Source organism: Rheinheimera muenzenbergensis (genome assembly GCF_036984005.1).
GTDB lineage: Bacteria > Pseudomonadota > Gammaproteobacteria > Enterobacterales > Alteromonadaceae > Alishewanella > Alishewanella muenzenbergensis.
The window spans coordinates 140,773-198,443 of the sequence record NZ_JALAAR010000005.1 but is presented as its reverse complement, the minus strand read 5'-3'; the positions used below and the strand labels follow the sequence as shown (position 1 = coordinate 198,443).

50 protein-coding genes (2 of these 50 only partly in view) are annotated in these 57,671 nt (G+C 51.9%); 28 read left to right on the top strand and 22 right to left on the bottom strand.

Annotation, left to right across the window (positions count from 1 at the left end):
• Nucleotides 1-2,488: the 5' portion of an excinuclease ABC subunit UvrA gene (uvrA, locus tag MN202_RS08135; protein WP_335735601.1), read on the bottom strand. The gene continues 335 nt to the left of window position 1, outside the view; 2,488 of the gene's 2,823 nt are visible here — the first part of the coding sequence; it begins with the start codon at nucleotides 2,486-2,488; its stop codon lies beyond the left edge, outside the window.
• 160 nt (nucleotides 2,489-2,648) lie between these two features.
• Between uvrA and MN202_RS08130 the strand changes: the two genes are divergently transcribed.
• The 8 genes from MN202_RS08130 (at nucleotide 2,649) to MN202_RS08095 (ending at nucleotide 13,941) form a co-directional block, all read left to right on the top strand.
• Nucleotides 2,649-4,034 (top strand): sigma-54-dependent transcriptional regulator, encoded by a 1,386-nt coding sequence (locus MN202_RS08130; RefSeq protein ID WP_335735600.1) that lies wholly within the window; start codon nucleotides 2,649-2,651, stop codon nucleotides 4,032-4,034.
• Nucleotides 4,018-5,316, top strand: a complete 1,299-nt coding sequence (locus MN202_RS08125; protein ID WP_335735599.1) for a sensor histidine kinase — start codon at nucleotides 4,018-4,020, stop codon at nucleotides 5,314-5,316. Before MN202_RS08130 ends, MN202_RS08125 begins: the two co-directional genes overlap by 17 nt.
• A 184-nt stretch (nucleotides 5,317-5,500) precedes the next feature.
• The gene (locus MN202_RS08120) at nucleotides 5,501-6,745 is read left to right on the top strand and encodes an efflux RND transporter periplasmic adaptor subunit (RefSeq protein ID WP_335735598.1); all 1,245 of its coding nucleotides are present in this window, start codon (nucleotides 5,501-5,503) and stop codon (nucleotides 6,743-6,745) included.
• Nucleotides 6,746-6,771: 26 nt separating this feature from the next.
• Entirely contained in the window at nucleotides 6,772-7,515 is a 744-nt protein-coding gene (locus tag MN202_RS08115; protein WP_335735597.1) for an ABC transporter ATP-binding protein, read from the top strand.
• 127 nt (nucleotides 7,516-7,642) lie between these two features.
• Nucleotides 7,643-10,123 carry an ABC transporter permease gene (locus MN202_RS08110; protein WP_335735596.1) on the top strand — a complete coding sequence of 827 codons (2,481 nt, stop codon included), beginning with the start codon at nucleotides 7,643-7,645 and terminating at the stop codon, nucleotides 10,121-10,123.
• A 1-nt stretch (nucleotide 10,124) separates the two neighbouring features.
• Nucleotides 10,125-12,599 carry an ABC transporter permease gene (locus tag MN202_RS08105; RefSeq protein WP_335735595.1) on the top strand — a complete coding sequence of 825 codons (2,475 nt, stop codon included), beginning with the start codon at nucleotides 10,125-10,127 and terminating at the stop codon, nucleotides 12,597-12,599.
• A gap of 1 nt (nucleotide 12,600) precedes the next feature.
• A complete protein-coding gene (locus MN202_RS08100) occupies nucleotides 12,601-12,873 on the top strand; it encodes a hypothetical protein (RefSeq protein WP_335735594.1) in 273 nt (90 codons plus the stop codon).
• A 168-nt stretch (nucleotides 12,874-13,041) separates the two neighbouring features.
• Nucleotides 13,042-13,941: a polysaccharide deacetylase family protein gene (locus tag MN202_RS08095; protein ID WP_335735593.1), complete on the top strand. Its 900-nt coding sequence runs from the start codon at nucleotides 13,042-13,044 to the stop codon at nucleotides 13,939-13,941.
• Nucleotides 13,942-14,029: 88 nt separating this feature from the next.
• Here MN202_RS08095 and MN202_RS08090 read toward each other — a convergent pair whose 3' ends face one another.
• Nucleotides 14,030-16,297 carry a TonB-dependent receptor gene (locus MN202_RS08090; protein ID WP_335735592.1) on the bottom strand — a complete coding sequence of 756 codons (2,268 nt, stop codon included), beginning with the start codon at nucleotides 16,295-16,297 and terminating at the stop codon, nucleotides 14,030-14,032.
• 294 nt (nucleotides 16,298-16,591) lie between these two features.
• Between MN202_RS08090 and MN202_RS08085 the strand changes: the two genes are divergently transcribed.
• Together MN202_RS08085 and MN202_RS08080 are read left to right on the top strand one after the other, a co-directional pair.
• Nucleotides 16,592-17,611 (top strand): LacI family DNA-binding transcriptional regulator, encoded by a 1,020-nt coding sequence (locus MN202_RS08085; RefSeq protein ID WP_335735591.1) that lies wholly within the window; start codon nucleotides 16,592-16,594, stop codon nucleotides 17,609-17,611.
• Nucleotides 17,612-17,841: 230 nt separating this feature from the next.
• Complete coding sequence (locus MN202_RS08080; RefSeq protein ID WP_335735590.1) at nucleotides 17,842-18,297, top strand: hypothetical protein; 456 nt, start codon at nucleotides 17,842-17,844, stop codon at nucleotides 18,295-18,297.
• 147 nt (nucleotides 18,298-18,444) lie between these two features.
• Here the strand turns inward: MN202_RS08080 and pgmB are convergent, their stop codons facing one another.
• Nucleotides 18,445-19,101: a beta-phosphoglucomutase gene (gene pgmB / locus MN202_RS08075; RefSeq protein WP_335735589.1), complete on the bottom strand. Its 657-nt coding sequence runs from the start codon at nucleotides 19,099-19,101 to the stop codon at nucleotides 18,445-18,447.
• Nucleotides 19,098-21,434, bottom strand: a complete 2,337-nt coding sequence (locus tag MN202_RS08070) for a glycoside hydrolase family 65 protein (protein ID WP_335735588.1) — start codon at nucleotides 21,432-21,434, stop codon at nucleotides 19,098-19,100. Before MN202_RS08070 ends, pgmB begins: the two co-directional genes overlap by 4 nt.
• Nucleotides 21,435-21,600: 166 nt before the next feature.
• Here MN202_RS08070 and MN202_RS08065 point away from each other — a divergent pair, with 166 nt between their 5' ends.
• From MN202_RS08065 to MN202_RS08040, 6 genes are all read left to right on the top strand, one after another.
• Nucleotides 21,601-22,827: an MFS transporter gene (locus MN202_RS08065; protein WP_335735587.1), complete on the top strand. Its 1,227-nt coding sequence runs from the start codon at nucleotides 21,601-21,603 to the stop codon at nucleotides 22,825-22,827.
• A gap of 103 nt (nucleotides 22,828-22,930) precedes the next feature.
• Nucleotides 22,931-24,295 (top strand): MFS transporter, encoded by a 1,365-nt coding sequence (locus tag MN202_RS08060; RefSeq protein WP_335735586.1) that lies wholly within the window; start codon nucleotides 22,931-22,933, stop codon nucleotides 24,293-24,295.
• A gap of 20 nt (nucleotides 24,296-24,315) precedes the next feature.
• Nucleotides 24,316-24,930: a single-stranded DNA-binding protein gene (gene ssb / locus MN202_RS08055; RefSeq protein ID WP_335735585.1), complete on the top strand. Its 615-nt coding sequence runs from the start codon at nucleotides 24,316-24,318 to the stop codon at nucleotides 24,928-24,930.
• 211 nt (nucleotides 24,931-25,141) lie between these two features.
• A complete protein-coding gene (locus MN202_RS08050) occupies nucleotides 25,142-26,347 on the top strand; it encodes an efflux RND transporter periplasmic adaptor subunit (protein WP_335735584.1) in 1,206 nt (401 codons plus the stop codon).
• On the top strand, nucleotides 26,347-29,412 hold the full coding sequence (locus MN202_RS08045) for a multidrug efflux RND transporter permease subunit (protein ID WP_335735583.1): 3,066 nt from the start codon (nucleotides 26,347-26,349) through the stop codon (nucleotides 29,410-29,412). Before MN202_RS08050 ends, MN202_RS08045 begins: the two co-directional genes overlap by 1 nt.
• On the top strand, nucleotides 29,409-32,492 hold the full coding sequence (locus MN202_RS08040) for an efflux RND transporter permease subunit (RefSeq protein ID WP_335735582.1): 3,084 nt from the start codon (nucleotides 29,409-29,411) through the stop codon (nucleotides 32,490-32,492). The genes MN202_RS08045 and MN202_RS08040 overlap by 4 nt, the downstream gene beginning before the upstream one ends.
• Nucleotides 32,493-32,497: 5 nt before the next feature.
• Here the strand turns inward: MN202_RS08040 and MN202_RS08035 are convergent, their stop codons facing one another.
• Entirely contained in the window at nucleotides 32,498-32,962 is a 465-nt protein-coding gene (locus MN202_RS08035; protein ID WP_335735581.1) for a MarR family winged helix-turn-helix transcriptional regulator, read from the bottom strand.
• Between the two features lie 106 nt (nucleotides 32,963-33,068).
• Nucleotides 33,069-33,485 (bottom strand): organic hydroperoxide resistance protein, encoded by a 417-nt coding sequence (locus MN202_RS08030; RefSeq protein ID WP_335735580.1) that lies wholly within the window; start codon nucleotides 33,483-33,485, stop codon nucleotides 33,069-33,071.
• 247 nt (nucleotides 33,486-33,732) lie between these two features.
• Between MN202_RS08030 and MN202_RS08025 the strand changes: the two genes are divergently transcribed.
• The 4 genes from MN202_RS08025 to MN202_RS08010 all read left to right on the top strand — a co-directional run bounded on the left by MN202_RS08025 (nucleotide 33,733) and on the right by MN202_RS08010 (nucleotide 36,792).
• Complete coding sequence (locus tag MN202_RS08025; RefSeq protein ID WP_335735579.1) at nucleotides 33,733-35,028, top strand: Xaa-Pro dipeptidase; 1,296 nt, start codon at nucleotides 33,733-33,735, stop codon at nucleotides 35,026-35,028.
• A gap of 50 nt (nucleotides 35,029-35,078) precedes the next feature.
• Nucleotides 35,079-35,996 (top strand): matrixin family metalloprotease, encoded by a 918-nt coding sequence (locus MN202_RS08020; protein ID WP_335735578.1) that lies wholly within the window; start codon nucleotides 35,079-35,081, stop codon nucleotides 35,994-35,996.
• A 125-nt stretch (nucleotides 35,997-36,121) separates the two neighbouring features.
• Nucleotides 36,122-36,577, top strand: a complete 456-nt coding sequence (locus MN202_RS08015) for a Tse2 family ADP-ribosyltransferase toxin (protein ID WP_335735577.1) — start codon at nucleotides 36,122-36,124, stop codon at nucleotides 36,575-36,577.
• Complete coding sequence (locus MN202_RS08010) at nucleotides 36,574-36,792, top strand: hypothetical protein (protein ID WP_335735576.1); 219 nt, start codon at nucleotides 36,574-36,576, stop codon at nucleotides 36,790-36,792. Before MN202_RS08015 ends, MN202_RS08010 begins: the two co-directional genes overlap by 4 nt.
• 240 nt (nucleotides 36,793-37,032) lie before the next feature.
• Here the strand turns inward: MN202_RS08010 and MN202_RS08005 are convergent, their stop codons facing one another.
• From MN202_RS08005 to MN202_RS07995, 3 genes are read right to left on the bottom strand one after another with little or no spacing between them, the layout of a single operon-like run.
• Nucleotides 37,033-37,386: a hypothetical protein gene (locus tag MN202_RS08005; protein WP_335735575.1), complete on the bottom strand. Its 354-nt coding sequence runs from the start codon at nucleotides 37,384-37,386 to the stop codon at nucleotides 37,033-37,035.
• A gap of 19 nt (nucleotides 37,387-37,405) precedes the next feature.
• Entirely contained in the window at nucleotides 37,406-38,344 is a 939-nt protein-coding gene (locus MN202_RS08000) for an SPFH domain-containing protein (protein WP_335735574.1), read from the bottom strand.
• Between the two features lie 37 nt (nucleotides 38,345-38,381).
• On the bottom strand, nucleotides 38,382-38,828 hold the full coding sequence (locus MN202_RS07995) for an NfeD family protein (RefSeq protein WP_335735573.1): 447 nt from the start codon (nucleotides 38,826-38,828) through the stop codon (nucleotides 38,382-38,384).
• Between the two features lie 107 nt (nucleotides 38,829-38,935).
• Here MN202_RS07995 and MN202_RS07990 point away from each other — a divergent pair, with 107 nt between their 5' ends.
• Nucleotides 38,936-39,859: a matrixin family metalloprotease gene (locus MN202_RS07990; protein ID WP_335735572.1), complete on the top strand. Its 924-nt coding sequence runs from the start codon at nucleotides 38,936-38,938 to the stop codon at nucleotides 39,857-39,859.
• Here the strand turns inward: MN202_RS07990 and MN202_RS07985 are convergent.
• The 4 genes from MN202_RS07985 to MN202_RS07970 all read right to left on the bottom strand — a co-directional run bounded on the left by MN202_RS07985 (nucleotide 39,856) and on the right by MN202_RS07970 (nucleotide 42,944).
• The gene (locus tag MN202_RS07985) at nucleotides 39,856-40,767 is read right to left on the bottom strand and encodes an ABC transporter ATP-binding protein (protein ID WP_335735571.1); all 912 of its coding nucleotides are present in this window, start codon (nucleotides 40,765-40,767) and stop codon (nucleotides 39,856-39,858) included. The genes MN202_RS07990 and MN202_RS07985 overlap by 4 nt on opposite strands.
• Complete coding sequence (locus MN202_RS07980; RefSeq protein WP_335735570.1) at nucleotides 40,764-41,591, bottom strand: ABC transporter permease subunit; 828 nt, start codon at nucleotides 41,589-41,591, stop codon at nucleotides 40,764-40,766. Before MN202_RS07980 ends, MN202_RS07985 begins: the two co-directional genes overlap by 4 nt.
• A gap of 20 nt (nucleotides 41,592-41,611) precedes the next feature.
• Nucleotides 41,612-41,959: a RidA family protein gene (locus MN202_RS07975; RefSeq protein WP_335735569.1), complete on the bottom strand. Its 348-nt coding sequence runs from the start codon at nucleotides 41,957-41,959 to the stop codon at nucleotides 41,612-41,614.
• A 169-nt stretch (nucleotides 41,960-42,128) separates the two neighbouring features.
• Nucleotides 42,129-42,944 (bottom strand): YggN family protein, encoded by an 816-nt coding sequence (locus tag MN202_RS07970; protein ID WP_335735568.1) that lies wholly within the window; start codon nucleotides 42,942-42,944, stop codon nucleotides 42,129-42,131.
• A 288-nt stretch (nucleotides 42,945-43,232) separates the two neighbouring features.
• Between MN202_RS07970 and MN202_RS07965 the strand changes: the two genes are divergently transcribed.
• From MN202_RS07965 to MN202_RS07955, 3 genes are read left to right on the top strand one after another with little or no spacing between them, the layout of a single operon-like run.
• Nucleotides 43,233-45,062 (top strand): assimilatory sulfite reductase (NADPH) flavoprotein subunit, encoded by a 1,830-nt coding sequence (locus tag MN202_RS07965; RefSeq protein ID WP_335735567.1) that lies wholly within the window; start codon nucleotides 43,233-43,235, stop codon nucleotides 45,060-45,062.
• A complete protein-coding gene (gene cysI, locus MN202_RS07960) occupies nucleotides 45,062-46,783 on the top strand; it encodes an assimilatory sulfite reductase (NADPH) hemoprotein subunit (RefSeq protein WP_335735566.1) in 1,722 nt (573 codons plus the stop codon). Before MN202_RS07965 ends, cysI begins: the two co-directional genes overlap by 1 nt.
• Nucleotides 46,767-47,543, top strand: a complete 777-nt coding sequence (locus MN202_RS07955; protein WP_335735565.1) for a phosphoadenylyl-sulfate reductase — start codon at nucleotides 46,767-46,769, stop codon at nucleotides 47,541-47,543. Before cysI ends, MN202_RS07955 begins: the two co-directional genes overlap by 17 nt.
• A gap of 68 nt (nucleotides 47,544-47,611) precedes the next feature.
• Here the strand turns inward: MN202_RS07955 and MN202_RS07950 are convergent, their stop codons facing one another.
• The 3 genes from MN202_RS07950 to MN202_RS07940 are packed head-to-tail and all read right to left on the bottom strand — an operon-like array spanning nucleotide 47,612 to nucleotide 48,886.
• A complete protein-coding gene (locus MN202_RS07950; RefSeq protein ID WP_335735564.1) occupies nucleotides 47,612-47,956 on the bottom strand; it encodes a hypothetical protein in 345 nt (114 codons plus the stop codon).
• A gap of 7 nt (nucleotides 47,957-47,963) precedes the next feature.
• Nucleotides 47,964-48,239, bottom strand: coding sequence for a hypothetical protein (locus MN202_RS07945; RefSeq protein WP_335735563.1), 276 nt, complete (start codon nucleotides 48,237-48,239; stop codon nucleotides 47,964-47,966).
• Nucleotides 48,239-48,886, bottom strand: coding sequence for a hypothetical protein (locus MN202_RS07940; protein ID WP_335735562.1), 648 nt, complete (start codon nucleotides 48,884-48,886; stop codon nucleotides 48,239-48,241). Before MN202_RS07940 ends, MN202_RS07945 begins: the two co-directional genes overlap by 1 nt.
• A gap of 267 nt (nucleotides 48,887-49,153) precedes the next feature.
• Here MN202_RS07940 and MN202_RS07935 point away from each other — a divergent pair, with 267 nt between their 5' ends.
• Entirely contained in the window at nucleotides 49,154-49,909 is a 756-nt protein-coding gene (locus MN202_RS07935; protein WP_335735561.1) for a substrate-binding periplasmic protein, read from the top strand.
• Here MN202_RS07935 and MN202_RS07930 read toward each other — a convergent pair.
• A complete protein-coding gene (locus MN202_RS07930; protein WP_335735560.1) occupies nucleotides 49,906-50,292 on the bottom strand; it encodes an META domain-containing protein in 387 nt (128 codons plus the stop codon). The genes MN202_RS07935 and MN202_RS07930 overlap by 4 nt on opposite strands.
• A 200-nt stretch (nucleotides 50,293-50,492) precedes the next feature.
• Between MN202_RS07930 and ahpC the strand changes: the two genes are divergently transcribed.
• Nucleotides 50,493-51,059 carry an alkyl hydroperoxide reductase subunit C gene (ahpC, locus tag MN202_RS07925; protein ID WP_134053160.1) on the top strand — a complete coding sequence of 189 codons (567 nt, stop codon included), beginning with the start codon at nucleotides 50,493-50,495 and terminating at the stop codon, nucleotides 51,057-51,059.
• A 301-nt stretch (nucleotides 51,060-51,360) separates the two neighbouring features.
• On the top strand, nucleotides 51,361-52,905 hold the full coding sequence (gene ahpF / locus MN202_RS07920; protein WP_335735559.1) for an alkyl hydroperoxide reductase subunit F: 1,545 nt from the start codon (nucleotides 51,361-51,363) through the stop codon (nucleotides 52,903-52,905).
• An 86-nt stretch (nucleotides 52,906-52,991) separates the two neighbouring features.
• Here ahpF and MN202_RS07915 read toward each other — a convergent pair whose 3' ends face one another.
• The 5 genes from MN202_RS07915 to MN202_RS07895 all read right to left on the bottom strand — a co-directional run bounded on the left by MN202_RS07915 (nucleotide 52,992) and on the right by MN202_RS07895 (nucleotide 56,413).
• Nucleotides 52,992-53,318 carry a type II toxin-antitoxin system PemK/MazF family toxin gene (locus MN202_RS07915; protein WP_335735558.1) on the bottom strand — a complete coding sequence of 109 codons (327 nt, stop codon included), beginning with the start codon at nucleotides 53,316-53,318 and terminating at the stop codon, nucleotides 52,992-52,994.
• On the bottom strand, nucleotides 53,312-53,575 hold the full coding sequence (locus MN202_RS07910; protein ID WP_335735557.1) for an AbrB/MazE/SpoVT family DNA-binding domain-containing protein: 264 nt from the start codon (nucleotides 53,573-53,575) through the stop codon (nucleotides 53,312-53,314). The genes MN202_RS07915 and MN202_RS07910 overlap by 7 nt, the downstream gene beginning before the upstream one ends.
• A gap of 107 nt (nucleotides 53,576-53,682) precedes the next feature.
• Complete coding sequence (locus MN202_RS07905) at nucleotides 53,683-54,483, bottom strand: SAM-dependent methyltransferase (protein ID WP_335735556.1); 801 nt, start codon at nucleotides 54,481-54,483, stop codon at nucleotides 53,683-53,685.
• A complete protein-coding gene (locus MN202_RS07900) occupies nucleotides 54,476-55,558 on the bottom strand; it encodes a GGDEF domain-containing protein (protein ID WP_335735555.1) in 1,083 nt (360 codons plus the stop codon). The genes MN202_RS07905 and MN202_RS07900 overlap by 8 nt, the downstream gene beginning before the upstream one ends.
• 648 nt (nucleotides 55,559-56,206) lie before the next feature.
• Nucleotides 56,207-56,413 carry a hypothetical protein gene (locus MN202_RS07895; protein ID WP_335735554.1) on the bottom strand — a complete coding sequence of 69 codons (207 nt, stop codon included), beginning with the start codon at nucleotides 56,411-56,413 and terminating at the stop codon, nucleotides 56,207-56,209.
• Between the two features lie 263 nt (nucleotides 56,414-56,676).
• Here MN202_RS07895 and cysG point away from each other — a divergent pair, with 263 nt between their 5' ends.
• Nucleotides 56,677-57,671, top strand: partial view of a siroheme synthase CysG gene (gene cysG / locus MN202_RS07890; protein ID WP_335735553.1) — the 5' portion only. Its footprint extends 427 nt past the window's final position; only the first 995 of its 1,422 coding nucleotides appear in the window; the start codon lies at nucleotides 56,677-56,679; the stop codon falls past the right edge of the window.

Here is a 57,671-nt window from a genome sequence, read left to right as displayed (position 1 = left end):
ATAAGGTGGTGGCCGACTGCCCCAGTTTGATATAAGACAGGCCGACATCCAGCAGGGTTTGCAGCTTGCGGTTAATCGCCGGTATGGCTTCGAAGTATGCCAGTGCGTCTTCGACTGTCATATCCAGCACTTCGTGGATATTTTTGCCTTTGTATTTGATCTCCAGCGTTTCGCGGTTATAACGTTTGCCCTTACAGACATCGCACGGCACATAGACATCGGGTAAAAAGTGCATTTCTACTTTAATAACACCATCGCCCTGACAGGCTTCGCAGCGGCCGCCTTTAACGTTGAAACTAAAACGGCCAACCTGATAACCGCGTGAGCGCGCTTCCTGGGTACCGGCAAATAACTCGCGCACGGCGGTAAAAATGCCGGTGTAGGTGGCGGCGTTCGAGCGCGGCGTGCGGCCTATCGGACTTTGATCGATATCGATAACTTTATCAAAGTGATCCAGGCCTTTAATCTCGCGGTGTGGTGCCGGATCGTCGCCCTCGCCTTTGTTCAGCACCCGGTGCGCCACCCGGAACAGCGTATCGTTGATAAGCGTCGATTTGCCCGAGCCGGACACCCCGGTGATGCAGGTCATTAAGCCAAACGGAATGGCAATATCGACATCTTTTAAGTTATTGCCACTGGCGCCTAATACCTCCAGCCACTTTTTGCCCGGCTTATGCCGTTTTTGCGGTACCTCGATTTTACGCGTGCCGGCTAAATACTGGCCGGTTAACGAGTCCGGTGCCGCCATTACCTGCGCCAGCGTACCCTGGGCGACAATATTACCGCCATGTACGCCGGCACCGGGGCCGATATCGATAATATGATCGGCCATCCGTACCGCGTCTTCATCATGTTCTACCACGATCACGGTATTACCTAAATCACGCAGGTGGGTAAGGGTGCCCAGCAGGCGATCGTTATCGCGCTGGTGCAAGCCGATAGACGGCTCGTCCAGCACGTACATTACGCCGACTAAACCGGCACCAATCTGGCTGGCCAGTCGGATACGTTGTGCTTCGCCGCCGGAGAGGGTTTCGGCACTGCGCGATAAATTCAGGTAATTCAGGCCAACATTGACCAAAAAGCTTAAACGGTCCTGAATTTCTTTTAGTACTTTTTCCGCTATTTGCGCTTTCTGGCCGGTTAATGCCAACTGCTGGAAAAACGCCATACAGTCGCCAATCGATAACTCGACAATTTCTGGCAGGTTTACCTTACCGATAAACACATACCGCGCTTCTTCGCGCAAGCGGGTACCGTTACAACTGGGGCAGGATTGATGCGCCAGATATTTGCTTAACTCTTCGCGCACCGAATTTGACTCCGTTTCGCGATAGCGCCGCTCCATATTCGGCAAAATGCCTTCAAACGGGTGGCTGCGCTGCACGATATCGCCGCGATCGTTTAAGTATTTAAAATCAATTACCGTAGTGCCGCTGCCGCGTAAAATGGCGTCCTGCTGATTTTTTTTCAGGCTGTTAAAGGGCACATCCAGTGCAAAGCCGTAATGCTCGGCTAACGACTTTAACATCTGAAAATAATAGAAATTACGCTTATCCCAGCCGCGTATCGCGCCGCCGGCCAGGCTTAGCTCATCACTGACAATGACTTTATTCGGATCAAAATACTGCTTAACACCTAAACCATCACAGCTGGGGCAGGCACCGGCCGGGTTGTTAAACGAAAACAGCCGCGGCTCCAGCTCGACCATCGAATAACCACAGCTGGGGCAGGCAAAGTTAGCCGAAAACACCAGTTCGGCTGCATCGGGCTCGTCCATCAGTGCCACCTTGGCCACACCACCGGATAAACTGAGCGCGGTTTCAAACGATTCAGCCAGCCGGGTTTTAATATCATCGCGCACTTTAATGCGGTCGATCACCACTTCAATGGTGTGCTTTTTATGTAAGTCCAGCGTTGGCGGGTCGGATAAATCACAGACTTCGCCATCGATACGGGCGCGGATATAGCCCTGCGCGGCTAAGGTTTCCAGCGTTTTAACGTGTTCACCTTTGCGCTCCTGCACTACAGGCGCTAACACCATTAATTTGGTGCCTTCCGGGAAAGCCGTAACCTTGTCGACCATTTCGCTGATGGTTTGTGCCGCCAGCGGTAAATCATGCGTTGGGCAGCGCGGCTCGCCGACACGGGCAAACAACAAACGCAGGTAATCGTAAATTTCAGTAATGGTGCCGACCGTAGAGCGCGGGTTATGCGAGGTGGATTTTTGTTCGATTGAAATCGCCGGCGATAAGCCTTCAATATGGTCGACATCGGGCTTTTCCATCAAACTTAAAAACTGCCGCGCATAAGCCGATAACGACTCGACATAACGGCGCTGGCCTTCAGCGTACAGCGTATCAAACGCCAGCGACGATTTACCGGAGCCTGATAAGCCGGTGATCACGATCAGCTTATCGCGCGGTATGGTCAGCGAGATGTTTTTCAGGTTGTGGGTACGGGCGCCGCGAATATCGATTTTATCCATTTTGGTTTCCGGTTATCAGCTGTGAAGGCATGGAGGCTGTACAAATATACACTATGCAACAGCAAGAAAAAACCTGCTGCTAAATATTAACCGCTGCTGGCGGTAGCTAAGCTTTGCGTTTATTGTATGGCGGCGCGCGCTCTCAGATAAGGACATGCCAATGCAGGCCAGCATTTTAGTTATTGAAGATAATAAGGAAATCCGCTTTTCGGCGCGTTTTGTGCTGGAAGATGCCGGTTTTAACGTGGTGGAATTGGAAAACCCGACCCAGGCGATGGCGTATCTGAGCCAGAGCGATAGCAGAGAGACCAATGCTGATTTGATCCTGCTGGATATGAATTTCAGCCTCGATACTACCTCTGGGGAGGAAGGCCTGCAGTTTTTGCGCTGGCTGCAGCAGCAAGGCAGTAAAGTGCCGCTGGTGGCGATGACCGCCTGGTCGAATACCGCGCTGGTGGTGCAGGCGATGCAACTGGGCGCCGGCGATTTTATTGAAAAGCCCTGGCATAACCAGCGGCTGTTGCAGGTGATCCGCCAGCAACTAAAACTGGCGCAACTGCAGCAACATAACAAACAACTGTCGGCCGCCTTTGCCGATCCGGCCAGCCCGCTACTGGCACATAGCGAAGCAATGCAACGGCTACTGCAGCAACTGACAGAGGTGGCGCGCAGCGATGCCAACATTTTGCTCACCGGTGAAAACGGCAGCGGCAAAACCCAGCTGGCGCAGTTTATTCATAACAAATCACAGCGCGCCAGTGCCGCCTTTATCAGCGTCAATATGGGCGCCATTGTCGACAGCCTGTTTGAAAGCGAAATGTTTGGCCATAAAAAAGGCGCCTTTACCGATGCCAAAGAGGCAAGAGTCGGCCGCTTTGCGCTGGCACAGGGCGGCAGCCTGTTTCTGGATGAAATTGCCACGCTGCCATTAAACCAGCAGGCCAAGTTATTGCGCGTGCTGGAGTCCGGCCAGTATGAAGTGGTGGGCAGCAGCCTGACCGAGCAAGCCAATGTACGGCTAATCAGCGCCAGCAATGCCGATTTTGCTGCGCTGCTGGCCGCTGGTCAGTTTCGCCAGGATCTGTATTACCGGCTGAATACACTGCAATTTACTGTGCCCGCCTTGCGGCAACGGCCGGACGATATCATACCGCTGTGCCGCTATTTTTTGCAGCAACACGGCAGCCGTTATCAGAAGCACGGCTTACAGTTAACCGCGACGGCCGAAACAGCGCTGCGCCAGTATGCCTGGCCGGGTAATGTGCGCGAGCTGAGCCATGCCATCGAGCGCGCGGTGTTGCTGTGTCAAAGCGGGAAAATTGACAGCAGCGATTTGGCACTGGCGCTGCCGGCAGCAATCAATACTGCCAACGGCCAGCCAGCGCCAATAGCACTGGAGCAAATGACGCTGGAGCAAGCTGAATTACAGCTGATCCGCCAGGCACTGGCGCAGTTCCCGGCCAATAAGCAACGCGCGGCAGAGCAGCTGGGTATTACCAAATCGTCGTTATACCGCCGGCTGGAAAAGTATGGTCTGGATAAATAAACGCCCGGCTTCGCTGGAGCGCCACAGCTTAATCCTTAGCATTGGCTTGTTGCTATGCTCACTTGCCGCTGTTGTGCTGGCCGGGTTATGGTTTGGCCAATGGTGGCTATGGCTGCTGTTAGTCCCGGCCTGGTTGCTGTTGAATAAATGGCAGTTTGCCCGGCGCAGGCAAATGCTTGCAGCCTTTAACCGCGCCAGCGTACAACTGGAAGCGATGCATAACCAGGATTACAGCCTGCAGGCGAAAGCGGCTTATCAAACCGGTATTGCCGCCAGCTTTCAGCAGCAGTTACAGCAACTCAGCAGCCAGTTGCAACAACGCAAAAGCTTTTTTGATGAACAGCAGTTTTTACTGTACCGGCTGATTGACCAACTCAATACCCCCATTCTGGTATTCGATCACAAGCAGCAACTGAGTTACGCCAACGCTGAATTTGACAGCTTATTTGGCCAGCCCTGGCAAAGTTTGCGTAAGGCGTCGGCGCAGCGTTTAGGCTTACACAGCGAGCCGCACTGGCATTTTGCCGACAGCGAGCGCCAGCGACAGTGGCAAATTCGCCATAGCCGCTTTATGGATCAGGGCCAGCGCCATCAGTTGCTGGTGTTTATTAATATTCAGGCAGCGTTGCGTGATACCGAGTTAGAGGCCTGGCAGCAACTGATCCGTGTGCTTAGCCATGAGATCCGCAATTCGCTCACGCCGGTGCTGGCATTGTCCGAGCAATTACGACCTAAACTGACGGCAGAGCGTGATCAGCAGGCGCTGCAGGTGATCCACCAACGCAGCCAGCATTTGCAGGACTTTGTCAGCCGCTACAGCGAGCTGAATAAACCGCTGAGTATTAACCTGCAACCACTGTGCGCTGGCGATTTATTTGCCGCGCTGCAACCACTGTTCAGCGATGCCAACTTACAAGGCAGCGGGCTGAGTTTGCGGTTTTACTCAGACGCCACCTTATTGCAACAGGTGCTGATTAACCTGATTAAAAACGCCATTGAAGCCGGCAGCCCGCCGGGTACAGTACTGCTGCAGTTTGCCCGCCAGCATAACCAACTGCACATCAGCATTAACGACAGCGGCCAAGGCATCAGTAACAGCCGGGACCTGTTTGTGCCGTTTTACACCACCAAAGCCCAGGGCCAGGGCATCGGCTTGCAGCTGTGCCGCCATATAGTGCGCCAGCTAGCCGGCGAGCTGACACTGCAAGCGCGCAGCGATGGCCAGCAGGGTTGCTGCGCCACCATCAGCTTACCCTGGCAAGCGGCTGATACTGGCAGCTGAGTACTCTGTAATAAGCGTCCGAAACCGGAATAGCGCGTCCGAAACCGGACGCCATAGCCATAAATCGCAACACTAAAACTAAATTAATTATTATATATCAACACTTTAAATTGTTGGCACAAGCATTGCTCTGCCATGGCAGGCCGTTACCGTACACTGCCACTTGTTACTACAGAGAAATGCAATGGACGTAAAAAAAGTAAATACCAAACCGCGCTGGAAAAAACCGCTGCTGGTGCTTAGCGCGCTGGCCAGCCTGACGCTGCTGGGCAGCCTGTGGGCCTCGCCCGGCTATCAGCATAAAGCCGACCGGTCTGCGTTACTGCTGGCACAGGTGCAGCGTGGCGACTTGCAAGTCAGTGTCGATGCTTATGGCGTACTGCGCTCCGACAAACAAACCCTGCTGACCGCGCTAACCAGCGCCACCGTGCAGCAGGTGTTGCTGCGGCCAGGCGCTCAGGTCAGTGCCGACAGCATTATTTTGCAGCTGAGCAACCCCGAGTTACTGCAGGAAGTCGAAGCGGCGGCCATGGCGCTGGCACAGGAAGAAGCCAATCTGAAACGGCTGAAACTGGCTAATCAGCGCGAGCGGTTAGCCGAGCAAGCCGTAATGGCTGAGCTGGATGCCAATTTACAAATGGTAACCTTAAGACGCAATGCCGAGCAGCAACTGGTCGCCGATGGTGTGGTGTCGTCACTGAGTTACCAAACCACAGTGCTGCAACAACAGCAAATGCAACAACGGCTGGACTTGCAACAGCAACGACTGGCACAGTTGGATGATGTTATTGCTCAGGCAGAGATTATTCAGCAGGAGCAAATTAACCAGGCGCGAACCCGTTACCTTACTATGCAGCAACGGGCGGAACGCTTAACAGTGCGCGCCGGTATGGAAGGCGTGCTGCAACGGCTACCGGTAGAGCTGGGCCAAAGTGTTGTGGCTGGCCAGGAGTTGGCATTAGTCGGCAGCGACAAAGACTTACTGGCGCTGGTGCGGGTATCGCAATCACGTGCCGAGCAGCTGCAAATTGGCCAGACCGCACAAATTAACACCCGGCGTGAACGGGTGGCCGCTGTGGTGACCCGCATTACGCCGGAAGTGCGCGAAGGCACTATCGAAGTCGAGCTGGCCTTTACCGAAGGCGTACCGGCCTCAGCGCGGCCGGAGCTGAATATCGACGCGCAAATTTTTACCGCCCAGCTAACCGACACCCTGTATCTGGAACGGCCGGTGAATGTGCAAAGCCATAGCAGCAGCCGGTTATTTAAAGTTACCGCTGAGGGCCGCGCTTTGTCTGCCACTGAGCTGCAGTTTGGCGACGATGCCGGCCGTTATTTACAAATTACCAGCGGCGCGCAGCAAGGCGACACCTTTGTGCTGTCTGATATGGCCACCTTTCGCGATGCAGAGCTGATTCAACTGCAGTAAGCACGGAACAATATTAAGGAAATAACATGCAACAACAAAAAATCAGTATGCGCGGCATTACCAAGGTATTTGCCACCGATGAAATGGAAACCCACGCCTTACGCGGCATTGATTTGCAGATCTTTGCCGGTGATTTCGTCTCTATTTGCGGCCCGTCTGGCTGCGGTAAGTCTACCTTGTTGTCCCTGCTGGGCTTGTTGGATATGCCAACCGAAGGCAGTTACCAGATTGAAGGCCAGGAAGTCAGCGGTTTAAGCCTCAGTGAAGCGGCTTTTATCCGCAATGAAAAAATTGGCTTTATCTTTCAATCATTTAACCTGATAGACGAGCTGACCGTATTTGACAATATCGCCCTGCCGCTGCGTTACCGGCGTAATGCAGTGCCCAAAGCCGAGCTGCAGGAGCGGGTAATGGCGTGTTTAAAAACCGTCGATATGAGCCACCGCGCCGGCCACCGGCCAAATCAGTTATCCGGTGGTCAGCAGCAGCGTATTGCCATCGCCCGTGCCTTAGTCGGCAGCCCGGCACTGCTGCTGGTAGATGAGCCAACCGGTAACCTGGATTCGAAAAACGGTGATGCGGTAATGGATATGCTAAGCGAGCTAAACAGTAACGGCACCACGCTGTGTATGGTAACGCACGACCCGCGCTACGCCGATATGGCCAGCCGCAAACTGCATTTGCTGGATGGTCGCATTCTGGATGCCGATGGCACGCCGTTATCACAACAGGCGCAACAGGCCCCATTACGTCAGGTGGCAGGCCACTAAATGCTGGCGTTTAGTGGCTGGTTTTGGCTCGGCGTTATAGCGTTACAACCGCTGTGTTTGCTGCTGCTGACGTTACTGGTGGCGCTGTGGGATAACAGCAGCGCAGGCTCCGCATAAGGATAGTTTAATGTTTACCATGAAAGATTTATCTACCGCGCTGTATGCACTGAGTAAAGCCAAAGGCTATACGCTAACAGTGATCCTAACGCTGGGCCTGACGCTTGGTAGCCTGGTGGCGATGTTTAATCTGAACTACCAGATTTTAGCCGCGCCGCTGCCTTATGCCGATGAAGAGCAGTTGGTGGTAGGCAGTACCGCCTGGCTGGATAAAGACGGTGTAGTGATGTATCAGCGTTTGTTGCCGGTGAGTATTTTCCGCCAGTATTACCAAAAACCTTCAGAGCAGCTCAGCGACCAGGCGTTGTTTAGCTTTTCTTATATCGGTATGACGTTGCGCGATTTGCCGCACAGCCCACAGGTGCAAATTGCCTACACCACGCCAGGTTATATGCGCATGTACCAGATGCCGATACTGCATGGCCGCGCTTTTAGTGCTGAAGAAGATGTCGGCAGCCAGCAACCGGTGGCGGTGCTGAGTGAAAAACTCTGGCGCGAGCACTATAACGCTGACCCATTACTGGTAGGCCGTAGTGTGCATATCGGCAGCCAGCAGTTTAAAGTGGTGGGTATCGCCGCTGCCGACTTTATCGAACCGCGTTTGACCGGACCAGGGCGCAGCAATGATCTCTGGCTACCCTGGGACTTTAGCGTTGGCAGTAGCTTTGGTGCCGGCGATGTCAGTGGTGCCCACCTATACCTGGCCAAACTGAAAGACGCCAGCCAACGCCAGGCCTTTGAGCAGCAGCTAGGGCCGCAAGTTGCCAGCCAGTATCAGGACGATATCACGGCCTTACCCAGCCAGGCCGGCCGCAGCCTGGTATTTAATGCCGAGCCGCTGCGATTAGTATTAGAGGGTGACAGCCGTAGCCGCACTTTGTGGATGCTGGCCGGTAGCCTGTTGTTATTGCTGATTGCCGCGGCCAATATCACCAACTTATTATTGTCCCGCGCTGCCCGCCAGCAACGCAACATGAGTATTCAGGCCGCGCTGGGGGCGCAGCGCCATCATTTACTCGGGCAAGTGCTGGCTGAGCTGAGCTGGTTAATGAGCAGCGCTTTGCTGCTGGCGTTTATCGTCGCCGAGGGCGCTTACCATTTACTGCAACTGTACGCCGGTGCCATGCTGCCCAGACTGGCCGAGCTGGGTTTTGACTGGCCGGCACTAGCTTTTGCTGCAATTGTCAGCCTGTTGCTGGCGCTGGGTTTTGCTGCGCTTATCAGCCGGCAAATTAACTACCGCGCGCTGCAGCAAAACCTGCAAAGCAGCGGCAAAGGCAGTGGCGTGCAAATTAGCAGCCGCACCCGGCAGGTATTAATTGCCGCTCAGGTGATGTTAGCTGCCATGCTGCTGATCTGCAGCGCCCAGGTGTTGTTGCAGTCGTTGCAACAGCTGCGCCAGCAGGTGGGTTTTGCCAGCGCAGATCGCTATCAAATTCCGATTGATAATATTACCGCCACACCAGATGACAGCTTACCGTCGGAGCAACGCCGTGCGCTATACCGCCAGCAAAAGGACGAGTTGATGCAGGTGCGGGATATACTGCAGCAACACCCGGCAGTACAGGCGGTGTCGGTCAGCAACTACCCGCCGGTGTCTTTTGATGGTTACTATGGCTCAGCCAGCTTTATCGCATCACCGGACAGCCCGAACCAGCAACTGTTCAGCCGTGCCGTGTTCACCGACCAGTTTTATCTGCCGCTGTTCGACATCAAACTAGTACAGGGCCGTAACTTCACTGCGCAGGAAGTGTCGTCACAAGCCCCGGTAGTGATTATTAATCAGGTACTGGCGCAGCAACTTAAGCCAGATGGCAATGCGCTTGGCGAAAGGCTGTATTCAACCAACGGTAGCTTGGCTTTTGAGATTATCGGCGTCAGCGCTAACCATCATTTGCCGGATGCCTGGTCAGCAGAAGAAACCGGCCGCAGTTATTTAACCCGCAACCTAGGCACAACCGCCAGCCTGCAGTTGCAGCTAAAACCCGGTATGCAGCTGGACAAAACCGCCATTAACCAGGCGATGGCGCAGGTGTCACCGCATTATCGCGCCGCCAATATGCATAGCATTGCAGACAATGTCACCAGGGTGTTACTGAGCAACTATCTGGCTGCGGCTGTAACCACATCATTAGTAGTACTGAGTTTTTTGCTGGCCGCCATCGGTATCTACGGTGTGCTGAGCTACAGCGTGCAGCTGCGCCGCTTTGAACTGGGAGTGCGAATGGCGATTGGCGCCCGGCCAGTGACAATTTTAAGCCAGTTACTCGGCGAAAACCTGAAGCCGGTTGCTGCGGGTTTAGCGCTGGCGGCCTTGTTGCTGGTGGCACTGTGGTTGGGCCTGCAACACAGCAGCTTTGTGGTCGAGCTTTCCGCCGGTGGTTTTGCCCTGCCACTGGCGCTGATAGTGCTGCTCACCGTGCTGACATCGCTGTTGTCAGTCTGGGGCATTATCCGTAAACCGGCTATTTATGCATTACAAGGTCAATAAGATGCTGACTATCAAAGATTTTTCTACTGCGCTTTATGCGCTGAGCAAAGCCAGGGGTTATGCCGCCACTGTGGTGCTGACACTTGGGCTGACACTCGGCACACTGATTGCGATGTTTAACCTCAATTTCCAGATTCTATTGGCGCCTTTGCCTTATTCGGAAGAGGATCGCTTAATTGCCGCCACGGCGGCCTGGTTAAAACCGGATGGTTCCATCAATAGGCCGGTGGCGACCCCTAAAGTCATAGCGCAGATCTACCACAAGCCATCGGATAAACTCAGTGATCAGGCACTTTATGGCGGTTCAGGTTTTGCCACACTGCGCGACCTGCCGCATTCTCCCAGCATTCCACTGGTGTACACCACGCCAGGTTATATGCGGATGTATCAGATGCCACTGTTGCATGGTAGGGCTTTTAGTCGCGAGGAAGACGTTGGCAGTCAGCAGCCGGTCGCGGTGATCAGTGAACGGCTGTGGCGCAACCAATACAACGCCGATCCGGCGCTGCTTGGCCAAAAAATTCAAATCGGTCAGATTGGCTTTACCGTAGTGGGTATTGCCGCCGCCGATTTTGCCGAGCCAAAACTGTTTGGCCCGGACACTGTGCATGATGCCTGGCTTTCGTGGGATTTTAATGAAGGATTTCAACAGCTCAGTCCAGGCGGTTTGAGCCGCAATCTGTATTATCTGAGCCAGCTGAAAAACGCAAGCGAGCGGCCGGCCTTTGAGCAGGAAGTGCGGCTACAACTCGATGCCTTGTTTCAACAAGCCCGCAGTGCAGCAAACCAAGCCGGGGCAAAATTTAGCGTGCGTTTTAATGCCACGCCGCTGCGTCAGGTGCTGGAAGGTGATAGTCGTCAGGCCACGTTATGGATGCTGGCCGGCAGTCTGGTGTTATTACTGATCGCCAGTGCCAATATCACCAACCTGATTTTATCCCGTGCCGCCAGACAACAACGCACTATGACCATCCAAGCCGCGCTTGGGGCACAGCGCCACCATGTACTCGCGACGGTGTTCGCTGAGTTATGCGTTTTGATGAGCGCTGCACTACTGCTGGCTTTGGCAGTGGCCCAACTGGCGTATCGGCTGCTGGAATTATATGCCGCTACAACGCTACCCCGGCTGCAGGAACTGGGGCCGGATTTAGCCAGTTTGTTGTTTGCCTGCAGCGTCGGTTTAGTGCTGACGCTGGGTTTTGCGCAATTGATCAGCCGGCAACTGAATTACCGCGCCCTACAACAACAGCTGCAAAGCAGTGGCAAAGGTAGTGGTGTACAAATCAGCAGCCGCATCCGCCAGTTGCTGATTTCAGCTCAGGTGATGCTGGCTGCCGTATTACTGGTGTGTGCCTTTCAGGTATTAACCCATGCCTTGGCACAATTACGTCAGCAGATTGGCTTTGCCACTGCTGATCGCTATCAGGTTTTGCTGGAAGATATCGCTGCCAGCCCGGCCAATTTATCCAGCGAACAGCGCGCAGCACAGGAAAGGCAACGCAGTAGCGAACTGCTGCAAATTCGCGAACTATTGCTGCAACAACCGGACATTGCTGACGCCGCCCTCAGTACCAATGCACCTGTCGGTTATAACGGAGTGTCCGCTGGCTTTGCCGCCTATCTGCGTGATGCAAACCAGCAGCATAGCCGGTTGGAAAGCCGTGAAACCCGCACCGATCAGCATTATTTGCCGATGTTTGACATGCCACTGCTGCAAGGGCGCAATTTTACCGCGCAGGAAGTGGCCAGCCAGGCGCCGGTGCTGATTATTAACCAGGCGCTGGCAGAGCAGCTAAGCCCGGACGCTAAGGTGCTGGGACAACGGCTATACCGCAGTGGTAGCAACCAGGCAGTCGAAATTATCGGGGTAACCGCCAACCGGTATTTGCCAGCCGCCAGTGGTGTCGATGAACTGCCCTACCGCAGTTACAGCCCAAGAGCAGCTGACAATCTGCTGTTACACCTCAAACCCGGCCGGCAGATCGACAAAAAAACGCTGAACGCCTTGTTACAACAAGTATCGCCGCAGTTACGCACTCTGGATATCTATAGCATTGAACACAATGCCAATCAGGTATTGCTGCGCAGTTCGCTGACCGCTGCGGTGACGACTTCACTGGTGCTGCTGAGCTTTGTACTGGCTGCCATCGGTATTTACGGCGTACTGAGCTACAGCGTACAACTGCGTCGTTTTGAGCTGGGTGTGCGAATGGCGATAGGCGCCCGGCCCGGCACTATTTTACGCCAATTGCTGGGCGAGAACCTTAAACCCGTAGCGGCTGGTTTGATGCTGGCAGCCTTGCTGCTGGTGGCACTCTGGCTGGGCCTGCAACAGAGCTCTTTTGTGGTCGAACTGTCGGTCGGCGGCTTTGCCTTGCCACTGGCGTTGATAGTGCTGCTCACCACCCTGACCACGCTGCTGTCGGTGTGGGGCATTATCCGCAAACCGGCTATTTACGCATTACAAGGACAATAACATGCCGCGCCCTTCACTACACTCCTGGTTCCACACTGCGAAGTTACTGCTACTACGGCAGCAGCTGTATGCGCTGACCATTATCCTGACGCTCGGCCTGTTGCAACTAAGCGACCGGGTTGGCGTCAGCTTGCCTTTTGCCGCACAGCTGCAAATCGCGCCGCTGAATGCCACAGTGGCACTGCTGACGGTATTGCTACTCACCACACTGATAGTGCTGGCTTGTGTGCGGCCCTTGTTAAGCCGGCCGGTGGTACAGACGTTGCGGCAATAAAAATAGCTTATCGGGTTTGTGAGCCAATAGCGTTGTCTGCTTAAAAATGGATAACGCTTACGCTCATCTAAGTATTAAAAAGACCACAGAAAGTAGAAAATACTTATGTTTATTAAAAAGTTACTTAGTGTATCAATCGTCGTTTGTACGAGTTTTGCCAGTGCTGGCGTGAGCGCACAGCAGCCGCATCCTAAGCATATTTCAATTACCTTTGATGATGTCCCTATTCATGCTGAATTTGCTTTACCGGCGCAATCCGTCAAACAGATCAACCAACAACTACTGGATACCCTGAAAAAATATAATATCAAAGCCACAGGCTTTGTGAATGAAGGCCATGTTAAAAACGACCCCGAAGTATTGCAGTCTTTGTTAGCAGATTGGCACCAGCAGGGGCATAATCTTGGCAACCATACCTTTTCACATATTTCCTACCATAAAACCGATTTAGACAGCTATCTGGCGGACATTGAAAAGGGCGCGACCACAACACAAACTGTGTTGGGTAAGCAAAAGCAACAGTTTTTTCGCCCACCTTACCTGCATGCCGGCGACACCAATGCAGCGCAACAGCTGCTTGATAAGGGCCTGGAAAAGTTAGGCCTGACACTAGTGCCCGTAACGATGGAAAATGCCGATTACGTGTTTGATGCGCCCTATACCGCCAAGCTGCAAAATAAGCAGCTAGCAACGGCAAATAGTTACCAGCAGCAGTATCTGGCATTTACTGAGCAGCGATTAGATTTTTACCACAGCGCCAGTGCAAAAATGTTTGACCAGCCAGTGCCGCAGATATTGATGCTGCACGTTAATCAATTAAATGCCGATAGTTTGGACAACATTCTGCTGTCCTTGCAATCACGCGGTTATCAGTTTCAAAGCTTAGAGCAAACGCTACAACACCCGATATATTCTCAGCCAACTCCAGCATTTAAATTCGGCATTCACTGGCTATTTCGCTGGGATAAAGCGATGGGAAATAAAGTGAACTGGGCAACCGAGCCTGAGCCTTCTGCTGAGGCATTTGCCGAACAGCGACAAGCGATTGCAACCCTAAAAAATAGGTAGGGGGCGAATAAGGCGCTAGCCCGTGAAATGCAGATAAAAAAGCCCCCGCACCAGGCGGGGGCAATACGTGGTGGAACAGGGGGGGAAATCAGAACGTATAGCTGATACTAAAATCGATACTGCGCGGCATAATATAGCGGCCGTTCGGGCTGCCGGCGCTGCGTGGATCACCTTCAGTAATGCCGTCTTTATCGGTCAGGTTGGCTACCGATAACTGGGCTTTTAACTGCTGGGTAATATCCAGTTGCAGACCTAAATCGATTTTGCTGTAACCATCCAGATTCACGCTATTGGCATTGTCGCCAAAGCGATCGCTTACCGACGCCAGGGTGCCGTACACCGTAGCGTACATATCCGCGACATCAAAGCCGTAACTCGGCGTTACCCGCAGCATCCAGTCCGGTTGGCGAATCGCCTGATTCCCCACTACCAGCGGATCCGGGTGATTAGTAATTTCGGTGTCCTGCACGGTGGCGTTCAGATTTACCGCAAAGCCGTTGTCGGCGCGGTAGTTGGCATCAAACTCGATACCCATGGCTTCGGTGGTCAGTACTTCAGCCGGTGCACCGGGGCGGGAGACAAACAGCTCACCGTCAACTTCGTTGTAGAATGAGGTTAAATAAATACTGTGGTTTTGCTCTGCCCATTTGTAGCCGAACTCATATTGGGTCACTTCTTTAATCAGCTTATCGCCGCTTTCAAAGGCGCCGTAGTTGTCACGGAAGTCATCAAAGAATGGCATCTTGTTGCCTTTATTGACGCGGGCGAATACCCCCATATTACGCTGCCACATCCAGTTTACGCCGGCGGTCCAGGCAGTTTTACTTTCATCGTAATCTACCGCTTTGCTGATATCGCCGGTTAAGCCTTCATCTACTACGTAGGTGATTTTGTGGTTCTCGCGGCGCAGGCCTGCATCGACCCGCCATTGTTCGTTTAACTGATATTCCACCGCGCCGTAAAAAGCACTGGTATCGCCATCGCCGGTGGCGTCTATATCGTAGTCCCAACCGCAAGTGGTCAGGCTGTCGTTACAGTCGATACCGCTTAGCGCTTCGCCGCCTTTCTCAACCACATGCCAGGATTGGTTGCCGATAGACCACCAGTCCTGCACTGAGAAGTTAGTGGCGTAATAGCCCAGCGTAAATACCGCATTGTCGGTGGTTTTACTCAGCGCAATATCATTGGTAAAGGCTTCGATATCCTTAAGTACCACCCAGCGACCAATTTGCTGCACCACGGTATCGTTATCATAACTGGCGCCTGTGGTAACACCGGTGACGGGGCCATTCACGCCCGCTACTTCGCCTAGCGTAGTGGCGCCGCCTTCCGGTACCAGACCAAAGGTATTGGCTTCGCCCTCAATATGGCTGAAGCGATACATTAAACGCCAGCTGTCGGTTAAGTCTAAATCGACGGTACCGCCGGTAATGCCGCCGTTCCAGCCGCGGCCATCGCCAAAGTCATAGCTTTGCTCTTCGCCATCCGGGCCATAGGCAATTTTACCGAGTCGGTTGTTCGGGCCAATTTGGCTGTAGTCGTTATCTACTCCGGCTACGTTCAGTGCAACCGGCAAATGCCAGACACCGTGATCATCAGTCTGGCGCGTGTAAACATTGATACTGCCGTTATCCAGCTCTTTGGTAACGTTAACGGTAAACTGATGGCCTTTTTCTGAGTTAAAGCCGGTTTCGCGCTGGCCTTCAGAACTGCTGATATAGCCGCCGGCCATCACGTAAAGCCGGTCGGCAATTTCACCGCTAACCACGCCGTCTACCCGGCGCAGGCCATAGCTGGACGTTGAAAACTTCACCAGGCCTTCGGTGACTTCACTGCCTTCTTTTAACAAAAAGTTGGTGGTTAAACCCGGCTGGCCGTTGGATAACACCGGCGTAGAGCCGCCACGCAGCGCTTCCATAAAGTGCACGGTTTCATCGAGGCGGAAAATAGATGAGTTTTCTAGAAAAGATAAGGTTGGCGGCGGAAAAATCGGCGCGCCATTCAGCTGGATAGTTAAGAACGGTGCATCACCAGTGCTTGGAAAACCGCGCACAAAGACGTTGGCACCAGCGATACCGCCAGAGCTTTCTGCCCACACACCCGGTACTACGGTAAATAATTCAGCGGTGCTTTTCGGTGCCAGCCGGCCGATATTTTCGGCCGACACATTGGTAATGGCGTAACTGCTGTCGACTTTAAAGCCCGACATACCACTGGCTTTACCGGTAACCACTATTTGTTCTATTTCACCCTGGCTCTCTGCTGCGGCGGGGGCGTCGGTATTGGTCTGTGCGATAAGGGGCATGCTGCAAACCAGCGCCAGAGCGGCGCTGATCTTATTAAGTTTGGCTACCATTTTTTGTTCTCCTGCTATCCTGTCGATGATTACAGCGGCTGTTGTTTTAATCACTTTTTGTTCGATCTTGTGCCGTGCGGATTTAACCATAGGTGAAATTGCAATCGATTGCAATAGTGTGGTTGATGTTTTTGCATACGATTGCAAAACTGTTTCAGGCCGAAAATGTTTCAGATCTGTACTCTGCCTGCCGGCGGCGTTGCGGGGCGCTGCCTGATAGGGCATTATTGCTTGCATAACGGTAAATTACGGCGAAACTAAGTAGGTACTGTGGCGATTAAACCGGCAAAAACTATGACCTTATCTGATATAGCCCGGCTGGCCGGGGTGTCGGAATCAACCGCATCACGCGCGCTGCGCGATAACCCGGTAATTAACGCGCAAACGCGGCAAAAAGTGCAGCAAATTGCCGCTGATCATCAGTTTAAGGTCAATGCCACTGCGCGCAGTTTGCGTACGCAAAAAAGCCACACTATCGCCGTGATAATTTTGTTTGATGCCAAAACCCAGCAGGCGATCACCGACCCCTTTCTGCTGGATATTCTTGGTGTAATAGCCGACGAGCTGACACACCAGGGCTACGATATGCTGCTAAGCAGCAGCAAAACCACCGACAAAGACTGGCGCAGTTACTACTTTGATTCCAAACGTGCCGACGGCCTGATCATTATTGGTCAGGGCGAGCACGACGAGCGGGTTGAGCAATTAAGTAATGCCGGCGTACCTTTTGTGGTGTGGGGCGCTGCCAGCGGCAATGAGAGCTTCCCGGTAATTGGCAGTGATAACCGTCAGGGCGCGCAGTTGGCCGTGTCGCATTTACTTAGCCGCGGCTGTAAGCGCATCGCCTTTTTAGGTGATATTCGTCATAGCGAAATTGAAATGCGCTACCTGGGTTACCAGGATGCCTTGCAAGCCGCCAGCATTAAAGCTGAGCCGGCATTGCAACTGAACACTGATTTTACTGCCCAGGCCGGTTATTTGCAGACACAACAGGTATTGTTTAATCAACTGGCGACGCTGGACGGTATATTCGCTGCCAGTGATGCCATTGCTATGGGCGCGATGAAAGCGTTGCTAGAGCACGGTATTAAGGTGCCGCAGCAGGTGGCGCTGGTAGGCTTTGATGATATTGCGATGTCAGCTTACTGCACGCCGTCACTGACCACAGTAAAACAGGACACCCATGCTGGCGGTAAATTGCTGGTAGTACAACTGCTAAGCCGGATTAATGGCGGCAAAGCTGCATCACAGCTGTTACCGGTAAAGCTAATTGAACGGCAATCGAGTTTGCGCTCTCACATTATCGCCACCTAAAACGGTATTTACGCGGTGATATATAATATTGCCCCCTTTACCTATGCTTTCTTAGACCGAGTAAAGACCAATTACAATTAAGCATGCTTTTGAGCAAGCTAATATGTCCCATATCATGAAGCAGCAAGACTAATAGAGCGCTCTATCAACACCTCATAAGTTAACAATAATTATATCTTGACTTATAAATATTAACGATCAATATTTGTTTATTACATATGGAGGTAATAATGAAACAAGTGACTTTGGTATTAGTGCTGGCTGCTTCGTTTAGTGTTGCAGCTGAAGATTTCAGCTTCGCTCCTAACGCAGCAAGCAACTTAGCTAAAAACTCGGCGATGACACAAATAGTGACCCCAGAATTTGAATATGAAGTACATGCAGACGGAACTACGTATGTACAAGATTCAAACTATGAGGAAATGAGTCAGTCAGGCCAATGTAACGAATGGAACTCATATATCCGATCAGCAGGAAATGGAAATTTCGTGAATGTAACGAATGAATGCCGATGGGCAGTTTTTTCTGTCACGTCAAGCAGGGGGTACAGTGGAATATGGCATCATAAAGCGGAGCCATTTCAACCTTTTGGTTGGCCACCCTATGATGACAGAAAAGCAACAGTCACTAAAAGTACTCTAACAACACTGGCATGTAATACAACGCCGCCAGGTACCGGTTATTGACGGGTAGGAGCTTAAGTAATTTCTGTCAGAAATTTATCCGAATATACTACAGTTCTCATTGAGTGGCGGATACAGTTTCTGGCAGATTTTGCCAGAGCAACTTCATATCAGCACATCCTGTGCACATTCAGTATTTCATTTAACCAGCTACCCAAGACAATGACGCTGTATGTTGACAAGAGTTATCGCCTGTACTGTCGGATACACCTTTAACGCTCCACTTAGCACCTTTGCATCACCAATGCCGATGGCTTTCATACCGGCGCGGTTAATCGCTTCTATACCGGCCAGTGCATCTTCGACACCAATACAATGTTCAGGCGGCACACCCAGCCCTTTGGCGGCGAGTAAAAACACTTCCGGGTCGGGCTTGCTGTTTACGACGTTGTTGGCATCGGCAATATAGTCAAACTGTGCCGCGATGCCTAAGCGCTCAACGACAAAGGCGGCGTTTTTACTGGCTGACGCCAGGCCAATTTTTATACCGTGCTGCTTTAAATCTGCAAATAACGCTGCCACACCGGGGTAGAGGTTATCCGGTGTAATATGGTCGATAAGCTCAAGATAATGCGCGTTTTTCTGCTGCATCAGCCGCGCCTCTTCGGCCCCGCTCAGCGTTAAGCCGCCTTGTTGTAAAATCCAGCGCAGCGAGCCCAGGCGATCAACACCTTTAAGCTGCTCATTGTCGTGCTCGGTAAAAGCAATGCCCAGCGCATCGGCTAAGGCTTTCCAGGCATAAAAATGGTAGATGGCGGTGTCAGTTAACACACCATCCAAATCAAAAATCACTGCGCGACAGCTCATAGCGTTGCTCCAATGGTTTTGTTAACCGCAGCGGCAGGAGTAAGCTGAACAGGCTGGTTGCCATGAAATACTGTTAACGGCTCGCCGCTAAGCAACTGGTAACTGGCGTGTTGCCGGTCGGCACTAAATTGCAGTACCCGGCCGCGGTAATTTAAGCGAAAGCTTAAGCCAGGTAATTGCGCCGGCAACTGCGGGTTAAAATACAAACCATCGCGGCGTGAGCGCACACCGGCAAAACCCATGATCAGCGACATCCAGCTGCCGGCCATGCAGGCGATATGTACGCCAAATTCGGTATTGGCATGGTGGTTATCTAAGTCCATCCGCGCACTGTCGCCAAAAAATTCATGTGCCCTGGCGGTGTCGCCGGTTTCAGCAAATAAAATGCTGTGAATGCAGCTGGATAAGCTGGAATCATGGGTGGTTAATGGCTCGTAGTAGGCCAGATCACGCTGTTTTTGCGCCTGCGGTATCGCATCGTCCAGCAGCAATAGCGCCAGCACTACGTCGGCCTGCTTTAACACCTGGTGACGGTAAATAACCAGCGGATGATAGTGCAGCAATAACGGATATTTGTCGGCCGGGGTATTGGCAAAATCCCACGGCTGGCGTTGCAAAAAGCTGTCATCCTGCGGGTGAACCTGTAGTTGCTCGTCAAACGCCAGATACATAGTGTCGGCGGCCTGCTGCCATCGCTGTATTTCTGTTGCGGTTACGCCCAGCTGCTGTAACAGCGGGCTTTGTTCTGCCTGCAGCCTGCTGACGACCTCAAGCGTAAAACGCAGCTGTAATTGCACCATAGCATTGGTATAAAAATTATTATTTACCAGCGCCGAGTATTCGTCCGGCCCCGTTACCATATGTATTTCAAACTTACCGCTGCGCGATGAGAAAAAGCCCAGTTGCAGCCATAGCCGGCTGGTTTCTACCAGCATTTCGCCGCCCATCTGCTGCAGAAAGCTCCAGTCGTCGGTGGCAAGGTAATAGCTGCGAATGGCATAGGCAATAGCGGCATTAATATGGTATTGCGCGGTGCCGGCCGGAAAATACGCCGAGCACTCTTCACCACCAATGGTGCGCCACGGGTACAGGGCACCATGACTATGCGACATCTGCCTGGCGCGCTGACGTGCCGCATCCAGTTGGCTGTAGCGCTGGCTAAGTAACTGGCGGGCAATCTCCGGCTGGGTCAGGCTCATTACCGGCACCACGTAAATTTCAGTATCCCAAAAATAATGGCCATCATAGCCAGGCCCGGTTAAACCTTTAGCGCCGATATTGCTCTGGCCATTGCGGCCGGCCGACTGTGTCAGGCTAAACAAGTTAAAGCGCATCGCTTGCTGCAGTGCGACATCACCGTCTATCGATACGTCTGCCTGCTGCCAGTATTGCTGCCACCACTGTTGATGTTCGCTGAGTAAGGCGGCAAAGCCCTGCTGGCGGGCATTGTGCAGTAACTGCAGCGCTTGTTGGCCCAGGCTGTCGCTTTCGTCAACATTGGCGCTATGGCAGTAAATAACCAGCTTATGCAGTGTCTGGGTTTCGCCTTGCGTTAACCGCAGGGCAAATTGTTGCGTCAGTTTATTGCTCTGGCTGTCGTCTTGCATCAGCAAGGTGGCACCGGCTGGCAGCTGATGGCTTGTTGCCGCCGCGACTATAAACTCAGCACCTTTGGCACGATGTAACATCAGGCCGTTGTCGTCACTAAATTGCTGGCCAAGCAAGGTTAAGCTGTCGGCGATCGACATTTCACCTACCCGCGGATCGTCCTTTTTACAGAAGCCGGGGTAAGCGGCATCCAATCCGCTATTCAGTTCAACCTGGCCGGAGAAGTTCAGTGCGGTAATACTCAGTTCTATTGCCAGTAAATGCGGGTTGGCTTGCGACACAAAACGCCGGCTGACAATACGCAGCTGTTTGCCACTGCTGCTGTGCCATTCGCTGTGGCGGCTGAGCACACCTTGCTGTAAATCCAGCACGCGGCTATGGCTGACGGCACTGGCGGCGCTGAAGGTGTCACCATCAACACTCAGCTGTAACAGTTTGCCATTGGCCACCTGCAGCATTTTGTGATTGTTTTTGGCAAAGCCGTAAGCGGATTCGCCGTAATGAATAGCTTCACTGCTGTAAACGCCGTTTAAATAGGTGCCTTCGCAGCTGGCAATACCGGCCGGTGCACCTTCTTCTAAGGTACCACGGCTGCCGATATAACCATTGGCCAGGCTGAGCAGGGTTTCCTGCAGCAATAAATGCTGCGGTTGATAGTGGTTGTCGGTTAAAGCCCAGGGCTCTGTGGTTAAAGGCCGCACGGCAGCATGGGGATGTAACGACATAAGGCGCACCTGACTCAATTGCAGTAAATAGCGTTAATATACAGCTTTTGCAATCGATTGCAATATGCAATAAAACCGTTGTATAGTGCAAAAAGTCAGCAAGCTGACTAACAACAGGGTAAAACAACTATAGCTGTGACACACAGCACAAAATGAGAACCGGATTATGGCCACCTTGCGTATACGCTTGTCGCTGCTACTCACCTATTTTGTCTTCGCCATTTTGTTAAACAGTGTCGGCACTGTGATTTTGCAGGTGATCCACACTTATCAAATCAGTAAAGAAGCCGCCAGCGTGCTGGAAGGCTTTAAAGATATTCCTATCGCTGTGGTGTCTTTTATTATTGCCTCTTATCTGCCGCGGCTGGGTTATAAAACCGCGCTGCAAATTGCGCTGGGGCTGGTTACACTGGCCTGCATTGCCATGCCGCTGCTACCGGCGTTCTGGACCACTAAATTGCTGTTTCTTAGCGTTGGTGCCAGCTTTGCACTGGTTAAGGTGTCGGTGTATGCCAGTATTGGCGTGGTGACCGAAACCAAGACCGAGCATGCCTCCTTGCTGAATTTTATCGAAGGCGGCTTTATGCTCGGTGTATTGTCAGGCTATTGGCTGTTTTCGGCTTTTATGGACCCAGCCGCACCGCAGTCCAGCGGCTGGTTGCAGGTGTACTGGCTACTGGCGCTGCTGTGTGCGGCGAATCTGGCGTTACTGAGCAGCACGCCGTTTCCTAAATTGGTGTTGCCGCCAACCCAGCCGCTGCGGCAGGATTTTATCGCCATGCTGCAACTGGTATATAAACCGCTGGTGTTTGTGTTTGTCTTGTCGGCGTTTTTATACGTGCTGATTGAGCAAGGCATAGGCAGCTGGCTGCCGACCTTTAACAACGAAGTGCTGCGGTTACCCAACCAACTAAGCGTGCAGCTAACCAGTATTTTTGCTGCCAGTTTAGCGCTGGGACGTATTTTAGCCGGTGTGGTATTAAAAAAGTTGTCCTGGTATCTGCTGCTGAACGGCTGTCTTATCGCTATGGCGCTGCTGATCCTGCTAACGCTACCGTTAACGCGTAACATAGCGCTGAATGCGGATGTCAGCTTATTCAGCGCACCGCTAGCGGCTTACCTGTTCCCGCTGATTGGCCTGTTTATGGCACCGATTTATCCGGTGATTAACTCGGTCATGTTAAGCGCCCTACCCAAAGTACAACATGCGCCGATGACCGGCTTAATAGTGGTGTTCTCGGCGCTGGGCGGCACTACCGGCTCTATGGTTACCGGCTATACCTTTGCTAATTTTAACGGCCAGACCGCATTTTATCTGTGCTTATTGCCACTGAGTTTGCTGTTACTGTCGATTGGCTTATTTCACCGCCAGAGTAAACAAGCGCCAGTGTGATTTGTCAGCGGCTACGGCGCAGCAAGTTGAGGTTAAATCCGCTTAAAGCGTGCCGGTTCTGTGCTACACTGGCGCGCTTATTTCGGTGGTAAATTCTTATTTAATGCATCAACTGAATTCTTTAGAAAAACGCGCTGCGTTGGTTCTGGCTCTGGTGTTTTCCAGCCGGATGTTAGGCTTGTTTATGCTGCTGCCGGTGTTTGCCCTGTATGGCACTGAGCTTAATGGCTTTTCACCGCTGTGGATTGGTCTGGCCATTGGCGCCTATGGCCTGACCCAGGCTATTTTACAAATTCCGCTGGGCTGGTTATCCGACCGTATTGGCCGCCGCCCGGTGATGTTGGCAGGCCTGGCCTTGTTTGCGCTGGGTTCAGTGGTGGCCGCGCTGGCCGACTCGGTTTATCTGGTTACCCTGGGCCGGGTTTTGCAGGGTGCCGGCGCCATTGCCGGGGCTATTCTGGCGTTTGCCGCTGACGTAACCCGCGAAGAGCAGCGGCCAAAAGTCATGGCCATTATTGGCGCCAGTATCGGTTTAAGTTTTGCCGCCGCTATGGTGCTGGGGCCTTTACTGGCGAAGTGGGCCGGCTTAAGCGGGGTGTTTTGGTTTACCGCCGTACTGGCCTGTTGTGCCATGTTAGTGGTGGCATTTTTGCTGCCACAAAGCGTACATAAGGCGCCGATGGCTGAAACCCTGGCACTGCCGCAAAGCCTGGGCGCTATGCTAAAACACCGCCAACTGCTGCAGTTAGATGCAGGCGTGTTGCTGCTGCATTTAATGCTGACGGCGATCTTTGTGGTGTTACCGTCGCTGCTGCAACAGTACGCTTTAGCGTCAACTCAGCACTGGCAGTTTTACCTGCCGTTGTTATTGGGCTCTTTTGTGCTGATGATCCCAATGATGATTATCGCTATGCGTAAAGCGCAGGAGAAAGGCTTTTTTCTGCTGGCCATAGCGCTGTTAGTCAGCGCTATGCTGGTTATCTGTGTCGTGCCGGGTTTTTGGCCGCTGACGGTTGCTTTACTGCTGTTTTTTACCGGTTTTAATTTTCTGGAAGCCAGCCTGCCGGCATTGGTGTCGCGCATCGCGCCGGCAGGTCAGCGTGGCAGTGCTATGGGTATCTATTCCAGTAGCCAGTTTTTTGGTGCCTTTTTAGGCGGGGTGCTGGGCGGCGCTGTGCTGCAACAATTTGGCTACCAAGCTTTGTTTGCTGTGCTGGCGGTTATTGGTTTAATATGGCTGGCAGTTGCCAGCACCCTTATTATTCCTCTGCGTGTGCAGCGCTTATCACTGGCAGTGTCGCTGCAAAGCACGCAGCAGGCAGAGCAATTAGCCGCAGATCTTACGGTATTAGCCGGGGTGCAGGAAGTTACACTGGTTTTGGCAGAGCAGCGCTGTTATCTGAAAGTCAGTTCAGCACAATTTGATACAGCGCAGGCGCAAGCGGTTATTGCCGCAGCCGGGGCTTAACATTTTTTAGGAGAACTCGCATGGCGCGTGGCATTAATAAAGTCATCTTAATTGGTAACCTGGGCACCGACCCGGAAGTGCGCTATATGCCGCAAGGCGGCGCAGTGGCAAATTTAACGGTAGCTACCTCTGAAAGCTGGACCGATAAAGCCACTAACGAGAAAAAAGAACAAACCGAATGGCACCGCGTGGTGATTTACCAGCGTTTAGCCGAAATTGCCGGTGAATACCTGCGTAAAGGCAGCAAGGTGTATATCGAAGGTAAGCTGAAAACCCGCAAATGGCAGGATAAAGACGGTGTAGAGCGTTACACCACCGAAATTATCGCCAACGAACTGCAAATGTTAGATGGCCGCGGTGACGGTCAGCAACAAGGCGGTGGCATGGGTGGCGGCCAGCAAGGCGGCTATCAGAAACCAGCCCAGCAACAGGGCGGTTATCAGCAAGCGGCACCACAGCAGGCTTATCAGGCGCCGGCACAGGGTGGCTATCAGCAGGCTGCACCACAACAGCAAGCTGGTGGCTATCAACAACGTCCGGCCCAGCCACAAGGCGGCTATCAGCAGCCAGCCCAGCCGCAACAGCGCGCACCAATGGAACCGCCAATCGACTTTGATGACGATATTCCGTTCTAATCTGACTGCAGATTATAAAAGCCTCCTGTCGGAGGCTTTTTACTTTGTCTGCCAGCCTGTTGCTTACCCTATAAACTAACGCCACTTAACGCTATCAATACGCCATTGGCCGAAAGCCGCCTAATCTTTACCTAATCTTGACGTTTGCTGTGTTGAGCCGATACAGACACGCCACTATAGTGAGCGCAATCTGATAAAACTGGATTTTCGCATGACACGGCAACATCTTTACTGGCTGGGCGCAGCTGTTATCGCCGCTGCAACCGCAGCTTACTGGTTTTGGCCATCAGAACAACCGGCACAGGCAACTGCCGGCCAGCGACCGATGAGCCCCTGGGCTATGCCGGTGCCGGTACGGGTAATCAGCGCTGAGCCGGGCGATTTGCGCGCCCAGATAAAAACCATCGGCACCGTTACCCCGCTAAATACCGTGCTGGTGCAAAGCCGGGTGTCGGGTACGCTGCAACAGTTATTATTTAAGGAAGGCGATAAAGTAGAAGCCGGCCAGCTGTTGGCGCAGATAGACCCGGCCGATTACCAAATTCAGCTGGCGCAGGCAGAAGGCCAGCTGGAGCAAAACCTGGCACAGCTGAAAAATGCCGAATCGGATCTGGCGCTGTACGCCAAACTGCGTGAGCAAAGCTCTATTTCTGCGCAGCAATACAATGCGCAACAAGCGTTGGTTGGCCAGCTAAAAGGCACCATTAAAAGCAATCAGGCTCAAATTGATGCCGCTAAGCTGCAGTTATCCTACACCCGTATCACGGCGCCAATCAGTGGCCGTTTAGGTTTGCGTAATGTCGACAGCGGCAATTTAATTCAGGCCAACGGCGCCGAAGGCATAGTGACTATTACCCAGAGCTCGCCAATCAATGTGCTGTTTTCGGTACCTGAGAGCCAGCTGCAACCGGTGTTGGACGCGGTGCGCCGCGGCGACAGCTTAAGTGTCGAAGCCTGGGATCGTAGCGATCAGCAGCTGTTAGCGACCGGCCGCCTGACCACGCTGGATAACCAGATTGATACCGCCACCGGCACATTGCGGTTAAAAGCCGAATTTGCCAATGAGCAGGAGCAGTTGTTTCCCAACCAGTTTGTTAACGTGCGGCTAAATGTGGCGGTTTACCAGAATATGATTACCATAGCACAGGATGCGGTGCAGTATGGCTCGGCCGGCAGCTATGTGTATCTGATAGAAAACAACAAGGCGCAGATCCGTCAGCTGACACTGGGTGCCTCTGATAATGGCCGCATTGCGGTGCTGTCCGGCCTCAGTGGCGGCGAGCAGGTGGTGCTGGAAGGCTTAGACAGATTACGCCCCGGCCGTGCAGTTGAAGTAATTGGCGAACAGGCAGCACAGCCTGCAGCCGCACAGCCTGGGCAGGACAAACCAAGACGCCGTCCAAAGAGGCCTGAATAATGAGCTTGTCGCGCCCGTTTATCCTGCGACCGGTTGCTACCTCGCTGCTGATGCTGGCGATTCTGATCGCCGGCGTGCTGAGCTGGCGGCAATTACCGGTAGCCGCCCTGCCACAGGTAGACTACCCGATAATTCAGGTATTCAGCTTTAACCCCGGCGCCAGCCCGGACATTATGACCCGTACCATTACCGCGCCGCTGGAGCGCAGGTTGGGGCAAATTCCCGGCTTAAAGCAGATGTCGTCTGCCAGCTCAGCCGGTGCCTCGGTGATCACGCTGCAGTTTGCGCTGGAAGTGGATATGGGCGTGGCCGAGCAGGAAGTGCAGGCCGCTATTAATACCGCCTCATCCTTGTTACCGAACGATTTGCCGACACCGCCGGTGTACCGCAAAGTTAACCCGGCCGATGCCCCTATACTAACGCTGGCTGTCACCTCGGCTACCTTACCACTGCCGAAAGTTTATGATCTGGTCGATACCCGCATGGCGCAGAAGCTAGCGCAGCTGCCCGGTGTCGGCATGGTCAGCATTGCCGGCGGCCAGCGCCCGGCGATACGGGTAAAAGCCAATCCGGCTGCCCTGGCCGGCCTTAACCTGAGCCTGGAAAACCTGCGCAGCGCTATCGCCGCTGCCAATACTAACCAGCCAAAAGGCAGCTTTGATGGCCCGTTTCGCTCAACCATGCTTGATGCCAATGATCAGATCCGCAATGTCAGTGAATACCAGCAGTTAATTATTGCCTGGCGCGACAATGCACCGGTGCGGCTACGCGACGTTGCCAGCGTGGAACAGGGCGCGGAAGACCGTTTTCTGGCGGCCTGGGCGAACGAGCAGCCGGCTATTTTGCTGAATATTCAGCGCCAGCCCGGCGCTAACGTCATTGAAGTGGCTGATCAGGTGCAGGCCTTGTTGCCACAGCTTACGGCTACTCTGCCGGCCGCGGTCGATGTCGCAGTGCTGACCGATCGTACCCACAGTATCCGCGCTTCGGTGCGCGACGTGCAAAAAGAACTGGTGTTCGCCATTGTTCTGGTGATCCTGGTGACCTTTGTATTTTTACGCACTATACCGGCCACCATTATCCCGAGTTTAGCGGTGCCGTTGTCGCTGGTAGGGGCCTTTGCTGCCATGCTGTGGCTGGGCTTTTCTGTAAATAACCTGACGCTGATGGCGCTGACCATTGCCACCGGCTTTGTTGTTGATGATGCCATCGTAATGCTGGAAAACATTGCCCGCCATCGCGAACAGGGCGCATCACCGCTTGAGGCGGCACTTAAGGGCGCGCAGGAAATTGGTTTTACGCTGATCTCGCTAACCTTTTCGCTGATCGCCGTGTTAATTCCACTGCTGTTTATGGCCGATGTCGTCGGCCGCCTGTTCTATGAGTTCGCCGTCACGCTGGCAGTGGCGATACTGATCTCATTGATAGTGTCACTGACGTTAACACCTATGCTATGCGCACGCTTACTGACGGCGATGCCGTCACATGAACAGCAGCAGGGAGTGATGGCGCGCATTGTCGCCCGCTATGGTGAAATGCTGCAGTGGGTGCTGTGCCATCAGCGCCTGGCAATGGCGGCAATGCTGGGCACGGTTGCTCTGACGGCCGGGCTTTATCTGGCGGTGCCAAAAGGCTTTTTCCCAGTGCAGGACAGCGGTGTTATTCAGGTAATTACCGAAGCGCCGCAGGACATTTCATTTAGCGCTATGGCGCAGCGGCAGCAGGCGCTGGCCGACGTACTGGCGCAGCATCCGCAGGTACAGAGCCTTTCGTCCTTTATTGGCGTCGATGGCAGCAATAGCAGCATTAACAGTGGCCGTATATTGCTGAACCTGAAAGCTCACAGCGAAAGATCACAAACGGCTACCGAAGTGATTTACCAGCTGGAGCAACAGGCGCAGCAGGTGGTGGGCATTAAGGGCTGGTTCCAGAGCGTGCAGGAGCTGAGCATAGAAGACAGAATCAGCCGTACCCAGTACCAGTTTACGCTGAGCACACCCGATCAGGAGGTGCTTAGCCAGTGGTTGCCAGAGCTGGTAGACGCGCTGCAACAACGGCCAGAATTATCGGAAGTGGCGCATGATCTGCAATGGCAGGGCCTACAGGCCTATATTGATATCGACCGCAATGCCGCTGCCCGGCTTGGCCTGTCGGTATCGCAAATCAGCTCGGTACTGCAAAGCGCTTACAGCCAGCGCCAGGTGTCGACCTTATTTACTCAGGCCAACCAGTACCGGGTGGTACTGGAAGCCGATCCGGCGCAAATTGACTGCCTGGACGCGCTGCAAAACCTGTATCTGACCAGCAGCAGCGGCGCCAGTGTGCCGCTGGCCAGCGTGGCGACCGTATCGCAGCGCCCGGCGCGGCTGTTGATTAACCAGCAGGGACAATTTCCGGCTGTGACCTTATCCTTTAACCTGTCGCCCGGTTATTCGCTGGGTGAGGCGGTCGCGGCGATTGAACAGGTGCAGCAACAACTGCAGTTGCCACCTGAGCTGGAGCTGAGTTTTCAGGGCGCTGCCGAGGCGTTTCGCTCCTCGCTTAGCAACACGCTGTGGCTGGTGCTGGCAGCGGTCGTCACCATGTACATCGTGCTGGGCGTGCTGTACGAAAGCCTGATCCACCCTATCACCATTTTGTCTACGCTGCCTTCAGCCACAGTCGGCGCTTTGGCCGCGTTGCTGCTGACCGGCCAGCCGCTGGATCTGATTGCCGTGATCGGCATAGTGCTGCTGATTGGTCTGGTAAAGAAGAACGGCATTATGATGGTCGACTTTGCGTTGGATGCGCAGCGTAATCAGGGCTTAAGTCCGCGCGATGCCATTTATCAGGCGGCGCTGATGCGCTTTCGGCCAATACTAATGACCACCCTGGCTGCGCTGTTTGGTGCTATTCCGCTGATGCTGGCCAGTGGCTCCGGTGCCGAGCTGCGCCAGCCACTGGGGCTGGTAATGGTAGGTGGTTTGCTGGTCAGCCAGGTGCTGACGCTGTTTACCACACCTGTGGTGTATTTATGGTTTGATGCTCTGGTGCGCCGGCCTGCGGCAGAGGCAGAACCGGCATGAACCTGGCGCAACCCTTTATTCAGCGCCCGGTAGCCAGTGGCCTGATAGCCACTGCCATTATGTTGCTGGGCTTACTCAGCTGGCGCTTATTGCCGGTGTCACCGCTGCCGGCTATCGACTTTCCGATGATTGTGGTTAGCGCCAGCCTGCCCGGCGCCAGCCCGGAGAGCATGGCGGCTACCGTTGCTACGCCGCTGGAGCGGGCACTGGGCAGTATTTCCGGCATCCGTCGTATCAGCTCGTCCAGCAATCAGGGTTCAACCCAGGTGCGGCTGGAATTTGAGCTGGAACGCAATGTCGATGACGCCGCGCGCGAAGTGCAGGCCGCGATAAACGCCGCCCGCGGTCAGCTACCTGCCGGTATGCCGGGCAACCCGGTGTACCGCAAGTTTAACCCGTCGCAGGCACCGATCATGGCGCTGGCGCTCAGTTCAGGCCATTTAGCCGGCAGCGTGTTATACGACAACGCCTCTACCGTACTGGCACAAAAACTGTCGCGTATTAACGGCGTGGGCGAAGTGGAAGTATCGGGCTCGTCTTTACCGGCAGTGCGGGTGCAGCTGAACCCCGGCATGCTGGCGCAGTATGGCGTGGCGCTGGATGAAGTGCGCAGCGCTATCAGCAGTATTAATGCTTCCGTTGCGCTGGGTGTGCTGGAAACCGGACAGTACCGCTGGCAGCTGGCCACCAGTGAAACGCTGCGCCAGGCCAGTGATTATCAGGATTTAATTATTAAATATGTCGATGGCGCCGCGATCAGGCTGTCAGACATAGCGCTGGTTACCGATTCAACCGAAAACCGCTACAGCGCTGGTTTTCATAACGATAAAGAGGCGGTAATTCTGCTGGTTAGCCGGCGCAGCGGGGCCAATATCGTCGCCACTATCGATGCCATCTACCAACAAATGCCGCTGCTGCAGGCGTTAGCACCGGCCGGGGCTGAGCTGGCGGTAGTGATGGACCGCAGCCCGGTAATTCGCGCCACCCTGCACGAAGCGCAAATCAGCCTCGCCATTGCAGTCGCTCTGGTGATCCTGGTGGTGTGGGCCTTTTTGGGTAACCTGAAAACGGCGCTTATTCCTACCGCTGCCATTCCGGTATCGCTGATTGGTGCCTTTACTGCCATGTATCTGTTTGGTTTTTCACTGAATAACCTGTCGGTGATGGCGCTGATTGTCGCCACCGGTCTGGTCGTCGATGACGCCATCGTCGTGGTGGAGAATATCCGCCGCCATATCGAACGCGGTTTAAGTCCGCTGCAGGCTGCAAAGCAGGGCGTGGCCGAAGTCGGCTTTACGCTGGTGGCAATGAACCTGGCGCTGATTGTGATTTTCCTGTCGATCCTGTTTATGGGCGGCATGGTAGAACGCTTGTTCCGCGAGTTCTCTGTCACACTGGTGGCGGCGATGGTGATTTCTCTGCTGGTGTCGCTAACGCTGACGCCCAGCCTGTCTGCACTGCTGCTGGGTAAAAACCAGGCCGCCACCGGCAGCAAAGCGAAATTTACCGCGGTACAACAGGCCTACCGGCGCAGTATTGCCTTTAGTCTGACGCATTACCGCTGGTTGTTGCTGCTGATGCTACTGCTGTTTGCCGCCAGCGCCTGGCTGTATCACAAAGTGCCGTCCGGTTTACTGCCCGAGCAGGATACCGGCCAGTTAAATGGCTTCGTCCGCGGCGATGACGGCGCCTCGTTTCAGATGATGCAGCCAAAGATAGAGGCGTTTCGCCAGTATGTGTTGCAAGATCCGGCAGTGGCCGACCTGACCGGCTCCGCCGGCGGCAATGGTGGTGTCAGTAACTCCTGGATGCGGGTGCGGTTAAAACCGCTGGCCGAGCGCCAGGTATCGGCCCGCACTGTGGTAGACCGGCTGCGCGCCAATGCGCCCAAAGTGCCGGGCGGCATACTGTTTATGAATGTCGATCAGGATATCCGCCTGTCATCGCCGTTTAGCCGCAGCGATTATGAAGTACAGCTGTTATCTGACGATTTAACCCTGCTGCGGCAGTGGGGTAAAAAAGTCGGTGAAAAGCTGCAGGAGCTGTCAGAGCTGGTGGATGTTAATACCCCCGGCGGTGAAGATGCGCAGCAGGTCGTGCTACAGATTGATCGCACCGCCGCTCAGCGCCTTGGCGTTGATATGCGCACTGTGGCGTCGATGCTGAATAATGCTTTTTCGCAGCGACAGGTGGCGACGCTGTACGATCAACAAAACCAGTACCGTATCGTAATGGAACTGCTGCCGGGCTACACCGCCCAGCCGGAAGTGCTGCAGCAGCTGCAAATTATTACCAGTGACGGCCGCCGGGTGCCACTATCCGCGATAGCGTCTTATCGCTATGGCCTGGTCAATGACAGGGTGCAGCACGACGGCCAGTTTGCTGCGGTAAATATTGGCTATGGCCTGGCCGAAAACGTTACCGTTGAGCAAGCCAGTGCGGCTATTGATCAGGCGCTGGCAGAATTAATGCTGCCGGGTGCTATTCATGCCATCAGCGGTGAAAACCAGCGCAACGCCATGTTTAGCAGCGCCGACCAGACCTGGTTGATTGTTGGTGTAATCATTGCCGTTTATCTGTTGCTGGGCGTACTGTATGAAAGCCTGCTGCAACCGCTAACGATAATGTCGGCGCTACCCTGCGCCGGTTTGGGCGCGCTGCTGGCGCTGCATGTAACCGGCGGCGAATTTAATTTAATTGCGCTGCTGGGGCTGTTTTTACTGCTGGGCATAGTAATGAAAAACGCCATCTTGCTGGTTGATTTTGCGCTGGCCGCAGAGCGCGAGCAGGGCTTATCGCCGGCACAGGCCGTGGCACTGGCCGCAGAGCAGCGCTTAAGACCAATTTTAATGACCAACTTTGCGGCTGTACTGGGTGCAGTTCCGTTATTGCTTGGTGTTGGTGAAGGTTCTGAGCTGCGCCAGCCGCTGGGGGTAACCATTGTTGGTGGTTTGCTGGTCAGCCAGTTGCTGACGTTATACACCACACCTGCGGTTTACTTACTGATCAGTAAATTAAAACCGGCAAAAAGCCGTTCAGCTGCTGTAACAGCGGTTGATCACAAGGTTCAGGGCCACTGAGCGTGTTACAACTGCATCAGCTGGGCACGCAGTTGCACCAGCTGATCGCGCAGTTGCTGCATTTGCTCTAACCCCATGCCGCAATTAAGCGCGACGGTTTCGTTAACCTTCAGCGCACGTTGTTTTAGCTCGCGGCCTTTGTCAGTTAAGCGGATTTCCAGCGTGCGCTCACTGTGTGCGCTGCGGGCGCGCAGTAACAAGCCCATTTCCTGCATACGTTTTAATACCGGTGTTAGCGCACCTGATTCGGTGAACAACTTTTGTGCGATGTCTTTTAGTGCGATGCCGTCTTTTTCCCACAAAATCAGCATCACCAGATATTGCGGGTAGGTCAGATCCAGCGCATCCAGCAATGGCTTGTACGATTTAGTCATAGCTAATGAGGCTGAATACAGCGCAAAGCACAGCTGATTATCCAGCTGCAGGCGCTGCTCGCCAGGGATGCAACTCAGTTCGGATGCAACAGTCATAACGACCTCAGAATAATGTGGTAACAGCATGACGCGGCATGCTTAACGATAGCTATGCCGATCATGCCATGTTCACTGCCACAGATCACGGACTAAAACGCCGCTGTTACACCAGTGTCAGCCGCACCTGTAAGCCATTACGGGTAGCGTTTGAATAAGGGCACACCTGATGCGCTTTATCTGCCAGTTGCTGCGCTACCGCTTTATCGGTACCCGGCAGGTTGATAAACAGCTCAACATCCAGCGCAAAGCCCCCTTCAATCTGACCAATACCTACTTCAGCCCGTACATTGGCATCAGCCGCTACGGCGACTTTGGCCTGGGCAGCAACAAATTTCAGTGCGCTTAAAAAACAGGCCGAATAACCGGCAGCAAATAACTGCTCAGGGTTGGTACCGGCAGCGCCATTGCCACCCAGCTCTTTTGGCATAGTCAGTTTCACATCCAGGTTATTGTCGCTGGATACAGCACGGCCATCACGGCCAGAAGTGCTGGTTACATTCGCGGTGTATAATATTTTCATGTTGTGTCTCCGTTATTTCAGTCAGTGTTGTTTAGTATCAGCCAACTTTACAATCGCAATATTAGTTATCGCGATAACATAATGCGGCAAAATAAACCCGGCAAACCGGGCGTTACGCCTGCTACAGCTATAGCTGGCAGGTGAGTGGCAATAATGTTATTGCAATAACTATTATCTCGCAAGTTTAGTTTGTTATAAGACTATAACCTTGTAGAATAACACCACTACTGCTACCGGGAATAACAAGATGAAATTCAAATGCCTGCTCAGCCTGAGCGCTTTGCTACTGTCAACTGCATTGCTGGCGCAGCCAGATAAGCTGATTATCACCAGCCAGCTTTTAGATGTGCGCAGCGGTAAACTGCTGGCCGATCAGGCTATCCTGCTGCAGCAAGACAGAGTGCACAGCATAGTACCGGTGGCAAAACTTAGCACTGCCGAGCAAACTTTGCCCCGCACTGATCTCAGCGGTTACACCGTTATGCCAGGCTTAATTGATATGCACGTGCATTTAACCAGTAATCCGGCCGAGCACGGCTATCGCCGGCTGCAACAAACTCCGGCTCGGCAGGCACTGTTTGGTGTAACCGCCGCTGCAGCAACACTGAATGCCGGTTTTACCACTGTACGCAACCTCGGCGCCGCTGGTTTTGCTGACGTTGACCTGCGCAATGCCATTAACGACGGCGACATTGCCGGCCCCAGAATGCGTGTATCAGGCCCCAGCTTGTGTATGACAGGCGGCCATTGCGACAACAATCTGTTACCGCACATTTACCAGGCCAGTGCCGCTGGGGTTGCCAATGGTGCCGATGCGATCCGCGCCAAAGTGCGCAGCAATATGAAATACGGCGCTGATGTGATTAAATTTACCGCTACCGGCGGCGTGTTATCGCGCAATACCGATGTGAATGCCAGCCAGTACAGCCTTGACGAAATGCAGGCCTTAGTTACCGAAGCGCATGATCGCGGCGCTATTGTTGCGGCCCATGCCCATGGCCTGCAAGGCATTAAACGTGCATTGCAAGCCGGGGTGGACTCAATAGAACATGCCAGCTTTATTGACGATGACGCCATCAAACTGGCCAAACGCCAGGGCACCTATCTGGTGATGGATGTGTATGTCAGCGACTATATTTTGCAACAAGGTGAGGCTGCCGGTATTTTACCGGAGTCACTGGCTAAAGAGCGCACTGTTGGCCAGCTACAGCGGCAAAACTTTAATAAAGCGGTGAAAGCCGGGGTAAAAATGGCCTATGGTACCGACGCCGGGGTTTATACCCATGGCCTGAATGCGCGTCAATTTAGCTATTTGGTGCAATGGGGCATGACACCGCTTCAGGCAATACAAAGCGCGACTGTTAATGCCGCCAGCTTACTAAACTGGCGCAATACTCAGGGCCAGCTTAATGTTGGTGTGCTGGAGGCCGGTGCCTACGCCGATATCATTGCGGTTACAGGTAACCCCTTGCAGCAAATCGAGCTACTGCAAAACATTGCCATTGTGATAAAAGGTGGCCACATGGTGAAAACACCTGACTAAAACTGACGTAATAGTGGCTTTGCCGCCAGCAGCATAATAGAGAGAACTTAATGATAGCCAGACTGGTATTTCTTGCACTGTTACTGTTGGGCAGCTATCTGCTGCTTTCGGCATGGTCCGGCGCCAAACGGCCGCTACCGCAAGTGCTGCAACAAACGGCCGACAAGGCACTACAGTTACAACTGTGTCAAACGCCGGTGCTGTGGCGCATTGGCCAGTTAGACCCGGCATTTGATTTAACCGCAGAGCAAGCCGAACAGGCAGCACACAATGCGGCAATGCAATGGAACAGGGCCTTTGCGCAAGAGCTGTTTCGTTACGATAGCCTGGACGGCTTCCCGATTAACTTTCGTTACGACCAGCGCCAGCAGCAGATGCTGCAACAGGCCCTGCTCGAACGCAATATCCAACGCTACGACAGCACCATAGACAGGCGCGCAGCAACATTGCAACAGCAAAGCCAGCAACTACAACAGCGCCAGCGTGAGTTTGAGCAACAAAACCAGCAATTTAGCGCCGACGTTGCCGCTTTTGAACAGCAAGCCGCTAACGTTGATCAGCGTAATGCCGCCGCTTTAAAGCAACAGCAACAAGAGCTGCAACAACGCCAACAGCAGTTGCAACAACAGGCGCAGCAATTAAACGAGCAGCAGGAACAATTACAGCGCGAGCAGCGCTACCTGAACGACACCGTGGCCGACCGCAATGCGCTGCTGCCAGCACAGCAACCGCTGGCCGCGGCAGAGGTAGGCTTAATGGAAATAAGCAACGGCGAACGCCGTATGACAATATTCGCTTACAGCAACCCCGCCTCGTTACAACTTACACTGGCACACGAATTTGGCCACGCCTTAGGCCTGGGCCACACCGATGGCAACAGCTCGGTAATGCATTACGCAATAAACCCACAACAAAAAGGCCTGACCGCAGAAGATATTGCCGCCCTGAAGCAACAGTGCGGGTTTTAATCTGGCAAAATTTAAGTAATTAAGCTGCGGGTGAGCTTATTAACATAGCACTCACAAATAAACAATTTGATAACATACTGTATTTATTTTACTATCTCTTTTTTGCAAAATGTGGAGATAGAACAATGGCTGGTATCGAATTACTTGAAGATGTGTTACTAGAAGCAGGCAGCATTGACAGCTTTTTTGGCCGACAAATTCCTGTAGATTTGTGGCGAGCCCGAAAAGTAAAAAGTGATGCTCCGCTGTTTGATTTGGTTGAAACCGAATCAGAGGGAAGACGTGGAGCGCCGCGCAAGCCAGATATTACTATTAAGAATGACTGGGTTTATGTTCGTAATCGCCCTAGAGGCATCAGCACCTTCGACAGGCCGAATATCTTTAAAGGGCAATGGGAGTATTATAAACTTCCTGCCGGGACAGTGTTACCAAAAGGGTTGGTGGTTGTACGTGACTCATATAACCCTTTGTTTGATGCAACCCATCACACCATAGCACCAGAGAGTGACATGCCGCTTTTTCGCTTCAAAATGTTGTTAAATCTGTTGGCACAGCAAATCGAACAAAGGAAAGCTATATGATTCAAATAGATGAAGATTGGATGGCGACCATTTTTTGCGCATTGGAAGATGCTATCAAGTATAACGATGGCTTAAGAAATAGTCAGACTGTGAAAGACATTGAGGATATCGAGGAATGGCTAATGCAGTTGTTCCATTGCAAAGAATACCTGAAAGACCAAATTGAACAGCAGCCAGATTTAAAACAAAAGTTGGCCAAATATTTACAACGGTGATTTTTCCCAAATGACGCCATAAGCCGTCAACGAATTGATATCAATATACCGCTTGCCATCCGGCACCTGCGGTGATTTGTAGTTGAATAAACTTAGTGCGGCATTAGAGCAGCTAAGTAGCGGTTATAAACTTGCCTTTATGGTAGCCAGCACAGATGTGTTAGCCTCCGACTATCCTTAATAAGTTTCAGACAACAAAGCCAGCATAACGCTGGCTTTGTTTATCGTAATGGCAACTCATTACACCAGCAATTGCTGGCGCAGGTAGTCGTACAGGCGGCGCTCTTTCTGTGCTTCCTCACCGTCGCTTTGCATAATCTGCCGGGCGGTATCCAGTGCTTTTTTCTTATCAAACATCAGGGCGTCTTTTAAGCCAGCCAGATAAGCCTCTACTTTGTCGGCACGAATGGCGTCACGTACTTCGGCGACGGCCTGGCTTTGCACTGCAGTAATGCTGTTTACGCCTTCCCAGGCCAGGTCATCAGCAATCAGATCGACCAGCTCTTGCTCGTTAAGCCGTATTTTGCCGTCAATGCGGTACATCATAATAGCCAGCTTTAGCAGTGCTTCATTAAATAGTTGTTGTGTTGCCATACCTTACTCCTTTACTGCCTTATTTGGCTTTGGGCTGTGCCACTTTTAATATTTCGGTTAAACCGGCTACAGCGCCACCGATATTGGCCAGTTCGGCTGGTACTATCATGGTGTTGTTGGCTTTGGCCAGATTGCCGAATTCTTTGACGTATTGCTCGGCTACGCGCAGGCTTACCGCTTCTGAGCCACCGGGCTGGTTAATCGCATCGGCAATTTGGCGGATACCTTCAGCGGTTGCGATGGCAATCAGCTCAATTTCACGGGCGCGGCCTTCGGCCTCGTTAATTTGCCGCATCTTATCACCTTCAGACAGGTTAATTACTTCCTGCTTCTGGCCTTCTGATACGTTAATCATCGCCTGACGCTCACCTTCCGATTTAGCAATAGCGGCACGGCGCTCGCGCTCAGCGCGCATTTGCTGCTCTAACGCATCTTTAATACTGATCGGCAGCTCTATATCGGCTATTTCATAGCGCAGTACTTTTACGCCCCAGGGCGCGGCGGCTTCGTCCAGTGCCTTGACCACCTCTTCGTTAATTTTGGCGCGCTCTTCAAAGGTTTTGTCTAAGTCGGTTTGGCCAATAACTGAACGCATGGTGGTTTGTGCCAGCTGGGCTGACGCATAACGATAATCATTAATACCGTAACTGGCTTTATGTGGGTCGATAACCTGCAGATATAAAATGCCATCAATACCAACTTGAATATTGTCGCGGGTAACGCAGGTTTGCCGCTGCACATCGATCACTTCTTCTTTTAAGCTGTGCACATAGGCCACTTTATCAATAAATGGGATCAGAATATGAAAGCCAGAGTCGAGCGTACGTGAATATTTACCTAAGCGTTCAATAACAAAGTTACTTTTTTGCGGCACGACCCGCGCCGTTTTAACAATGGTAATAACAACGGCCAGCGCAAAACCGGCCATTAAAATAGTGTTTATATCTAAAGTTGCCATCACTTTTACTCCTTAAAACAGATGGTTTATAAAAAAGTTATACTGGTTTATTGGCCGACACTGTCAGTTTAATACCCTGGTTTGCCACGACCCAGGCGACGTCACCAGCCTTTAACGCGTCGCTCGATTCGGCATCCCACTGTACGCCATTTAGTACCACCCGGCCGGCCCCATTAACGAAGTCACTGTGCACACTTACCCGGCTGCCCAGGTCCTGGCTAAACTGGCTGGGTTGCTCATTACTGTCGGCGGTATAACCGACAAACCAACGTTTAAAATGGCCGCGCACCCCCAGTAATAACGCCAGCGACAGCACGCCAAACAACAAAAATTGGTTACCATAGCTTTCAATCAGGCCAAAATGCAGTAACAAACCCACCACTATGGCGGCAATGCCAAAAAACACCGCCACTATACTGGTGGCTAATAGCTCAGTGAGTATTAATACAATACCAATAATGATCCATAAGGTTGCTATTTCCATTTACCTTACTCCTTAACACTTGATATGCTGCACATTAACGTAAGCCATACAAAGCGGTCAATCAGTTCTGGCGAAGTTGTAAAAACAGTTTTAAATCAGGAAATATAATGAAGTTAACAATACGGATTGTGTTTATTATTGCGCTGCTGTCGGCAGTTAATATGTTATTTCTTACTCCCGCCGGTATTAACCGGGCTATGCCAATGCTGCTGAATCAGACAGCAGATAGCAGAATGCAAAAAGAGTTGTGCCAGGCCCCGGTGTTATGGCGCCTTGGCGAGTTAGACCCCAACTTTGGTTTAACCGCAGAGCAAGCCGAGCAAGCGGCGCACGAAGCGGCACAATTATGGAATAAAGCTTTTAACACTGAGCTGTTTCGCTATGACAGCCTGGATGGTTTTCCGATACATTTTCGCTACGACAGTCAGCAACAGCAATTATTGCAGCTGGCATTACAAAAAAGCCGGCAGTATCAAACCAGTAACCGCAGTGATATACGTGATGAAACTCTGCAACAGCAGCAAAGCCGGCTAAACCAGCGCTCAACAGCTTACCGCAACGATAAAGCCCAGCTGGAGCGCGATATGGCAGTACTGGAAATGCAAAGCAGAGACTCCGGTACTTGGGGCAGCGCGACCTATCAGCAACAGCAGGCAAATTTGCAACAACGGCAACAACGCCTTGAATACGAAAACGAAGCGATAAGGCAGCAACGTGATCAACTGTCGCGGGAGCGGGATTACCGCAACAGCATCAGTCGCGACAATCACATCCGTCAGTCAAAGCCTGATAGCGCGCCAGCCATAGAATTTGGCGAAATGCAGATAGAAAATGGCCAGCGTACTATGACCATTTTTGCTTATAAAACTAATGCCAGCCTGATCCAGACCATTGCCCACCAGTTTGGCCACGCGCTGGGGCTTGGCCATAACAGCAATAATGCGTCTATCATGTCTGACATCTTTAATCCGGCCAATAGCGAACTTAGCCGCAGCGATATCAGCTCCCTAAACCAGCAGTGTAACTTTTAAGCAATATCAAACAGTTTTTGCTCCAGTGTCTGGCCCTGTGTCAGGCTGCGGTAACGCCAGCCGTTCGCCGCCAGACATTGCAGCAAACTGATATCAAAGCTGTCCGCCAGATCACGCTGCACCCGCAATACTAATTGTTTTTTCTGCGGTTGCTGTACGCTGATTAACCCAGGTAACAGCTTTAATGCCTGCAGTAAGCTGTCGCTGCTTTCCTGCTCCAGCTGTAAGGTCAGGTAGTGTGGCGCATCAGACTGCACGGCTGCAGTCTCACTGGCCTGCAACAGGCCTTTATCCAGATACAGCACCTTGTTACACAATTGCTCCAGCTCAAAAATATTGTGCGAGCTGATCAAAAAACTAACCTGACCGCTAAGCTGGCTAATTAACTGCCGGATAGCCAGGGCATTGGCCGGATCCAGCCCGGCAGTGGGTTCATCCAGCAACACCAGCTCTGGCTGGCCAATAAAAGCCTGTGCTATCGCAGCACGCTTGCGCATACCATGACTTAACGCAGCCGCTTTGTGCCCGGCCTCTGCAGCCAGCCCTACCAGCGTCAACACCCTTGAGGTTTCAGCCACTGCCGCCTTAGAACTTAACCCTTGCAACCGGCCATAAAACTGCAGCTGCTCGCCAATACTGAAACCCGGATCGAACTGTGCATCCTGCGGTAAGGCGCCAATGCGACCAAACAAAGCACTGCTGCCGGCCTGGTGGCCCAGCAGTTGTGCCTGGCCGCCAGTAGCAGGTAAATAGCCGCATAAAATACTAAATAAAGTGGTTTTACCGGCCCCGTTTGGGCCAATCAGTGCTGCGATATCACCTTGTTGTAGCTCAAAGCTAACCTGCTGCAATGCCGTTTTGCTGCCAAATTGTTTAGTCAGGCCGTCACAACGAATTAAACTACTCATAATGCTCTCCGCTTAACCGTTAAAGTGGCCAGGGTAAGTAACACCACACTTTGCCCCAGCGGCAGTGCGGCATGTTGCAGTGTTTGCCAGCCGTGCAGCGCTAACAGTCGCATCACCTGGGTGCCAGGCAGGTAGCCAAGTAAAAACAGGAAATCAGGAAAGTAAAAGATAAACCAGCTTAGCAGGCCAAAACACAGGCCAAGACTGACTATCGCCAGGCCAACAGCCAGTTTTGCCGTGCGTACCAGCGCTGAAAATACACTCATCAAGGCGGTAAACGGCAGTAACACCAGCAACAGATTAACAAAGATCACCGCCATGGCATTTAGCATATCTGCCGACAAACCACCGGCACGCCAGGCCGACAATACTAAAGTTGCCAACAATGTCAGTAGGATCAGGCTGGCTTGCACCAACATCTGGCCGGCAAAGCGACCCAACACTATGCTGCTGCGGCTGCTGCGCAAGCTGAGAAAACGCAAAGTGCCGCGCTCTAAATCACTGCATAATTGATTAGCAGTAAAAAACAGGCTGAACAACGGCAATAACAGCAGGCTGAAAAACCAATACACAGCCAGTTCCGGCGTGGGCCAACTGCTTAACTGTTGTAACCCGGCGTTACCAAACAGGCTGCTGATCAGATTTACAAAGCCACGTGAGGCAATTAAATCGGCGGCCGGCACTATGGCGTAGCGAAACAACAACGCCCAGATCACGGCAGTAGCCGCCAGCGTCATCAGGCCGGGACGGGTTTGCCATAACCGGCGTAATTCAAAACCGGCATACAACCAACAGTGTTGCAATAACATTAACGGGTTAGACATAACAGCTTCCTTAACAGGGCTTATTGAGCGGCGACGATTTTAATCTCCACTTTCCAGCTCGGATCAGCCAGTTTGGCTGCAACTGTGGCGCGGGCCGGAGCATTACCCGGTGCCACCCAGTTGTCCCAGGCCAGATTCATCGCGGCGTAGTCGGCCATGTCAGCTAAATAAATAGTGGCATCGACCAGTTTGCTTTTATCACTGCCACATTGGGCCAGCAAGCTATCAATTTGCGCCAGCACATCCTCGGTTTGCAAAGTCGCATCACTGCTGTGCGTATCCGGCACCATACCGGCACAAAAAATTAAACCATTTACTATCACTGCCTCTGAATAGCGGGCGGCAGGTAAAATACGTTGTATCGTCATTGCTTACTCCTTCTTTTGGTTGCGAACAGGCTAACCTGAAGCACAGCAGATAACCAGTCGGAGCAGTCAAAGCAGCTTGTTGTTAAAAAAGACGCGCTGTCAGGATGAGAGCAGCGCGCCAAAGTCGTGGTTGGGATAGAACACGAAACCTTGTTAACTCAAGCTATGGTTAGTTAAACAGATAAAAGGCAGTGGTTTTGCTGCTGCCCACCTCAATTAAGTCGTACTGCTGCATCTGTGGTAACAGTTGCTGAATTTGCGTTTCCAGTGCATCCAGCTGTTGCAGGTTGGCGCACATGGCATCGCCACGCTGTTCCAGCAACTGGCTTTTGCTTTGCATCCGTGTTTCTAAATCTTCACCAAAGCGCTCCATGCGCTCACCAAAAGCTTCCATCCGCTGCTCAAAGGTGCCTTCGCCACTGGCCATGGCCTTGCCGATAATCATAAAAATGCTGCCCATTGATTGCGTTACTGCCTGCTCTATTGCCTGCTCAAACTCTGGGCCAAAGGCCTCATCAATACTGTCAAAACGGCTACCATAAATAAAAATATCGTCGCCATCTCGTTTAACCACACCGGCAGCGGAAGCACGAATTTTATCCATGGCAGTTTGCAGTGCCGGGTGTTGCTCCAGCGTGTCGCCGGTTAATTCAGTCAGTACTGAGTTAACCGCATCTGCAGCCAGCACCAGCGCATCCTCTACCAGAGCTACTGTTTCCAATGTTTGGGTACGGATACCGGCTTGATAATCGCGCAACAACACACGGGTGCTGCTATCGGTTTTTACCGCTTTGCCCTGCAGCCACAATTCACCATTATCGTTAATGCGCCAAAGCTCTGTGCCGGCATCTTTCATGCTGACATGGGCACTGCTGATGGCTAAATCTTTATCAAAATTGACATTACAGCTGGTATTGTCATGCGCCATAACGGCGCCGCTTAAACTGGTTAACACAAAACCACTGGCGATAAGTAAGCTTTTCATTGCTGTTGTCCTTTAGGCTATTGGCCACTGTTGATTACGTTTAAGCTATTACAAAGATAATGCCAATTTTTAACTAACTGTTATTTAACGATATATTTTTAAAGCCACTTTAAGCTACCGGCTTAACTTAGTAATTTTCACTACTTTTTGGTCTGTTTATCAGTACGGTAGCGCTACAGCGTTACCAGTTTTTAATTACTTATTGGAATAAAGAAGAGAGATCCATTCTTTTACCGGCATACATATAGACGGCTAAAATGCCTGCAATTATGGTGTGCAGGGTGTTTTATGCTTTTATCTTCGTTAGTGGCGCAGGCCAGTCCGTTGTCCGAGCAGCAGGTTAATCAGTTGCAGGGCTTAGTCAGCCAGTTAAACCCTATCCAGCAAGCCTGGGTCAGCGGCTATCTGGCAGCCAGTGCCCAGCTAGCCGGGCAAGTTGCTGGCCAGGCCGCACCCGCAGTGGCGCAGGCCAGCGCCAGCCTGACCATTTTATTTGGCTCACAAACCGGTAATGCCCGTCACGTTGCCGAAGCCTTAGCCAAACAGGCACAGGGTAAAGGCCTGGTGGCGAAAGTAGTCGATATGGCCGACTACAAAACCACTCAGCTGAAGAATGAGCAGTACCTGGTGATTGTTACCTCCACCTATGGCGAGGGTGAACCGCCGGAAAATGCCATTGGCCTGCACAATTTCTTGTTTAGCAAAAAAGCCCCCAAATTAGCCGGCCTGAAATATGCGGTATTGGGCCTGGGTGACACCAGCTATGAATTTTTCTGCAAGACCGCACAAGACTTTGATCAGCGTTTAGCTGAACTGGGCGCGACTTCGGTACTGGCGCGCATCGATTTAGATGTCGATTATCAGGCTCAGGCTGACAGCTGGAGCAACGAGTTGGTTGCTAAACTGGAGCCGGAACTAGGCGCCTCTGCCGCGCCTTCAGCGCAGGTTATTGCCTGGCCCCGCGTGGATTCGCCTGGCGCAGACATTGCTTCAGCTAGCGGTAGCCAATACAGCAAGCAACAACCGTTTGCCGCCGAGCTGTACACTAACCAGAAGATTACCGGCCGCGACTCAACCAAAGATGTGCGCCACATTGAAATTTCATTAGCCGGCAGCGGTTTAACTTACCAGCCGGGTGATGCGCTGGGCGTGTACTTCTTAAATGATCCGGCGCTGGTACGCGAGCTATTGTTATTAACCGTCATAGCGCGCGATACCCCGGTGAGCCTAGGCAACGACAGCCTGACGGTAGAGCAGGCGTTAACTGAGCAGCTTGAGCTGACACAGTCGTACCCAGCCTTTGTGGAGAAGTACGCTGCTGCGACCAACAATGCGGAGTTAGCTGCATTGGCAGCCGACAAAGCCGCACTGCGCGCTTACCTTAACGAGCGGCAGATTATCGATATAGTGCGCGACTATCCCGGGCTACTGAGCGCCCAGCAGTTAGTGGATGCCCTGCGCAAGCAGCAACCGCGGCTGTACTCTATAGCCTCAGCGCAGGCCGAAGTGGAAGACGAAGTACATTTAACCGTTGGCGTAGTGCGCTATGACGCTTACGGCCAGCCACATTTAGGCGGTGCGTCGGGCTTTTTAGCCGAGCGCTTAAATGAAGGTGATAACGTTAAGGTCTTTATCGAGCAGAATAATAATTTCCGCTTACCGGCCAGTGACGAAACGCCGGTGATCATGATTGGTCCGGGCACAGGTATAGCGCCGTTTCGCGCCTTTTTGCAACAGCGTGATGCCAACGGTGCCAGCGGTAAAAACTGGTTGTTTTTTGGTAACCCGCATTTTACCCAGGACTTTTTATACCAGCTGGAGCTGCAAAGTTACCTCAAACGTGGCCTGTTAACTAAACTGGATGTGGCCTTTAGCCGTGATCAGGCAGCTAAGGTGTATGTGCAGGACAAACTGCGCCAACATGGCAGCGAAGTATGGCAATGGCTTGAGCAAGGCGCCCACCTGTATATTTGTGGTGATGCCAACCGGATGGCCAAAGATGTACAACAGGCGTTGTTAGACATAGTGCAACAATATGGCGCTAAAAGCGCAGAACAGGCGCAAGCTTACTTAGATGAATTACGTGTCGCAAAACGTTATCAGAAGGACGTGTATTAATGAGCCAGTATCCAATTAATCCAGATTTAGTGGCACCGGGTGCACTGTCTGATAACGAGCGCTTAAAAGCAGAAAGCCAGCATTTACGCGGTAGCATCGAAGCTGATTTAAAAGATGAGATCACCGGTGGTTTTAACGGTGATAACTTTATGCTGATCCGCTTTCACGGTATGTATCAGCAGGATGATCGTGATATTCGTGCCGAGCGCACCGCGCAAAAACTCGAACCGCTGCACAATGTGATGCTGCGCGCCCGTATGCCTGGCGGCATTATTACGCCGCAGCAGTGGTTAGCGATTGATAAATTTGCTGCCGACAACACGATGTACGGCAGTATCCGCTTAACCACCCGGCAAACTTTTCAGTTTCACGGTGTGTTAAAGCCGCACATTAAGCCGATGCATCAATTTTTACATAGCATTGGCATTGACTCTATTGCCACCGCCGGCGATGTTAACCGTAACGTGCTCTGTACCTCCAACCCGGTAGAGTCTGAGTTACATCAGCAAGCGTATCAATGGGCAGCGAAAATCAGCGAGCATTTACTGCCGAAGACCCGCGCCTATGCTGAAATCTGGCTGGATGAAGAAAAGGTCGAAACCACCGAAGTAGAGCCAATTCTTGGTGATAACTACCTGCCGCGTAAATTTAAAACGGCGGTAGTTATTCCACCGCATAACGATATTGACGTCCATGCCAACGATTTAACCTTTGTCGCGGTAGCCGAAAAAGGTCAGTTGGTCGGCTTTAACGTATTAGTCGGCGGCGGTTTAGCCATGACCTTTGGCGATGAAGCCACTTATCCGCGCATGGCGGATGATCTGGGCTATGTCACGCTGGAACATACGCTAAAAGTGGCCGAGCATGTGGTTACCGTACAGCGCGACTATGGCAACCGCTCAAACCGTAAAAATGCCAAAACCAAATACACTATTGACCGTATTGGCCTGGACGCCTTTCGTGCTGAAGTCGAGGCGCGCACCGGTGTAGCCTTTGCACCTGTGGTGCCGTACAGCTTTACCAGCCGCGGCGATCGTATTGGTTGGGTTGAAGGTATCGACGGCAAGCACCACCTAACGTTGTTTATTGAAAACGGCCGGGTGCTGGATTTCCCCGGCAAACCATTAAAAACCGGTTTGGCGAAAATTGCTGCTGTCCATCAGGGCGATTTACGCATGACCGCCAACCAAAACCTGATTATTGCCGGCGTGCCGGCCGCGCAAAAAGCCGAAATTGAGGCTATTGCCCGCAGCCATGGCTTAATTGATGACGGCCACAGCGAGCAGCGTAAAAACTCGATGGCCTGTGTGTCGTTCCCAACCTGCCCTCTGGCGATGGCCGAGGCCGAGCGCTATTTGCCAGAGTTGGTTACTAAGGTAGAAGCCTTACTGGGCAAACATAACGTTGCTGATGAGCATATAGTGCTGCGCATTACCGGCTGCCCGAATGGCTGTGGCCGCGCCATGCTGGCCGAAGTCGGCCTGGTTGGCCGTGGCCCGGGTAAATATAACCTGTATCTGGGCGGTAACCGTGAAGGTACCCGTATTCCGCGCCTGCTGCTGGATAACGTCGGCGAAGCAGACATTTTAGCTACACTGGATGGCTTAATTGGCCGCTGGGCGCTTGAGCGTAATAACAGCAGCGAAGGCTTTGGTGATTTCGTGATAAGGGCCGGTGTAATAGCACCGGTAGTGGTGCCAAAAGATGACTTCCATAGCTAAGCAAGTCGCTGTAGTGGCGGATAGCAGCAAGTTTCGCACTATATTGCAGCAGGATAATGCCACCCAGCAGGCCTGGCTGGAGGAGGCTAATCATATTCTGACCCCACTCAGCGCAGCAGAACGCGTGCGCTGGGCGCTGGAAAACCTGCCGTCAAGCCCGATGCTAAGTTCCAGTTTCGGTATTCAGGCAGCGGTGATGCTGCATCTGGTGTCGCAGCAGCAGCCGGATATTCCGGTGGTATTAACCGACACCGGTTATTTATTCCCGGAAACCTATCAGTTTATTGACCAGCTGACAGCACAATTGCAGCTGAACCTGAAAGTATACCGGGCCGAGCTCAGCCCGGCCTGGCAGGAAGCGCGCTTTGGCCAATTGTGGCAAACGGCTGAAGGTACTAAACAGTACAACCAGTTAAATAAAGTTGAGCCAATGCAACGGGCCCTGCGGGAGCTGAATGTCGGCAGCTGGTTTACCGGCCTGCGCCGCAGCCAGAGCAGCAGCCGCGCCGATAAGGGCATTATCGAGATCAGCCGTGGCGTGGTAAAAATTCAGCCAATTATCGACTGGAGCAATAAAGACGTGTTCTATTACTTAAAAGAACACGGCTTAAGCTATCACCCGCTGTGGGAGCAAGGCTATGTCTCGGTAGGCGACACACATTCTACCCGCAAGCTGGAGCTGGGCATGAGCGAAGAAGACACCCGCTTTAACGGCTTTGGCCGCGAATGCGGCCTGCATATGGACGGTGATGGCATTTAGCCATCACCAAATTCCTTAATTCTGCCTGCTGCCTTAAAAACTCTCTCCGCTCCTGTTTAAAAGCGCAATTACCGGATTGTTTCCAATAGTGCTATCGCTTTACTCTGATATTCTTTACATTCCTGCAAGCTTATAACGTCAGGACGGGTATCGTCAGGAAAAGGTTGAGCATCTTCTACGTAGAGATCCTCTAAAAACTGCATCATACCAGCATCGAATTGCTGCTCAGCATTGTCGTATCTTTTACTCGCGGCAAGCAACTGTTCAGAAAGATCACTCGAAACAGCTCTTTGCTTATCAGTCAATGTTTGTGTAGTCGTTGAGCACATTGTCAAGCCACCACTTATCAGCCCTGCGTCGAACCACGGATCTGCTTTTGCTCGAGGAATACATAACAATACCAATAGCCACAAACAAGACCTAACGTACACTTCGCCAAACTCCTACAGTTAACAGAACAGCGTGAACTAAAAAAAGCAACAACAGCGCAAGATCAACCAGCCACGGCAGATCAACTTGCAAAACATGCAGTAGGGAAACGGCTGCCCACCAAAGCAACAGCACGCCCGATACTACATAGGGAGCAAGCGTTAAAGGGTTAAACACTTTGTCACGGCGTAACATAATTATTGATGCTGCAAATAACCAAGATGCAGCAACTAAAGATACCAAACCCCAAATCGCATAACTAAGCATTACATAGCTTCCATGTCCAATAGGCCACGAAGTGCAAGCTCCTTTTTCGCATTTTTTGCATTAGTGGTAGTTGTAGCAAGTAATACCGACGCAAACACAGTTACCACTGCCGCTGAAAAGGCAACATTTTTTATACTCGATTGAGCAGCGTTAGATGTCGAGGCAATTTCTTTTGTAAGCGAATAATTTGTAGCTGATGCAGCTACCGATTTTACACCATTCAATGCACCTTTTTTATACAGACTAAGTACAAACCCAGCTAAACCTGAAGCGGTAAGGAGTCCTTTCAGGTCATACCCGATGTAACTTAACGCAGAGCGCGCTTCATCATTGAGATTGAAGTGATTTCTTAGCTCTTCGTCAGTCAAACTCCAGCAAAACCAGTAAGGATTGACCGAAAGAAAACCAATAATGCCGTACAAATGAGAAAAGAGCGGCCCATTGATATCTTTTAGCTGTAACACACTGGCATTGATTCTTTGCTTGTCATGATGATGTAGGCAGCGATAAGTAACTATGCCAGTAAGGATGTACATTGCATTATCCAGCTTTTCCAATTGACTACTGAATTTGTTCAACTCCATAAGTTTAATCAAGAACTTGAGTGGATTTTGCTTGTATTGGTGATGTACGTAACTAGATTGCATCTTCAATCTCCCTGTTTGTGGTTGCGGCAAATCTATCGTGGCTAGCAACGGAAAATACCACAAAACACCCTCAAATTAAACATTATTTAACACTTTGCTGATTATGGTTAAATTTAAGTATGCCTTGAAAAACAAAAATTAATTGATGAATATCACACGGACAGTGATGGCATCTAAGTAGGTTTAAGCGGAAAAAACCCTTGTCACTTTTGCCCGAGCTCTGCCATAGTTTGCTGTAGCAGTGAAAGCCCCACGCAGAGTGACGCTATGAAGATAATTGGCACCAGCATAATAACCGGCTGTTTATGTCTGGTGGCTTCTGTCGTTGCCGAGCAACTAAACCTGTACACTGAGCACTTCCCGCCCTACAGCTATATTGAAGCCGACAGTATTACCGGGCTAAATACTGAACTGGTGCGGCGCAGTTGTGAAAAAGCCGGGCTAGAATGTCAGTTCCGCTTGTACCCCTGGTTACGTGCGTATGAAGCAGCGACCAAAGATCCACAGGGTGCCTTGTATTCCACCTCCCGTAACGCCTTGCGCGAACCCTTGTTTAAATGGGTTGGGCCGCTGGCCCATTCTAAAGCCAGTATGTACCGCTTAAAAAGCCGGCCCGAGATAAACCCCGCCACACTGGACGAGGCCAAGCAATATGTTATCGCGGTGGCCCGTGGTGATGTCTACGAAATGTATTTGCAAAGCAAAGGCTTTGAACATGGGGTAAACCTGCTGGGCCTGGCGGCAAAATCAGACGCGGTAGCGCTGTTTTTACAGCACAAAGTTGATTTGCTGATCGCATCCGAACTTATTTTACCGGTGTGGCTGGCAAAGTATCAGCAAAGTGTTGATATTGTCGAGCCAGTACTGGACCTGTCTGTGGTCGGAGCCAATTATCTGGCGTTAAATCCAGCCGTGCCTGATAGCATAGTGCTACAACTGCAACAGGCGCTGGACCAGTTATATGCCAGTGGCGAATATCAGCAACTGGCAACGCATTATCTGCAAAACAACACCAGCCGCTAGGGCTGGCTGCTAAATTGGTAGGAAATGTCATCTTTGCGCAATACCAACTGCTTATTGTCGTAGCTCAGCTTGGGTTTACTTTGCAAAAATGAATGAAACGCCTGTTCGCGCGCCATAGCCGGTTCACTGCAAGCCATCATGGTGCTGGCCAGTTGAGAAACGACTAAGTCGCCCTTATCTACAGTGAAGCTACCCATAGCGCGGTTGCAGCCAGTAAAGCCACTAATGCGGCCCTGATTAAACTGCAGGCTCAGAGGTTTTTGCTCTACCTGTTGGTTGGTTTGCACAAAGTCGCCCTGTGGCGTAACAACTTGCTGGCAGGCAGCAAGTAGTAACACTGTGCTAAGTAAAGCCGTGCAGCAGTAAGTGCGGGGGATGATCATAACAGCTCCTGGTACTTAGTCATGGCGACTACTTTGCCAGAGTATAGCTAAGCGCAGGCTGAACAAGGTTGCATAAGTTTAATATCAATCGCAAAAATTGATTAAACCAATTTGTTTTATTCGTTTTGACAATAAGGTGTAGCGCGTTAAACTGCAGACGTTGAAACAAGAACTGTTAACTAACCGAAAGGAGCAAGACTATGTCTTCTATTATCAACACTAAAATCAAACCATTTAAAGCCACTGCTTTTCATCAGGGTAAGTTTGTTCCTGTTTCTGATCAGGATTTAGCCGGCAAATGGTCTGTAGTCGTATTTTACCCAGCCGACTTCACTTTCGTATGTCCAACTGAACTGGGCGATCTGGCTGATTTCTACGCTAAGTTCCAGGAAATCGGTGTAGAAGTGTACTCAGTATCTACTGACACCCACTTCACCCACAAAGCATGGCACGATGCGTCTGAAACCATCAAGAAAATCAACTACCCGATGATCGGTGACCCAACAGGTACTATCACCCGTAACTTCGGTGTAATGATTGAAGAAGAAGGTTTAGCACTGCGTGGTACTTTCGTAATTAACCCGGAAGGCGAAATCAAAGTTGCTGAAATTCACGACTTAGGTATCGGCCGCAGCGCTGCAGAACTGTTCCGCAAAGTACAGGCGGCACAATATGTAGCTAACCACGACGGCGAAGTATGCCCAGCGAAATGGACTCCGGGCGAAGCCACTCTGGCACCGTCACTGGACCTGGTTGGTAAAATCTAACTTTGATGCAAACTGCAGGCAACTGCGGTGCCGGAAGCGGCAAACAGCTCCTCTAAGAAGCTGTTTCCAGCTTCCCCACTGCCAATACCTTTGTTTGCACGGGCTGGTTTACGCCAGCCCGACCTTAGCGGCTGACTTTTTTTCGCACTATCTGAATTATCTATAACCAATGGATTTCAAGATGCGCGTAGGCGGCAAGGCCGTGAATCCCCATGAGCTTAGCTGCACTAAGTGATTGGGGTTCACGAACGCAGCCAACACCCGCGTATCTTGAAAGACGAAAAGTATAACCGGAGTCATTATGTTAGATACTAACCTGAAGCAACAATTAAAAACCTATCTGCAGAACCTGAAAACGCAGGTTGAACTGGTGGTATCTTTAGACGATAGCGCCAAAGCTGCTGAAGTAAACGCCCTGGCAAACGACATTGCCGAATTATCTGATTTAGTGTCATTGCGCCGCGATGACAATGCCCTGAGCCGTAAACCGGCGATGTTGGTGCGCTCAGTCGCCAACGACACCCACATTACCTTTGCTGGTGTACCGCTGGGCCATGAATTCACCTCTTTAGTGCTGGCGCTGCTGCACTCAGGCGGCCACCCGATTAAAGTAGCGGCTGACACCATTGAGCAAATCCGCCAGTTACAGGGCAGCTTCGCCTTTGAGACCTATGTGTCATTAAGCTGCCAAACCTGCCCGGAAGTGGTACAAGCGCTGAATATAATGTCAGCCATTAACCCTGGCATTACCAACGTGATGATCGACGGCGCTATGTTTCAACAAGAAGTGGCCGACAAGAACATTATGGCGGTGCCATCGGTGTACCTGAACGGCGAGCTGTTTTCACAAGGTGCCATTACGCTGGAAAAAATCATCCAAAAACTGGATGTAAACGCCGAAAAACGCCAGGCCGAAGCACTGAAAAACAAAGCCGACTTTGATGTGTTAGTGGTTGGCGGTGGCCCGGCCGGTGCTGCAGCGTCCATTTACGCTGCGCGTAAAGGCTTAAACACCGGTATTGTTGCCGAGCGTTTTGGTGGCCAGGTAGCCGATACCGTTGGCATTGAAAACTTTATCTCGGTGCAGTACACCGAAGGGCCAAAACTGGTAAACAGCTTAGAAGCCCATGTACGCGAATATAACGTCGATATTATGAATAACCAGCGCGCGGTTGCGCTGCGCAAAGACGGCAAGATACAGCTGGAGCTGCAAAACGGCGCCGTGCTAAACAGCAAAACGGTAATTTTAAGCCCAGGCGCACGCTGGAGAGAAATGAATGTACCCGGCGAGCAGGAATACCGCGGCAAAGGCGTAGCCTACTGCCCGCACTGCGACGGCCCGTTGTTTAAAGGTAAAAAAGTCGCCGTAATTGGTGGCGGTAACTCCGGCATCGAAGCGGCTATCGACTTAGCCGGTATTGTTGAGCATGTTACCGTGCTGGAATTTGCCGCTGAACTGCGCGCCGATGCGGTACTGGTGAAAAAAGCCAACTCTATGGCCAATATCACTATCATCACTGAAGCGCAAAGCACCGAAGTTACCGGCGATGGTAGCAAAGTAAACGGCATTAACTATACCGACCGCAAAACCGGTGCCGCGCATCATATTGAACTGGCCGGTATCTTTGTGCAGATAGGCTTGGTGCCAAATACCGAATGGTTACGTGGTGCAGTGGAGCTATCGCCACGCGGCGAGATTATTGTTGATGAGCGCGGCCAAACATCGTTACCTGGCGTATTTGCTGCCGGTGATGCCACTACAGCACCGTACAAGCAAATCATTATCGCCATGGGTTCAGGTGCTACTGCGGCGCTGGGTGCCTTTGACTATATGATCCGCAACTAAGCATGTAGTTGCTAAGCGCAAGTTACTAAACGTTTTTCGTTTCATCTCCACTCTCTGTTTGGCGGCAACTTCGGTTGCCGCTTTTTTTACAGACTAAACATCTCGGTCAGCGTTTGGCACAAGGCGATACTGGTGTGCTGATCAAGGCTACCCAGTTTTTTCAGCAAGCGCTGTTTATCAACCGCGCGGATCTGATCCAGCAAAATCAAGCCTTGCTGGCCCTGAAATGTCACGACTACACGGCTGGGGAAGGCAAAACCTTTGGTTGTCATCGGTGCCATCAGTACTGTCGCTAAATTTTCCAGCTCATTAGGTGACACCACCACACAGGGGCGGGTTTTGTTAATCTCACTGCCCCGGGTAGGGTTTAGATCTACCAGCCAGATATCAAATCGCTGCGGTAGCGTTACCATTGTTGCTGCTCATCAGCCTGTGCCGCTTCGGTTAAATCGACATCCAGCCAGTCCGTATCAGCACTGTCGCTTTGCCCAGCCAAGGCGGCGTCAACCTGTAACGCCCAATCTTGCCGCAATTGCTGCAGTGGCGTTATTAGCAAACCTTCCGGCACCACTTTAAACTGCAGTTCTTTATGCTCCAGTCCGGTTTGCTTAATAATCGCCTGTGGGATACGAATGCCCTTAGAATTACCAATCTGAATGACTTGTGCCATGGTTATCTCGCTGCGGTTAGACCCTGCCAGTAATTATATTGTAATTACAGAAAAATACTAAGCGCTAGCCGGTGCTAGTTTTTTATTATGTTGAATTGGCAGCTAATTTATTTTTGCCGTAGCGGATGATCCGCCGGCACGCCGAGTTTATCCAGCATCTGGCGGTTTATGCTTTTAGGTCGCAGCGGCGGGATCACCAAGGTGGTGATTTGATTTAGCCGGGCCTGTGCCAGCGCCGATAACGGGATAGGCTCGGCGCGGTGCTGCCAAATGGCTAAATCGGCGGCTTCATACAAGATAACCTGATGGCCTGGCGGGTACCACTGCAGTAAATGCTGACACAGGATGTCAATGTAGCTACTGTCGCTTTGCAGCCGTGCCAGGCTAAAATCACCGGCTATCGCCACCTGCCATAAAATCAGATAGGCCGACACATCTACCGTGCGCTGGTAAAACAAAAACTGGCTGGCTTCAAACTGCTGGCAGCCCTCCGCCAGCGGATCTATGCCTAAATCGGCATACAAGCAGGCATCGGCAGCAATACCGGCTTGCATTTTCGCGCTATAACCCAGTGCCGTTAGCTGGCGGATCGCTTCATGCGGCGGCCAGCTGGCCACACCGGGGTGGCCATAACAAGCCCACACCACATTCTGGCCAGCGGTTACTGCGGCAATTACAGCATCCAGCATCGCCTGATAACTCTGGCTACGCGGCTGGCCCGGCTGGTAAAACGGCTGTAAATCGACCAGCTTAGGGTTTATTTGCTGTAAAAAACCGGCCAGATAATGGGTGTTGCTGTGAAAAAACACCACATCGGCCGCCGCCAGCTGATTACGCGCCAGCTCGGTAAGCTGGCTGCCCAGCGTAATACCCAGGCCAATGCAGGTTAAGCGGCTAGATTCAGACATCGCCAGCCTGGCCATTAGAGTGTGCCACTTCAACACAATTACGCCCGGCCGCTTTCGCGCGATATAAGGCGGCGTCGGCCTGTTGCAGCAGTTTATCAAAATCAGCACTGCTGCTACTGGCAATGCCAAAGCTGGCGCTTACCGTTACCTGCAGCTTGTCTAGTTGCACCGGCGTGGCCGCTATACTGTTGCGACACAGCTCGGCTATATGTTCAGCGTGCTGCAGGTCGCAGCCGGGTAAAAACAGTGCAAATTCTTCACCACCAATCCGCGCCAGTATGTCTTGTTTGCGGATATGTTGCTGGCAGCGCTGCGCTATAGCTTGCAGCACTTTATCGCCGGTGGCGTGGCCGTATTGGTCGTTAATTTGTTTAAATAAATCAATGTCGAACACCACCAGGCTATGTTGTTCTTGCTGGCGGCGGTTTTGCAGCTGACGGCTTACCGTTTCGCTAAAATAACGCCGGTTAAACAAGCGGGTTAAAAAGTCGGTAGTGGCCAGGCGGTTTAGCGCCACCCGTTTGCTGTTTAGTACATAGATCACCAGTAGCAGCAGGGTTAGCAAAGCCACAGAAATAAGCCCGGTGCGTACTTTTTCGTCACGTTGTAGCTTGCTTTCCAGTTGCAGCAGGTCATTCTGGCTTTGCAGCAATGCCAGTTTGTTTTCGCTTTCCATAAAATCGGCCTGCGCCAGATAATAGGCCACACTACGCTGTTTATATTCGTCGATATAGGCATTTAGCGCGGCAATATGTTGCTTATAGGCCTGGGCAGCCGCCACTATATCGCCCTGCTTTTCATGCAGTTGGGCTAATAACAATACTGCTTTGTTAGCTGTCAGATAATCATTTAACGCTATTGAGCCGCTATAAACTTGCTCCAACGTGCCAACGGCATCATCTAGCTCATTTAAATTAAGCAGCGCGTATCCCAGATAATACTTGGCTTGCAAAATGGTGTATCTGTATCCAATTCTCTCCAGTTCCGGCAGTGCATTTTGCATCGCAAACATCACTTTCTCCGGCGCTACAAAAACATCAGCATCTGCCGTAAAAATACTCACAGAGTGTTTCATTAAAGGTTCATTGGCATTTACACACGCTTGATAGGCTTCATCTGCCAACGGTTGCTGATAGGCTTTATTCAATTTAATCAAAGCATTTAACTTTAAAACATTACCGATGCAGTAACCTCTTGGCGTCTTGGAAATACTCAGCAGTGTTGACGAAGAAATCAAAGCATTGTCGTAGATACCTGCACTCAGATATAACTGGGCAGCTACTGTATACAAGCTGACTTGAATCGGTTCATTATGTATGTCCTTTCCTAACTTTAACGCCTCAAATATGAATGAATAAGCGTTTTTAAAATCTTTTCTGTGTTCATAAACAGTGGCAAGCAACAAGTTAGCTTTAATTGCGATATCAGAATATCGGCTAGAGTGAATTTCCAACGCGATCTTTATCGCCTCTTCTTGTTTACCTTGAAATCCCAAGCTATACGCTTTGATAAATAAAAACTGCTGCTTCTGATGCTCTGTCAATGAGCTATAAACGGCTTCAATTTTGTGAATTATCTCTAATGTCTGTTGAGGTGATTTCGTTCGGGAGTATTCTGCTTTATCTAAAAGACTCTGATAATTATTTGATTCAGAAAATGTAAAAAAAGGCGCAGATAAAATAATCAGCGCCAGTATTAACTTACCTTTTAGGTTCAAAGCGATTCACTTTGCAGGAAACATAAACGTCACCGGGCTAACTGCTTTACCCGTTAGCTTTTCTACCTGGGCTTTATCACCTGATAACACCGCTTCTACTTCGTGTTTTTGCAGGCCATAGTTTTGCAGCGCTTGCGCCGGCGCGGTGGCGTATTCCTGCTGTAATTTAGGATTGGTGGCTAACTCTTCAATAAACTTGCTTAAACCTGACATAGCAACTCCGTCTCTGCTTGATAATATTGTTATTCCGTTATGCGGTGCGCACTTACCGCTGCGCAGTACTTTAGTGTAAATAACCGCTGCTGACAACAGGCTGTTGCTATTCTGGGTTTGTTAATCCGGCACATAAGCATATAAGCGGGCGCATTAATTCCTTTTAGTTATATGTGAGCGTAATTAACTATTTTATAAAAGCCATGCAGACGGCTATTCTGCTAGCCTGAAATCTTTGTAGCAACCTGACCGCAGGAGCTGGTGTGCAGTACTTACCCTTATTTGTAAAGTTAACCGATAAAGCGGTGCTGATTGTTGGCGGCGGCTCGGTGGCGCTGCGCAAAGCCGGTACTCTGCTAAGCGCCGGTGCCAAATTAACAGTAGTGGCGCCCGAGTTTGCCGCTGAGTTTGTGCAGTGGCAGCAACAAGGTAAGGCCGAATTAATTACTGGCTACTTTAGCCCTGCGCTACTGGATGGCAAGTTACTGGTCATTGCCGCTACCGACGATGATGAAGTTAACACCGCAGTTTATACAGCAGCCAGTGCACGCAATATGCTGGTAAACACGGTAGACGACCAGCCGAAATGCGGTTTTATCTTTCCGTCGATAATCGATCGCAGCCCGATTTTAATTGCCATATCCAGCTTTGGCACTGCGCCGGTGCTGGCAAGACGGCTACGTGAAAAACTCGAAGCCTTATTGCCGCAGCATTTGGGGCCATTGGCCGAATTAGTCGGCCGCTTTCGCAGCCAGGTAAAAGCGAAAATAAGCGGCTTTGCTGCACGGCGCCAGTTTTGGGAAAAAGTGTTTGATTCAGACGTCGTGCGTGATGTGCAGGCTAATCAGTTGCCGCAGGCAGAACAGCGCCTGGCGCAGTTACTGGACGAGCCGCAGACACAAGCCGGTGAAGTTTATGTAGTCGGCGCCGGCCCGGGCGATCCGGAGCTGTTGACGTTAAAAGCGCTGCAGCTGATGCAACAAGCCGATGTGGTGGTGTATGACTACCTGGTGTCAGCACCGATTATGGAGTTAGTGCGCCGTGACGCCGAGCGCATTTGCGTGGGTAAAAAAGCCGGCGACCACTCGGTACCACAGCAGGACACCAACCAGTTACTGATTGATTTAGCGCTGGCCGGCAAGAAAGTTTGCCGCCTAAAAGGCGGTGACCCGTTTATTTTTGGCCGCGGCGGCGAGGAAATTCAGGCGCTGTTACCGCATAACATTGCGTTTCAGGTGGTGCCTGGCGTGACCGCCGC

What these genes read in the sequence shown, in the direction of transcription:
- cysI (WP_335735566.1), top strand. Translation starts at nt 45,062, where the DNA reads ATGAGCCAGTATCCAATTAATCCAGATTTAGTGGCACCGGGTGCACTG.
- ahpC (WP_134053160.1), top strand. Translation starts at nt 50,493, where the DNA reads ATGTCTTCTATTATCAACACTAAAATCAAACCATTTAAAGCCACTGCT.
- MN202_RS07900 (WP_335735555.1), bottom strand. Translation starts at nt 55,558, where the DNA reads ATGAAACACTCTGTGAGTATTTTTACGGCAGATGCTGATGTTTTTGTA.
- MN202_RS08040 (WP_335735582.1), top strand. Translation starts at nt 29,409, where the DNA reads ATGAACCTGGCGCAACCCTTTATTCAGCGCCCGGTAGCCAGTGGCCTG.
- MN202_RS08050 (WP_335735584.1), top strand. Translation starts at nt 25,142, where the DNA reads ATGACACGGCAACATCTTTACTGGCTGGGCGCAGCTGTTATCGCCGCT.
- MN202_RS08090 (WP_335735592.1), bottom strand. Translation starts at nt 16,297, where the DNA reads ATGGTAGCCAAACTTAATAAGATCAGCGCCGCTCTGGCGCTGGTTTGC.
- MN202_RS07975 (WP_335735569.1), bottom strand. Translation starts at nt 41,959, where the DNA reads ATGACGATACAACGTATTTTACCTGCCGCCCGCTATTCAGAGGCAGTG.
- ahpF (WP_335735559.1), top strand. Translation starts at nt 51,361, where the DNA reads ATGTTAGATACTAACCTGAAGCAACAATTAAAAACCTATCTGCAGAAC.
- MN202_RS08000 (WP_335735574.1), bottom strand. Translation starts at nt 38,344, where the DNA reads ATGGCAACTTTAGATATAAACACTATTTTAATGGCCGGTTTTGCGCTG.
- MN202_RS08060 (WP_335735586.1), top strand. Translation starts at nt 22,931, where the DNA reads ATGCATCAACTGAATTCTTTAGAAAAACGCGCTGCGTTGGTTCTGGCT.
- MN202_RS07915 (WP_335735558.1), bottom strand. Translation starts at nt 53,318, where the DNA reads ATGGTAACGCTACCGCAGCGATTTGATATCTGGCTGGTAGATCTAAAC.
- MN202_RS07940 (WP_335735562.1), bottom strand. Translation starts at nt 48,886, where the DNA reads ATGCAATCTAGTTACGTACATCACCAATACAAGCAAAATCCACTCAAG.
- MN202_RS08115 (WP_335735597.1), top strand. Translation starts at nt 6,772, where the DNA reads ATGCAACAACAAAAAATCAGTATGCGCGGCATTACCAAGGTATTTGCC.
- MN202_RS08020 (WP_335735578.1), top strand. Translation starts at nt 35,079, where the DNA reads ATGATAGCCAGACTGGTATTTCTTGCACTGTTACTGTTGGGCAGCTAT.
- MN202_RS08045 (WP_335735583.1), top strand. Translation starts at nt 26,347, where the DNA reads ATGAGCTTGTCGCGCCCGTTTATCCTGCGACCGGTTGCTACCTCGCTG.
- MN202_RS07980 (WP_335735570.1), bottom strand. Translation starts at nt 41,591, where the DNA reads ATGTCTAACCCGTTAATGTTATTGCAACACTGTTGGTTGTATGCCGGT.
- MN202_RS07990 (WP_335735572.1), top strand. Translation starts at nt 38,936, where the DNA reads ATGAAGTTAACAATACGGATTGTGTTTATTATTGCGCTGCTGTCGGCA.
- MN202_RS08070 (WP_335735588.1), bottom strand. Translation starts at nt 21,434, where the DNA reads ATGTCGTTACATCCCCATGCTGCCGTGCGGCCTTTAACCACAGAGCCC.
- pgmB (WP_335735589.1), bottom strand. Translation starts at nt 19,101, where the DNA reads ATGAGCTGTCGCGCAGTGATTTTTGATTTGGATGGTGTGTTAACTGAC.
- MN202_RS08025 (WP_335735579.1), top strand. Translation starts at nt 33,733, where the DNA reads ATGAAATTCAAATGCCTGCTCAGCCTGAGCGCTTTGCTACTGTCAACT.
- MN202_RS08080 (WP_335735590.1), top strand. Translation starts at nt 17,842, where the DNA reads ATGAAACAAGTGACTTTGGTATTAGTGCTGGCTGCTTCGTTTAGTGTT.
- MN202_RS07935 (WP_335735561.1), top strand. Translation starts at nt 49,154, where the DNA reads ATGAAGATAATTGGCACCAGCATAATAACCGGCTGTTTATGTCTGGTG.
- MN202_RS07930 (WP_335735560.1), bottom strand. Translation starts at nt 50,292, where the DNA reads ATGATCATCCCCCGCACTTACTGCTGCACGGCTTTACTTAGCACAGTG.
- ssb (WP_335735585.1), top strand. Translation starts at nt 24,316, where the DNA reads ATGGCGCGTGGCATTAATAAAGTCATCTTAATTGGTAACCTGGGCACC.
- MN202_RS07895 (WP_335735554.1), bottom strand. Translation starts at nt 56,413, where the DNA reads ATGTCAGGTTTAAGCAAGTTTATTGAAGAGTTAGCCACCAATCCTAAA.
- MN202_RS07955 (WP_335735565.1), top strand. Translation starts at nt 46,767, where the DNA reads ATGACTTCCATAGCTAAGCAAGTCGCTGTAGTGGCGGATAGCAGCAAG.
- MN202_RS07985 (WP_335735571.1), bottom strand. Translation starts at nt 40,767, where the DNA reads ATGAGTAGTTTAATTCGTTGTGACGGCCTGACTAAACAATTTGGCAGC.
- MN202_RS07970 (WP_335735568.1), bottom strand. Translation starts at nt 42,944, where the DNA reads ATGAAAAGCTTACTTATCGCCAGTGGTTTTGTGTTAACCAGTTTAAGC.
- MN202_RS07965 (WP_335735567.1), top strand. Translation starts at nt 43,233, where the DNA reads ATGCTTTTATCTTCGTTAGTGGCGCAGGCCAGTCCGTTGTCCGAGCAG.
- MN202_RS08035 (WP_335735581.1), bottom strand. Translation starts at nt 32,962, where the DNA reads ATGACTGTTGCATCCGAACTGAGTTGCATCCCTGGCGAGCAGCGCCTG.
- MN202_RS08065 (WP_335735587.1), top strand. Translation starts at nt 21,601, where the DNA reads ATGGCCACCTTGCGTATACGCTTGTCGCTGCTACTCACCTATTTTGTC.
- MN202_RS08100 (WP_335735594.1), top strand. Translation starts at nt 12,601, where the DNA reads ATGCCGCGCCCTTCACTACACTCCTGGTTCCACACTGCGAAGTTACTG.
- MN202_RS08005 (WP_335735575.1), bottom strand. Translation starts at nt 37,386, where the DNA reads ATGGCAACACAACAACTATTTAATGAAGCACTGCTAAAGCTGGCTATT.
- MN202_RS07910 (WP_335735557.1), bottom strand. Translation starts at nt 53,575, where the DNA reads ATGGCACAAGTCATTCAGATTGGTAATTCTAAGGGCATTCGTATCCCA.
- MN202_RS07945 (WP_335735563.1), bottom strand. Translation starts at nt 48,239, where the DNA reads ATGCTTAGTTATGCGATTTGGGGTTTGGTATCTTTAGTTGCTGCATCT.
- MN202_RS08130 (WP_335735600.1), top strand. Translation starts at nt 2,649, where the DNA reads ATGCAGGCCAGCATTTTAGTTATTGAAGATAATAAGGAAATCCGCTTT.
- MN202_RS08125 (WP_335735599.1), top strand. Translation starts at nt 4,018, where the DNA reads ATGGTCTGGATAAATAAACGCCCGGCTTCGCTGGAGCGCCACAGCTTA.
- MN202_RS07995 (WP_335735573.1), bottom strand. Translation starts at nt 38,828, where the DNA reads ATGGAAATAGCAACCTTATGGATCATTATTGGTATTGTATTAATACTC.
- MN202_RS08015 (WP_335735577.1), top strand. Translation starts at nt 36,122, where the DNA reads ATGGCTGGTATCGAATTACTTGAAGATGTGTTACTAGAAGCAGGCAGC.
- MN202_RS08010 (WP_335735576.1), top strand. Translation starts at nt 36,574, where the DNA reads ATGATTCAAATAGATGAAGATTGGATGGCGACCATTTTTTGCGCATTG.
- MN202_RS08085 (WP_335735591.1), top strand. Translation starts at nt 16,592, where the DNA reads ATGACCTTATCTGATATAGCCCGGCTGGCCGGGGTGTCGGAATCAACC.
- MN202_RS08120 (WP_335735598.1), top strand. Translation starts at nt 5,501, where the DNA reads ATGGACGTAAAAAAAGTAAATACCAAACCGCGCTGGAAAAAACCGCTG.
- MN202_RS08030 (WP_335735580.1), bottom strand. Translation starts at nt 33,485, where the DNA reads ATGAAAATATTATACACCGCGAATGTAACCAGCACTTCTGGCCGTGAT.
- MN202_RS08105 (WP_335735595.1), top strand. Translation starts at nt 10,125, where the DNA reads ATGCTGACTATCAAAGATTTTTCTACTGCGCTTTATGCGCTGAGCAAA.
- MN202_RS08110 (WP_335735596.1), top strand. Translation starts at nt 7,643, where the DNA reads ATGTTTACCATGAAAGATTTATCTACCGCGCTGTATGCACTGAGTAAA.
- MN202_RS07905 (WP_335735556.1), bottom strand. Translation starts at nt 54,483, where the DNA reads ATGTCTGAATCTAGCCGCTTAACCTGCATTGGCCTGGGTATTACGCTG.